The organism is Kitasatospora sp. NPDC089913 (assembly GCF_044748625.1).
Lineage (GTDB): Bacteria > Actinomycetota > Actinomycetes > Streptomycetales > Streptomycetaceae > Kitasatospora.
The window spans coordinates 66,543-121,098 of record NZ_JBIVGI010000025.1; the positions used below are offsets into that span (position 1 = coordinate 66,543).

At 74.3% G+C, this 54,556-nt stretch carries 52 protein-coding genes and 2 riboswitches (1 of these 54 running past the window's edge); of the genes, 25 read left to right on the top strand and 27 right to left on the bottom strand.

The genetic code is table 11. The annotated features are described in order from the left end of the window. Positions 1–126: 126 nt before the first annotated feature. Positions 127–888: a precorrin-6A synthase (deacetylating) gene (gene cobF, locus ACIPYS_RS30395; protein ID WP_093859086.1), complete on the top strand. Its 762-nt coding sequence runs from the start codon at positions 127–129 to the stop codon at positions 886–888. Between the two features lie 109 nt (positions 889–997). Here cobF and ACIPYS_RS30400 read toward each other — a convergent pair whose 3' ends face one another. After that, positions 998–2,107 (bottom strand): FAD-dependent oxidoreductase, encoded by a 1,110-nt coding sequence (locus tag ACIPYS_RS30400; RefSeq protein WP_400752093.1) that lies wholly within the window; start codon positions 2,105–2,107, stop codon positions 998–1,000. Positions 2,108–2,200: 93 nt separating this feature from the next. Here ACIPYS_RS30400 and ACIPYS_RS30405 point away from each other — a divergent pair, with 93 nt between their 5' ends. Beyond that, entirely contained in the window at positions 2,201–2,881 is a 681-nt protein-coding gene (locus ACIPYS_RS30405; protein ID WP_093859088.1) for a TetR/AcrR family transcriptional regulator, read from the top strand. A 131-nt stretch (positions 2,882–3,012) separates the two neighbouring features. Here the strand turns inward: ACIPYS_RS30405 and ACIPYS_RS30410 are convergent, their stop codons facing one another. From ACIPYS_RS30410 to ACIPYS_RS30440, 7 genes are all read right to left on the bottom strand, one after another. Next, on the bottom strand, positions 3,013–3,786 hold the full coding sequence (locus ACIPYS_RS30410) for an enoyl-CoA hydratase (protein WP_093859089.1): 774 nt from the start codon (positions 3,784–3,786) through the stop codon (positions 3,013–3,015). Next, entirely contained in the window at positions 3,783–4,667 is an 885-nt protein-coding gene (mmsB, locus tag ACIPYS_RS30415; RefSeq protein ID WP_093859090.1) for a 3-hydroxyisobutyrate dehydrogenase, read from the bottom strand. The genes ACIPYS_RS30410 and mmsB overlap by 4 nt, the downstream gene beginning before the upstream one ends. Then, positions 4,664–5,737 (bottom strand): enoyl-CoA hydratase/isomerase family protein, encoded by a 1,074-nt coding sequence (locus ACIPYS_RS30420; RefSeq protein ID WP_400752099.1) that lies wholly within the window; start codon positions 5,735–5,737, stop codon positions 4,664–4,666. The genes mmsB and ACIPYS_RS30420 overlap by 4 nt, the downstream gene beginning before the upstream one ends. Then, the gene (locus tag ACIPYS_RS30425; protein ID WP_093859092.1) at positions 5,737–6,885 is read right to left on the bottom strand and encodes an acyl-CoA dehydrogenase family protein; all 1,149 of its coding nucleotides are present in this window, start codon (positions 6,883–6,885) and stop codon (positions 5,737–5,739) included. The genes ACIPYS_RS30420 and ACIPYS_RS30425 overlap by 1 nt, the downstream gene beginning before the upstream one ends. Continuing rightward, positions 6,882–8,396, bottom strand: coding sequence for a CoA-acylating methylmalonate-semialdehyde dehydrogenase (locus ACIPYS_RS30430; protein WP_093859093.1), 1,515 nt, complete (start codon positions 8,394–8,396; stop codon positions 6,882–6,884). Before ACIPYS_RS30430 ends, ACIPYS_RS30425 begins: the two co-directional genes overlap by 4 nt. Positions 8,397–8,599: 203 nt before the next feature. Beyond that, positions 8,600–8,791, bottom strand: a riboswitch (cobalamin riboswitch). Positions 8,792–8,899: 108 nt separating this feature from the next. Next, positions 8,900–10,537 (bottom strand): amidohydrolase, encoded by a 1,638-nt coding sequence (locus ACIPYS_RS30435; protein WP_400752103.1) that lies wholly within the window; start codon positions 10,535–10,537, stop codon positions 8,900–8,902. A 61-nt stretch (positions 10,538–10,598) separates the two neighbouring features. Then, positions 10,599–12,017 carry an APC family permease gene (locus ACIPYS_RS30440; RefSeq protein WP_400752106.1) on the bottom strand — a complete coding sequence of 473 codons (1,419 nt, stop codon included), beginning with the start codon at positions 12,015–12,017 and terminating at the stop codon, positions 10,599–10,601. Between the two features lie 325 nt (positions 12,018–12,342). On the opposite strand from ACIPYS_RS30440, the gene ACIPYS_RS30445 reads away from it, so the two are divergent. Both ACIPYS_RS30445 and ACIPYS_RS30450 read left to right on the top strand, forming a co-directional pair. Next, positions 12,343–13,581 carry a cytochrome P450 gene (locus tag ACIPYS_RS30445; protein ID WP_400752109.1) on the top strand — a complete coding sequence of 413 codons (1,239 nt, stop codon included), beginning with the start codon at positions 12,343–12,345 and terminating at the stop codon, positions 13,579–13,581. Positions 13,582–13,787: 206 nt separating this feature from the next. Further along, entirely contained in the window at positions 13,788–14,306 is a 519-nt protein-coding gene (locus tag ACIPYS_RS30450; RefSeq protein WP_093859097.1) for a GNAT family N-acetyltransferase, read from the top strand. Positions 14,307–14,313: 7 nt separating this feature from the next. Here the strand turns inward: ACIPYS_RS30450 and ACIPYS_RS30455 are convergent, their stop codons facing one another. After that, positions 14,314–14,925, bottom strand: coding sequence for a histidine phosphatase family protein (locus tag ACIPYS_RS30455; protein WP_093859098.1), 612 nt, complete (start codon positions 14,923–14,925; stop codon positions 14,314–14,316). A gap of 176 nt (positions 14,926–15,101) precedes the next feature. Then, positions 15,102–15,188, top strand: a riboswitch (cobalamin riboswitch). A 61-nt stretch (positions 15,189–15,249) separates the two neighbouring features. Between ACIPYS_RS30455 and ACIPYS_RS30460 the strand changes: the two genes are divergently transcribed. Next, complete coding sequence (locus ACIPYS_RS30460) at positions 15,250–15,474, top strand: CbtB-domain containing protein (RefSeq protein ID WP_030394041.1); 225 nt, start codon at positions 15,250–15,252, stop codon at positions 15,472–15,474. A 37-nt stretch (positions 15,475–15,511) separates the two neighbouring features. Next, the gene (locus tag ACIPYS_RS30465) at positions 15,512–16,363 is read left to right on the top strand and encodes a CbtA family protein (protein ID WP_093864684.1); all 852 of its coding nucleotides are present in this window, start codon (positions 15,512–15,514) and stop codon (positions 16,361–16,363) included. 138 nt (positions 16,364–16,501) lie between these two features. On the opposite strand, the gene ACIPYS_RS30470 is transcribed toward ACIPYS_RS30465, so the two are convergent. Continuing rightward, the gene (locus tag ACIPYS_RS30470; RefSeq protein WP_093859099.1) at positions 16,502–17,203 is read right to left on the bottom strand and encodes a VC0807 family protein; all 702 of its coding nucleotides are present in this window, start codon (positions 17,201–17,203) and stop codon (positions 16,502–16,504) included. Between the two features lie 408 nt (positions 17,204–17,611). On the opposite strand from ACIPYS_RS30470, the gene ACIPYS_RS30475 reads away from it, so the two are divergent. From ACIPYS_RS30475 to ACIPYS_RS30490, 4 genes are all read left to right on the top strand, one after another. Then, a complete protein-coding gene (locus ACIPYS_RS30475; protein ID WP_400752115.1) occupies positions 17,612–19,771 on the top strand; it encodes a prolyl oligopeptidase family serine peptidase in 2,160 nt (719 codons plus the stop codon). Positions 19,772–20,042: 271 nt separating this feature from the next. Then, positions 20,043–21,203, top strand: a complete 1,161-nt coding sequence (locus tag ACIPYS_RS30480; RefSeq protein ID WP_093859101.1) for a ThiF family adenylyltransferase — start codon at positions 20,043–20,045, stop codon at positions 21,201–21,203. A 146-nt stretch (positions 21,204–21,349) separates the two neighbouring features. Continuing rightward, positions 21,350–22,684 (top strand): MFS transporter, encoded by a 1,335-nt coding sequence (locus ACIPYS_RS30485; protein ID WP_400752119.1) that lies wholly within the window; start codon positions 21,350–21,352, stop codon positions 22,682–22,684. Beyond that, positions 22,681–23,298, top strand: a complete 618-nt coding sequence (locus ACIPYS_RS30490; RefSeq protein WP_400752122.1) for a DUF6058 family natural product biosynthesis protein — start codon at positions 22,681–22,683, stop codon at positions 23,296–23,298. The genes ACIPYS_RS30485 and ACIPYS_RS30490 overlap by 4 nt, the downstream gene beginning before the upstream one ends. A gap of 104 nt (positions 23,299–23,402) precedes the next feature. On the opposite strand, the gene ACIPYS_RS30495 is transcribed toward ACIPYS_RS30490, so the two are convergent. Further along, positions 23,403–24,674, bottom strand: a complete 1,272-nt coding sequence (locus ACIPYS_RS30495) for an ATP-binding protein (RefSeq protein ID WP_400752125.1) — start codon at positions 24,672–24,674, stop codon at positions 23,403–23,405. 433 nt (positions 24,675–25,107) lie between these two features. On the opposite strand from ACIPYS_RS30495, the gene tatA reads away from it, so the two are divergent. Further along, a complete protein-coding gene (tatA, locus tag ACIPYS_RS30500) occupies positions 25,108–25,419 on the top strand; it encodes a Sec-independent protein translocase subunit TatA (RefSeq protein WP_093859105.1) in 312 nt (103 codons plus the stop codon). Positions 25,420–25,441: 22 nt separating this feature from the next. On the opposite strand, the gene ACIPYS_RS30505 is transcribed toward tatA, so the two are convergent. Both ACIPYS_RS30505 and ACIPYS_RS30510 read right to left on the bottom strand, forming a co-directional pair. Beyond that, complete coding sequence (locus tag ACIPYS_RS30505; protein ID WP_400752129.1) at positions 25,442–26,395, bottom strand: agmatine deiminase family protein; 954 nt, start codon at positions 26,393–26,395, stop codon at positions 25,442–25,444. A gap of 226 nt (positions 26,396–26,621) precedes the next feature. After that, complete coding sequence (locus ACIPYS_RS30510; RefSeq protein ID WP_400752132.1) at positions 26,622–27,920, bottom strand: cytochrome P450; 1,299 nt, start codon at positions 27,918–27,920, stop codon at positions 26,622–26,624. A gap of 188 nt (positions 27,921–28,108) precedes the next feature. Between ACIPYS_RS30510 and ACIPYS_RS30515 the strand changes: the two genes are divergently transcribed. Beyond that, positions 28,109–28,729 carry an L-threonylcarbamoyladenylate synthase gene (locus ACIPYS_RS30515; protein WP_093859108.1) on the top strand — a complete coding sequence of 207 codons (621 nt, stop codon included), beginning with the start codon at positions 28,109–28,111 and terminating at the stop codon, positions 28,727–28,729. Positions 28,730–28,856: 127 nt separating this feature from the next. On the opposite strand, the gene ACIPYS_RS30520 is transcribed toward ACIPYS_RS30515, so the two are convergent. Continuing rightward, complete coding sequence (locus ACIPYS_RS30520; RefSeq protein WP_093859109.1) at positions 28,857–29,387, bottom strand: universal stress protein; 531 nt, start codon at positions 29,385–29,387, stop codon at positions 28,857–28,859. A 192-nt stretch (positions 29,388–29,579) separates the two neighbouring features. Here ACIPYS_RS30520 and ACIPYS_RS30525 point away from each other — a divergent pair, with 192 nt between their 5' ends. The 3 genes from ACIPYS_RS30525 to ACIPYS_RS30535 are packed head-to-tail and all read left to right on the top strand — an operon-like array spanning position 29,580 to position 30,995. Continuing rightward, complete coding sequence (locus ACIPYS_RS30525) at positions 29,580–29,873, top strand: DUF4291 family protein (RefSeq protein WP_400752137.1); 294 nt, start codon at positions 29,580–29,582, stop codon at positions 29,871–29,873. 58 nt (positions 29,874–29,931) lie between these two features. Continuing rightward, positions 29,932–30,300: a hypothetical protein gene (locus ACIPYS_RS30530; RefSeq protein ID WP_093859111.1), complete on the top strand. Its 369-nt coding sequence runs from the start codon at positions 29,932–29,934 to the stop codon at positions 30,298–30,300. A gap of 8 nt (positions 30,301–30,308) precedes the next feature. Next, positions 30,309–30,995, top strand: a complete 687-nt coding sequence (locus tag ACIPYS_RS30535; protein ID WP_400752141.1) for a rhomboid-like protein — start codon at positions 30,309–30,311, stop codon at positions 30,993–30,995. A 115-nt stretch (positions 30,996–31,110) separates the two neighbouring features. Here ACIPYS_RS30535 and ACIPYS_RS30540 read toward each other — a convergent pair whose 3' ends face one another. Then, positions 31,111–32,385, bottom strand: coding sequence for a M23 family metallopeptidase (locus ACIPYS_RS30540; protein WP_093859113.1), 1,275 nt, complete (start codon positions 32,383–32,385; stop codon positions 31,111–31,113). Between the two features lie 251 nt (positions 32,386–32,636). On the opposite strand from ACIPYS_RS30540, the gene ACIPYS_RS30545 reads away from it, so the two are divergent. After that, positions 32,637–33,629 (top strand): GlxA family transcriptional regulator, encoded by a 993-nt coding sequence (locus ACIPYS_RS30545; protein WP_400752145.1) that lies wholly within the window; start codon positions 32,637–32,639, stop codon positions 33,627–33,629. 105 nt (positions 33,630–33,734) lie between these two features. Further along, positions 33,735–34,382: a cysteine hydrolase family protein gene (locus ACIPYS_RS30550; protein ID WP_400752148.1), complete on the top strand. Its 648-nt coding sequence runs from the start codon at positions 33,735–33,737 to the stop codon at positions 34,380–34,382. A gap of 85 nt (positions 34,383–34,467) precedes the next feature. On the opposite strand, the gene ACIPYS_RS30555 is transcribed toward ACIPYS_RS30550, so the two are convergent. From ACIPYS_RS30555 to ACIPYS_RS30565, 3 genes are all read right to left on the bottom strand, one after another. Beyond that, positions 34,468–35,871, bottom strand: a complete 1,404-nt coding sequence (locus tag ACIPYS_RS30555; RefSeq protein WP_400752151.1) for an amino acid permease — start codon at positions 35,869–35,871, stop codon at positions 34,468–34,470. Positions 35,872–36,050: 179 nt separating this feature from the next. After that, positions 36,051–36,425: a helix-turn-helix transcriptional regulator gene (locus ACIPYS_RS30560; RefSeq protein WP_400752154.1), complete on the bottom strand. Its 375-nt coding sequence runs from the start codon at positions 36,423–36,425 to the stop codon at positions 36,051–36,053. A gap of 223 nt (positions 36,426–36,648) precedes the next feature. Further along, on the bottom strand, positions 36,649–37,917 hold the full coding sequence (locus tag ACIPYS_RS30565) for a pyroglutamyl peptidase (protein WP_400752158.1): 1,269 nt from the start codon (positions 37,915–37,917) through the stop codon (positions 36,649–36,651). 182 nt (positions 37,918–38,099) lie between these two features. On the opposite strand from ACIPYS_RS30565, the gene ACIPYS_RS30570 reads away from it, so the two are divergent. Beyond that, a complete protein-coding gene (locus tag ACIPYS_RS30570; RefSeq protein WP_093859123.1) occupies positions 38,100–38,711 on the top strand; it encodes a TIGR03086 family metal-binding protein in 612 nt (203 codons plus the stop codon). 34 nt (positions 38,712–38,745) lie between these two features. Here the strand turns inward: ACIPYS_RS30570 and ACIPYS_RS30575 are convergent, their stop codons facing one another. From ACIPYS_RS30575 to ACIPYS_RS30595, 5 genes are all read right to left on the bottom strand, one after another. Further along, a complete protein-coding gene (locus tag ACIPYS_RS30575) occupies positions 38,746–39,597 on the bottom strand; it encodes an ABC transporter permease (RefSeq protein ID WP_400752160.1) in 852 nt (283 codons plus the stop codon). Further along, the gene (locus ACIPYS_RS30580) at positions 39,557–40,417 is read right to left on the bottom strand and encodes an ATP-binding cassette domain-containing protein (RefSeq protein ID WP_400752163.1); all 861 of its coding nucleotides are present in this window, start codon (positions 40,415–40,417) and stop codon (positions 39,557–39,559) included. The genes ACIPYS_RS30575 and ACIPYS_RS30580 overlap by 41 nt, the downstream gene beginning before the upstream one ends. After that, a complete protein-coding gene (locus ACIPYS_RS30585; RefSeq protein ID WP_093859141.1) occupies positions 40,414–40,929 on the bottom strand; it encodes a MarR family winged helix-turn-helix transcriptional regulator in 516 nt (171 codons plus the stop codon). The genes ACIPYS_RS30580 and ACIPYS_RS30585 overlap by 4 nt, the downstream gene beginning before the upstream one ends. A 68-nt stretch (positions 40,930–40,997) precedes the next feature. Further along, the gene (locus ACIPYS_RS30590; RefSeq protein WP_400752167.1) at positions 40,998–41,336 is read right to left on the bottom strand and encodes a hypothetical protein; all 339 of its coding nucleotides are present in this window, start codon (positions 41,334–41,336) and stop codon (positions 40,998–41,000) included. A 95-nt stretch (positions 41,337–41,431) separates the two neighbouring features. After that, positions 41,432–42,943 carry an amidase gene (locus ACIPYS_RS30595; protein ID WP_400752170.1) on the bottom strand — a complete coding sequence of 504 codons (1,512 nt, stop codon included), beginning with the start codon at positions 42,941–42,943 and terminating at the stop codon, positions 41,432–41,434. Positions 42,944–43,042: 99 nt separating this feature from the next. Between ACIPYS_RS30595 and ACIPYS_RS30600 the strand changes: the two genes are divergently transcribed. From ACIPYS_RS30600 to ACIPYS_RS30610, 3 genes are all read left to right on the top strand, one after another. Then, positions 43,043–43,891 (top strand): helix-turn-helix domain-containing protein, encoded by an 849-nt coding sequence (locus tag ACIPYS_RS30600; protein WP_400752173.1) that lies wholly within the window; start codon positions 43,043–43,045, stop codon positions 43,889–43,891. An 83-nt stretch (positions 43,892–43,974) separates the two neighbouring features. Further along, complete coding sequence (locus ACIPYS_RS30605) at positions 43,975–44,550, top strand: hypothetical protein (protein WP_093859145.1); 576 nt, start codon at positions 43,975–43,977, stop codon at positions 44,548–44,550. Positions 44,551–44,609: 59 nt separating this feature from the next. Beyond that, positions 44,610–46,217, top strand: a complete 1,608-nt coding sequence (locus tag ACIPYS_RS30610; RefSeq protein ID WP_400752177.1) for a phytoene desaturase family protein — start codon at positions 44,610–44,612, stop codon at positions 46,215–46,217. 127 nt (positions 46,218–46,344) lie between these two features. Here ACIPYS_RS30610 and ACIPYS_RS30615 read toward each other — a convergent pair whose 3' ends face one another. Further along, positions 46,345–47,058, bottom strand: a complete 714-nt coding sequence (locus ACIPYS_RS30615) for a hypothetical protein (protein ID WP_400752180.1) — start codon at positions 47,056–47,058, stop codon at positions 46,345–46,347. Between the two features lie 257 nt (positions 47,059–47,315). Between ACIPYS_RS30615 and ACIPYS_RS30620 the strand changes: the two genes are divergently transcribed. The 3 genes from ACIPYS_RS30620 (at position 47,316) to ACIPYS_RS30630 (ending at position 50,541) form a co-directional block, all read left to right on the top strand. Further along, a complete protein-coding gene (locus ACIPYS_RS30620; RefSeq protein ID WP_400752183.1) occupies positions 47,316–47,870 on the top strand; it encodes a TetR/AcrR family transcriptional regulator in 555 nt (184 codons plus the stop codon). A 248-nt stretch (positions 47,871–48,118) separates the two neighbouring features. Next, a complete protein-coding gene (locus ACIPYS_RS30625; protein WP_231978352.1) occupies positions 48,119–49,168 on the top strand; it encodes an agmatine/peptidylarginine deiminase in 1,050 nt (349 codons plus the stop codon). A 122-nt stretch (positions 49,169–49,290) separates the two neighbouring features. Further along, complete coding sequence (locus tag ACIPYS_RS30630) at positions 49,291–50,541, top strand: agmatine deiminase family protein (RefSeq protein WP_400752186.1); 1,251 nt, start codon at positions 49,291–49,293, stop codon at positions 50,539–50,541. A gap of 197 nt (positions 50,542–50,738) precedes the next feature. Here the strand turns inward: ACIPYS_RS30630 and ACIPYS_RS30635 are convergent, their stop codons facing one another. Further along, entirely contained in the window at positions 50,739–51,974 is a 1,236-nt protein-coding gene (locus ACIPYS_RS30635) for an agmatine/peptidylarginine deiminase (protein ID WP_093859149.1), read from the bottom strand. A 132-nt stretch (positions 51,975–52,106) separates the two neighbouring features. Here ACIPYS_RS30635 and ACIPYS_RS30640 point away from each other — a divergent pair, with 132 nt between their 5' ends. Beyond that, complete coding sequence (locus ACIPYS_RS30640) at positions 52,107–52,814, top strand: TetR/AcrR family transcriptional regulator (protein WP_400752190.1); 708 nt, start codon at positions 52,107–52,109, stop codon at positions 52,812–52,814. A 43-nt stretch (positions 52,815–52,857) separates the two neighbouring features. On the opposite strand, the gene ACIPYS_RS30645 is transcribed toward ACIPYS_RS30640, so the two are convergent. Next, a complete protein-coding gene (locus ACIPYS_RS30645) occupies positions 52,858–53,742 on the bottom strand; it encodes a DUF4436 family protein (protein WP_159424809.1) in 885 nt (294 codons plus the stop codon). After that, positions 53,739–54,556, bottom strand: the 3' portion of a protein-coding gene (locus tag ACIPYS_RS30650) for an agmatine deiminase family protein (protein ID WP_400752193.1). Its footprint extends 409 nt past the window's final position; 818 of the gene's 1,227 nt are visible here — the last part of the coding sequence; its start codon lies off the right edge, out of view; the stop codon is at positions 53,739–53,741. The genes ACIPYS_RS30645 and ACIPYS_RS30650 overlap by 4 nt, the downstream gene beginning before the upstream one ends.

Consider the following 54,556-nt stretch of genomic DNA (forward strand, 5'->3'; position numbering starts at 1 on the left):
CCGCCCGCCGCGCCCCCCCCCCCCCCCCCCCCCCGGCGCCCCCCCCCCGGGGGGGCGGGGGGGCGGGGGGGGGGGGGGGGGGGCCCGGCGGGCCCCCCCCCCCCCCGACCGGGCAGAATCGTGGGCATGCGGCACATCTACGTCATCGGCATCGGTGCGGGCGACCCGGACCACCTCACCCTGCAGGCGGTCAAGGCCATCGCCCGCACCGACGTCTTCCTCCTCCTCGACAAGAACGAGCAGCGCCAGGACCTCATGCGGCTGCGCCGGCGGATGATCGAGGAGCACGCCCTCCCCGGCCACCGGGTGGTCGAGGTGCCGGACGCCGAGCGCGACCGGACCACACCGGCCTACACCGAGGCCGTCCAGGACTGGCGCCGCCGCCGGGCCGAACTGGTCGGCCGGCTCATCGCCGAGGAGCTGGGGCCGGACGGTACCGGCGCACTCCTGGTGTGGGGCGACCCCAGCCTGTACGACAGTGTGACCGCTGTACTGGACGAGGTGCTGGCGGCCGACCCCGGCGCGTTCGGCTACGAGGTGGTGCCGGGCATCAGCAGCGTCTCGGTGCTCGCGGCCCAGCACCGCACCACCCTGACCCGGGTCGGCCGCCCGGTGCGGATCACCACCGCGCGCCGGCTGGCCGCCGAGGGCTTCCCGCCGGGCGCCGAGGACACGGTGGTGATGCTCGACGGCCAGGCCGCCTTCGGCCGGATCGACCCCGAGGGCGTGCACATCCACTACGGCGCCTACCTGGGCGGCGAGGACGAGATCCTGGTCTCCGGTCCGCTCGGCGAGGCGGCGCCGGAGATCGCCCGGCTGCGCGCGGAGGCCCGTGAGCGCAAGGGGTGGATCATGGACACCTATCTGCTCCGCCGCACGGAGGACTGACCGCGTTCCGCCGCCCCGCCACTGCCCGCGACGGCCTCGGCGGGGCGCACCGGACCGGACGGGACCGGACCGGGGTGACCGGGGCCCGTCCGGCCGCACCCGGCCACCGTCAGTCGGGCCGGAAGAACGCGAGCATCTTCCGGGCGGCGTCCGGCGCCCGGAGCGTCGCCTGGATCTCCGTGGACATCCGGGCGGCAGCGGCGGAGCGTTCGAACATCTCGCGTTCGTACTCCGCCACGGCGGCCGGGAAGTCGTCCGGGTGCGCGGCGAGCGCGAGGCCGAGCAGGGCGCCGTCGAGCAGCGCCATGTTGGCGCCCTGTCCCACCGGCGGCATCAGGTGCGCGGCATCGCCGACCAGCGTGACGTCCGGCTTCGACGGCCAGGTCAGGCCGACCGGGAGCGTGGTGATCGACCTCGGCACGATCGTGTCGTCGCAGGCCGCGATCAACGCGGTGAAGCGCGGGTCCCAGCCCGGGAGCAGGTCGATCAGCCGCGCGCGGGCGGCCGCCGGGTCGTCGAACGGGATCCCGCTGCCGGCGAACCAGTCCGCGGCGGTGTCGTGGAAGCCGAGGCCGATCCGGACCCGGCCGTCGCCGTTGCGCTGCGCCGCCAGGGACAGTCCGTCGCCGAGCACCCAGTAGGTGCCGCGCCCGACCATCGCCGCGAGGCCGGGGTGGGTGCGGTCGATGTCGGGGATGCCGACCTCGACCACGTTGTGGCCGGTGTGCTCCGGGCGGGCGTCGGTGAGCAGCGCGCGGACCCGGGAGTTCGCGCCGTCCGCGCCGACCAGCAGCTCGTACGTCGCGCTGCTGCCGTCGGCGAAGCGCAGCCGGCCGGCGTCGGCGGACTCGTACGCGTGCCCCCAGCGCACCACGCCCTCGGGCAGGGAGTCCAGCAGCAGGTCGCGCAGGTCGGCGCGGTCGACCTCGGGCCGTGCGAGCGGGGCGTCGTCGGGCGTGTCCTCCTGGAGCAGCAAGGTGCCGTCCGGCTCGAGCAGCCGCATGTCCTGGCCCTCGCCGCGGGCGATCGCGAAGAACCGGTCGAGCAGACCCGCCTCGCGCAGGGCGCGCTGACCTGAGTGGATGTCGAGCATGCCGCCCTGGCCGCGCGCGTGGCGCGAGGACTCGCGTTCGTGGACGACGCACTCCAGGCCGTTCATGTGCAGCACCCGGGCGAGTGTCAGTCCGCCGAGACCCGCTCCGACGATGGCGATGGTCATATGTGCCTCCCCCTTCGGTACACCCCCGGCGCACCTCGATACACCGTACTGGTCGATACACTGTATCGCCCGATGCGTTGTATGGTGAGCGTCATGTTGGTGTGGGAAAGGCCGGAGCCGCCGGATCGACCCGTTCCGGCCCCGCTGAGCCGGGACCGGATCGTGCGAACGGCGATCCGTCTCGCCGACGCGGACGGCCTGGACGCGGTGTCGCTGCGCAAGGTCGCGACCGAGCTGGACGTCCGTCCGATGCGGCTGTACGGCTACATCGCGAGCAAGGAGGAGCTGCTCGACCTGATGGTGGACGCCGTGCACGCCGGGATCCGGCCGGTCGGCGACCACTGGCGGGAGGTGCTCCGGTCCCATGCCGAAGCCACCCGGAGCGCCGTCCACGAGCACGAATGGCTCGCCGATCTGCTGGGCGGCCGGCCCCAGCTCGGACCGGAGGCGCTGGCCGGCGGGGAGACCCTGGTGGCCGCGCTGGGTGACATCCACGTGGACGCCGTCATGCCGGTGGTCGCCGCGGTCAAGGCGTACGTGATCGGCGCGGTGCGCCGGGAGATCGCCGAGCGGCGGGCCGAGCGGGCCACCGGAATGGACGAGAAGCAGTGGCAGCGCTCGCTCGGGCCGTACCTGGAACGCGCGTTCGCCACCGGCCGGTTCCCCGCCCTGGCCACGGTGGTGCGCGACGCCGCCCACCTCGACGCCGACCGCACCTTCCGGACGGGCCTCGACTTCGTGCTCGACGGCATCGAGGCGCACATCTCCCGATGACGTGACGCCCGGCGGGGGCGCGGGGCGGAGCGCGCCGGTGCCCGGACCCCTTCGGCGAAGAGGGCCCCGGGCACCGGCGCCGCGGTGTCAGCAGTGTCGGCAGTGTCAGTGCTGCCAGCGGTGTCAGCGTGTCAGCGGTGCCCGAACTCCGCGGGGCGCTTCTCGGCGAAGGCGGTCATGCCCTCTTTCTGGTCGGCGGTGGCGAAGGTGGCGTGGAAGAGCCGGCGTTCGAAGCGGACACCCTCGGCGAGGGTGGTCTCGAAGGCCCGGTTGACCGACTCCTTCATCATGATCGCGGCCGGGGCGGACATCGCGGCGATCGCCGCGGCGGTGGCGAGGGCCTCGTCGAGCAGCCGGTCGGCGGGGACGATCCGGGAGACCAGACCGGCCCGCTCGGCCTCCTCGGCGTCCATCGTGCGGCCGGTCAGGCACAGTTCCATCGCCTTGGCCTTGCCGATCGCCCTGGTCAGCCGCTGCGAGCCGCCGATGCCCGGGATCACGCCGAGCTTGATCTCCGGCTGGCCGAACTTCGCGGTGTCTGCGGCGATCAGCACGTCGCACAGCATCGCCAGCTCGCAGCCCCCGCCGAGCGCGTAGCCGGCCACGGCGGCGACGACGGGCTTGCGCAGGGCGCCGAAACCGTCCCAGGCGGCGAACCAGTCGCCGAGGTAGGCGTCGACGAACTCCAGGGACTGCATCTCCTTGATGTCGGCCCCGGCGGCGAAGGCCCGGTCGGAGCCGGTGACGACCACCGCGCCCACCGTCCGGTCCCGGTCGAACTCCCGTGCTGCCTCGACGACTTCGTTCATCAGCCGGGTGTTGAGGGCGTTCAGGGCCTTCGGCCGGTCCAGGGTGATCAGGCCCACCCGGTCGTGGCGCTCGACCCGGATCGTCTCGTAGCTCATACGGCGTCCTCCCGAAGGGTGGTGATGATGGCCGAGAAGTCCCGCCCGGCGCCGTCGCCCTGGGCGAAAGCGGTGAACAACTCGGCTGCGCGACGGCCGAGTTCGGCGGGCACCTCGGAGGCGTCGGCGGCGTCGGCGGCCAGGCCCAGGTCCTTGGCCATCAGGGCGGCCGCGAAGCCCGCCGGGTAGCCCCGGTTGGCGGGGCTGGCCGGGACGGGGCCGGGGACGGGACAGTTGCTGGTGAGCGCCCAGCACTGGCCGGAGGCCGTGGAGGCGACGTCGAACAGGGCCTGGTGGCTCAGACCGAGGCTCTCGCCGAGGACGAAGGCCTCGGCGACCGCGATCATCGACACACCGAGGATCATGTTGTTGCAGATCTTCGCGGCCTGCCCGGTGCCGGAGTCGCCGCAGTGCACCACCTTGCGGCCCATCGCCGCCAGCACCGGTTCGGCGGCGGCGAAGTCCTCCGCCGCGCCGCCGACCATGAAGGTCAGGCTCGCCGCCTCGGCGCCCGGGACCCCGCCGGAGACCGGGGCGTCCAGGGCCCGGTGGCCGGACGAGCGGGCGAGGTCCCGGGCGGTCCGGGCGTCCCCGACCGCGATCGTGGAGCAGTCGACGAACAGCGCGTCCGTCGCCGCGGCGGTCAACTCCCGGTAGACCTCCAGCACATGGCGTCCGGTCGGCAGCATGGTGAGCACCAGCTCGGCGTCCGCGACCGCGTCGGCGGCCGAGGCGGCGATCCGTACGCCCTGGCCGGCCGCCCGCTCCCGGGCCTCCGGCACCAGGTCGTGGCCGGTGACGGTGTGACCGGCCCTGACCAGGTTCGCGGCCATCGGGCCGCCCATGTTTCCGAGTCCGACGAATCCGATCCGGTGGGTCACCAGCGCTCCAGGGGGGTGAGGTCGGCGAGGCCGAGTTCCCGCTCGCCCAGCGGGGCGAACCAGCGGGCCACGGCGGCGGGGTCGACGGCGTCCAGCGTGGCCGGACTCCAGTGCGGTGCGCGGTCCTTGTCGATCACCTGGGCCCGGATGCCCTCGGCGAGGTCCGGGGTGGCCAGGGCCGCGCAGGAGCTCCGGTACTCCTGGTCGAGCACCGCCTCCAGGGGGCCCAGCTCCCGGGCCCGGCGGAGCGCGGCCAGCGTCGCCTTGACGGCCGTCGGCGCGTTGGCGGTGATCCGGTCGGCCGCCTCCTTCGCCTCCGGTTCGCCGCTCGCGGCGAGCCGTTCGAGGATCTCCTCGACGCTGTCGGCCGCGTAGCAGGTGTCGATCCACTCCCGCTGCCGCTCCAGCCGGCCGGCCGGCGGTTGCCCGACGTGCCGGGCGAGGGCGTCGTGCACGGTCGACTCGGCCAGGTCGTCGAGCAGGGCGGGCAGCCGCCCGGCCGGCACGAAGTGGTCGGCGAGGCCGCAGAGCAGCGCGTCCGCCGCGCCGGCCGAGCCGGCGGTGAGGGCGAGGTGGGTGCCCAGCTCGCCGGGCGCCAGGGCGAGCAGATAGGTGCCGCCGACGTCGGGCACGAAACCGATGCCCGCCTCGGGCATGGCGATCCTGGTGCGCTCGGTCACGATCCGGACGCTGCCGTGGGCGGAGACCCCGACCCCGCCGCCCATCACGATGCCGTCCATCACCGCGACGTAGGGCTTGGGGTAGCGGGCGATCCTGGCGTTGAGGCGGTACTCGTCGCGCCAGAACTCCTCGACCTCGCGCGGATCGCCGCCGGTCGCGGCGCGGTGGATGGCGACGATGTCGCCGCCCGCGCAGAAGGCCCGGTCGCCGGCCCCGGTGACGACGACGGTCGCGACCCGCGGGTCCCGCTCCCAGTCGTCGAGGACCTCGGTGATCCGGCGCACCATGGTGTGGGTGAGGGCGTTGAGGGCCTTCGGGCGGTTGAGGACGATCAGGCCGGTGCGGCCCTCGCGCTGGACCAGGACCTCATCGGTGGTGCCGTCGCCCATCACGCGGCCCCGGTCAGGCCGCGGGCCACGATGACGCGCATGATCTCGTTGGTCCCTTCCAGGATCTGGTGCACCCGCAGGTCGCGGACGATCTTCTCGATGCCGTACTCGGCCAGGTAGCCGTAGCCGCCGTGCAGTTGGAGCGCCTGGTTGGCCACCTCGAAGCCGGTGTCGGTGGCGTGCCGCTTGGCCATCGCGCACAGCTGCGGGGCCCGGGCGTCGCCCCGGTCCAGGGCGTCGGCGGCCCGCCACAACAGGGCCCGGGCGGCCTCCAGTTCGGTGGCCATGTCGGCGAGCCGGAACTGCAGTGCCTGGGCGTGCAGCAGCCGGGCGCCGAAGGCCTCGCGTTCGGCGAGGTAGGAGACGGTGCGCTCGAGCGCGCTCTGGGCGCCGCCGAGCGAGCAGGCGGCGATGCCGAGGCGGCCGCCGTCCAGACCGCGCATGGCGATCCGGAAGCCCTCGCCCTCGCCGCCGAGCAGCCGGTCGGCGGGCAGCCGCACGCCGTCCAGGAGCACCTGCCGGGTCGGCTGGGCGTTCCAGCCCATCTTGCGCTCGTTGGCGCCGAAGGACACGCCCGGGTCGTCCCGGTCGACCAGGAAGGCCGAGACGCCCTTCGCCCCGGGGCCGCCGGTGCGCGCCATGACCAGGTAGACCTGGGCACTGCCGGCGCCGGAGATGAACTGCTTGACGCCGTCGAGCACCCAGTGGTCGCCGTCGCGGACGGCCCGGGTGGCGAGGGCGGCGGCGTCGGATCCGGCGCCGGGTTCGGTCAGGCAGTAGCCGCCCAGGTGTTCGGCGGTGCAGAGCCGGGGCAGCCAGCGGGCGCGCTGGGCGTCGTCGCCGTGGCGGTCGACCATCCAGGCGACCATGTTGTGGATGGAGAGGTAGGCCGCGATGGACGGGCAGCCGGTGGCGAGGGCCTCGAAGGCCACCGCGCCGTCCCGGCGGGTGAGGCCGGAACCGCCGGACTCCTCCCGGACGTAGACGCCGGCCAGGCCGAGCTCGCCGGCCTTGCGCAGCACGTCGACCGGGAAGTGCTTGGCGAGGTCCCACTCCACCGCGTTCGGGGCGAGGTGCTCGTCGGCGAAGGCCCTGGTGGTCTCCGCGATCGCACGCTGGTCGTCGGTGAGATCGTGCACGGCGCTCATCCCATCGTCGGCATGGTGAAGCTGGCGCCCTCCTTGACCCCGGAGGGCCAGCGCGAGGTCACCGTGCGGGTGCGGGTGTAGAAGCGAATCGAGTCCGGCCCGTGCTGGTTGAGGTCGCCGAAGCCGGAGCGCTTCCAGCCGCCGAAGGTGTGGTAGGCGATCGGCACCGGGATCGGCACGTTGACGCCGACCATGCCGGTGTTCACCCGGCGGGTGAAGTCCCGGGCGGTGTCCCCGTCACGGGTGAAGATGGCCACGCCGTTGCCGAACTCGTGCTCGCTGGGCAGCCGCAGGGCCTCCTCGTAGTCGGCGGCGCGGACCACGCTGAGCACCGGCCCGAAGATCTCCTCCCGGTGGATCCGCATCTCCGGCGTCACCCGGTCGAACAGCGAGGGGCCGAGGAAGAAGCCCTCCTCGTGGCCCTCCAGCCGGAAGTCGCGCCCGTCGACGACGAGTTCGGCGCCCTCCTCGACCCCGAGGTCCAGGTAGCCGCGGACCCGCTCCAGCGCGTCCCGGCCGACCAGCGGGCCGAAGTCCGCCGCCGGGTCGTCCGAGCGGCCGACCTTCAGCGCGGCGATCCGCTCGACCAGTTTGGCCACCAGCGCGTCGGCGGTCTCCTCGCCGACCGGGACGGCCACCGAGATCGCCATGCAGCGCTCGCCCGCCGAGCCGTAGCCGGCGCCGACCAGCGCGTCCGCCGCCTGGTCGAGGTCGGCGTCGGGCATCACGATCATGTGGTTCTTGGCGCCGCCGAAGCACTGGGCGCGCTTTCCGTGGGCGGCCGCGGTGGCGTAGACGTACTGGGCGATCGGGGTGGAGCCGACGAAGCCGACCGCCTGCACCCGGGGGTCCTCCAGCAGGGTGTCCACGGCCTCCTTGTCGCCGTTCACCACGTTCAGCACGCCGGGCGGCAGTCCGGCCTCGAGGAACAGCTCGGCGAGCCGCAGCGGCACCGAGGGGTCGCGCTCGGAGGGCTTGAGCACGAAGGCGTTGCCGCAGGCCAGCGCGGGCGCGGCCTTCCAGAGCGGGATCATCGCCGGGAAGTTGAAGGGGGTGATGCCGGCGACCACGCCGAGCGGCTGGCGCATCGAGTAGACGTCGATGCCGGTGCCGGCGTTGTCGGTGAACTCGCCCTTGAGCAGGTGCGGGATGCCGGCCGCGAACTCGACCACCTCCAGGCCGCGCTGCAGGTCGCCGTGGGCGTCGGCGACGGTCTTGCCGTGCTCGGCGGAGAGCAGCCGGGCGAGCGCGTCCCGCTCCTGCTCGACGAGTTGGAGGAAGCGCAGCAGCACCCGGGCCCGGCGCTGCGGGTTCCAGGCCGCCCACGCGGGCTGGGCCTGCGCCGCGTCGGCGATCACGGCCTCGACCTCGGCGCGGCTCGCCAGCGGCACCCGGGCCTGGACGCGCCCGGTGTTGGGGTCGTGGACGTCGCCGAAGCGGCCGGACGTCCCGGCGGTGCGCTTTCCGCCGACGAAATGGGTCAGTTCGGGGACGATCAGGTCAGGGACCATCGGTTCCTTCTCTCGACAGGATGGGGAGAGGAGGAGTGGAGGCCGCGCCGGTGCGCGGGCGCACGGTGGTGCGCTCGGCGCATGACGGCGTCGGCGGACGAACCGTCAGCGCGGGTGCGCCCCGGGGCTCGTCGGCACGGCACAGCCGGGGGCGGTGGAGCGGAAGCAGCCCGGATTCATGCGTGTCGTCTCCATCCTCGTGGAAAACACGGACCATCCGCGGCCGGTATCCTGACTCCCGGATCGACGCGCGCCCCCGGGCCTTCCCGGCTGGCTGCCAGTGGCCGAACTCCTGCGAGGACGAACTCCCCGGTCACAGTGGCGGGACCGTGCCGGACTCACACCGGCTTCCCTGACACCGCGGACCTGTTCCGACCATATAGTTGGACGTCCTAGTAAGTCCAGAGCCCCTTTCCGGCCGGGCGCGTCGGAACCCCCGCCGCCGGAACGCGACGGGCCCCGGGGGAAGCACCCCCGGGGCCCGAACGGCAGTTGACGCGTGATCAGTCGGTGACGTGGACCGGCTCGCCCCCGACGTAGGTGCGCAGCACCCGGGCCGACGCGATCTCCTCGGGCGGACCGGTGAGGATGTCGCGGTCCAGGACGACCAGGTCGGCCAGCATGCCGGGCGCGAGCACCCCGGCGTCGTCGTGCCCGTTCACATGGGCGGTGCCGGCCGTGTAGGCGGCGATCGCGGAGGCCAGGTCCAGCCGCTGCTCGGGCAGGAACACCCGGTCGTCCTCGGCCTCCGGCTCCCTCCGGTTGACCGCGACGTGCAGGCCGGCGAGCGGGTCCGGGCTGCTCACCGGCCAGTCGCTGCCCGCCGCCAGGGTCGCCCCGGCCCGGAGCAGCGAGCCGAACGGGTACTGCCAGGAGGCGCGCTCCGGGCCGAGGAAGGGGATGGTCAGTTCGTCCATCTGCGGCTCGTGCGCCGCCCACAGCGGCTGGATGTTGGCGACCGCCCCGAGCCGGGCGAACCGGGGCAGGTCGTCCGGGTGGACCACCTGGAGGTGGGCGAGGTGGTGGCGGGTGGCGCGCCGGCCGTTGGCGGCGCGGGCCGCCTCGACCGCGTCCAGCGCCTCGCGCACGGCCCGGTCGCCGAGGGCGTGGAAGTGCACCTGGAAGTCCAGCGCGTCGAGGGCGGTGACGTACTCGCGCAGGGCGGTGGGGTCGACGAAGCTGAGGCCGGAGTTGGCGGTGGCGCAGCCGCAGCCGTCCAGGTAGGGGCTGGTCATCGCGGCGGTGAAGTTCTCCGCGATGCCGTCCTGCATGATCTTGACCGAGCCGGCCCGGAACCTGCCGTGCGCGGCGGCGGCGCGGCGCTCGACCAGCCCGGCGATCTGCTCGGCGCCCCGCTCGCGCTCCCACCAGAGCGCGCCGTTGACCCGGGCGGTCAGCGCGCCGGAGCGGGCGGCCGCCAGGTAGGCGTCGGACGGGTCCGGCTGGCCGTTGAACTCGCCGAGCAGCGCGTCCTGCCAGCCGGTGATGCCGAGCGAGTGCAGCAGCCGCTGGGCCCGCAGCAGTCCGTCGAGCCGGTCGGCGGCGGTGATCGGCGGGACCAGCCGGGCCACCAGGCCGGTGGCGCCCTCCTGGAGCACTCCGCTCGGGGTGCCGTCGGCCTCGCGCTCGATCCGGCCGTCCGCCGGGTCGGGGGTGTCGCGGTCGACGCCGGCGAGTTCCAGCGCCCGGGTGTTGGCCCAGGCGCCGTGGTGGTCGCGGTTGGTGAGGTAGACCGGGCGGTCCGGGACGACGGAGTCGAGCAGCTGCCGGGTCGGCAGGCCGCCCTCGAAGCTCTCCATCGACCAGCCGCTGCCGGTGATCCACTCCTGGTCGGGGTGGGCGTCTGCGTAGGCGCGGATCCGCTCCAGGTAGTCGGCCACGCCGACGGTGCCGGTGAGGTCGCAGACGGCCAGCTCGGTGCCGCCGAAGACGGCGTGGATGTGCGCGTCCTGGAAACCCGGCAGCAGCAGCTTGCCGGTGAGGTCGACCACCTCGGTGTCCGGACCGATCAGGTCCCGGACCTCGTCGTGGCCGACGGCGGTGATCCGGTCGCCGGTGACGGCCAGTCCGGTCGCCCGGGTACGGGCGGCGTCGCCGGTGTGCACGGGGCCGCGGGTGAAGACCAGATCGGCCTTGGTCATGGGTGGTGCTCCGTTCTCGGGTGGTGCGGGTGGTCCGGGTGGCGTGGCCCGCCGGTACGGGTCAGCGGGTGTCGCCGAGGAAGTAGGGCGAGCGGCGGCGCCAGCGGGCCCAGGCGGCGGCGGGGAGTCCGGTGACGATCATCAGTACCACGACGGTGAGTTCGAACCAGCCGTTGTCGGCGGCGAGTTCGAAGTGGTCGGTGGAGTCGTAGAAGGTCCAGGTGAGGTAGCCGCCGACCACCAGCAGGACGGCTGCGCCGAGCAGCGGGCCGACCACCGCGCGCAGCCCTTCCGGCAGGTCGGTGCGCAGCAGGTGGCGGAAGCGGACGGCGGCGGCGACGGCGGTGAGGGCGTAGTAGAGGGCGACGATGATGCCGATCGCGTTGACGGCGGCGGAGATCAGGTCGTTGACGGTCGGGATGACGATCGAGCACAGGGCGAGCGCGACCGCGACCCCGGTGATCAGCAGGGTGCCGAGGGCGGGTGTGCGGTGCTTGGGGTGCAGCCTGGTCCAGACGGGGCCGAGCACGCCGTCGCGGCCCATCGCGAACAGCCCGCGGGCGGTGGGGATCACCGAGGACTGCAGGGAGGCGACGGCGGAGAACATCAGGGCGATCAGCGGGAGTGCCGCCAGCGGCTGGTCGGCGAGGCGGGCGCCGAAGTAGGTGAGGCCGTGGGCGCCGTTGTCCGCGAGTTCGTCCAGTGGCAGGACGCGCTGGAAGGCGGTGCCGGCGAGCAGGAACATCAGCAGCATGACGACCAGGGCGAGGGTGCCGGCACGGGAGGCGTCACGGGGGTCGTGGACCTCCTCACCGACGCTGAACACCGACTCGAAGCCCCAGTAGCAGAACACGGCGAGGACCATGCCCTGGGCGAGGGCGTCGAAGGAGGGGATCGTCAGCGGGTTGAACCAGTCGAGGGAGAACGGCTGGTCGCCGGCGAACAGCCCGTAGCCGCAGAAGCCGAGCAGGACGGCGTACTCGAACACCAGCAGCGCCTTCTGCAGCCGCGCGGCCAGGCCGAGACCGCGCACCGCGACCAGTGCGGCGGCGACCAGGACGGCAAGGCCGATCAGGGTGCACTGCACGGTGGAGTCGGCGTCCAGCCGCAGTCCGGCGACGCTGCGCAGGTGTGCCTCGTCGAGCAGCTGGATGATGGAGGAGCCGGTGACGGTGGTGGTGTAGGCCATGAAGACGACGGTGCCGACGGTGTTGACCCAGCCGGTGAGGAAGCCGAGCCAGGGGTTGAGGGTGCGCCCGACCCAGCGGTAGCTGCTGCCGGCGTCGGGCTCCGAGCGGTTGAGTCGTCCGTAGCCGCCGGCGATGGCCAGCACGGGGAGGAACGCGAGCAGCATGATGGCGGGCAGGTGGAGGCCGACGACGCCGGCCATCAGGCCGAGGCCGATGCCGATGCTGCTGGTCGCGGCGGTACTGGAGGCGGCGATCGCCGCCCCGTCGATCAGGCCGAGGGAGCGGGGCATGGAGTCCTGGGGGGCGTTGCGGTCCGTTCTCGGACCGCTGCCCGTGGCCTTCGCCGTCGATGCCAAGGGATCACCGCCTTGCTGGTGGGGGGGTGGGGTGGGGGTGAAGTGCGAGCCATGAAACCGGCGGCCCCGCGACACGTCAATGCTGTTGTCATAAGGACGGCGTGCGGGACCGGGTCCACCGGACGCTCCGCACCGTGCGCGGGCGCGCCGCCGGGGCATCCGGAACACCGACGGGCGCCCTTCCCCCGGTCGCCGCCCCCGCCGTACGGTCACAACCGGCCGGTCGACCGGCCCGCCGCTCCCCGACCGAGGAGGGCCCGTGGAACCCCGTAGCCCGTTCACCCACGTCCTCGACCCCCACGCCGCCGACCTGCACGCCGAAGCCGCACACCTGCGCACCCACGGCCCGGCGGTCCGGGTCGAACTCCCCGGCAAGGTCCTCGCCTGGTCGGTGACCCGCGCCGAGGTCGCCCGCCGGCTCCTCGCCGGGAACCGGCTCGCCAAGAACGCCCGCCGGCACTGGCCCGAGTGGATCGACGGCCGGGTCGGCCCGGACTGGCCGCTGGCCAGCTGGGTCGCGGTGGAGAGCATGTTCACCAGCGACGGCGAGGACCACCACCGACTGCGCACCCTGACCGCGCCCGCCTTCGGCCCCCGCCGGGTGGAGGCCCTGCGGCCCCGGGTGCGCGCGATCGTCGCCGCGCTGCTGGACGGACTGCGCGCCACCGCGCCCGGCGAGGCGGTCGACCTGCACGCCCGGCTCTCCTACCCGCTGCCGACCACCCTGATCTGCGACCTCTTCGGTGTCCCCGAGGAGCAGCGCCCCGAGGTGCGGCGGGTGGTCGACGGCGTCCTGGAGACCGGGGCCGCCCCCGAACGGGCCAAGGCCGTGCTCGACGACCTGTTCGCGGCGATGGCGCACCTGGTGGCCACCAAACGGGAGACACCCGGCGACGACATGACCAGCGAGCTGATCGCGACCCGGGACGCCGCCGGCACCCGGCTGAGCGAGCAGGAGCTGGTGTCCACCCTGATCCTGATGATCGGCGCCGGCTCCGAGACCACCGTCAACCTGATCGACCACACCGCGGCCCTGCTGCTCACCCACCCCGAGCAGCTGGCGCTGGTCCGGGACGGCTCGGCGACCTGGCGGGACGCCATCGAGGAGGCGCTGCGCCTCGAAGCGCCGGTGATGCACCTGCCGCTGCACTTCGCCGCCGAGGACATCGATCTCGGCGAGGGCGTGCTGATCCGCACCGGCGAACCGGTCCTGATCGCCTACGGGGCGGGCGGGCGCGACCCGGAACTGCACCCCGACCGGCCCGACGTCTTCGACCTCACCCGGCCCGACCGGACGCACCTGGCGTTCGGCTTCGGACGCCACTACTGCCTGGGCGCCGCGCTCGCGGTGCTGGAGGCCGAGGAGGCGCTGACCGCGCTGTTCGGCACGTTCCCCGAGGTCGGGCTCGCGGTGCCGGCGGCGGAACTGCGGCACCAGGAGTCCTTCGTCGTGAACGCCCTGCAGAGCCTCCCGGTCCGCCTCTCCCCCGCCGCCTGACCGAGCACCGGCGTGCGGGGGGGGGGGCCCGCCCGGGGCCCCCCCCCCCCCCCCGCCCCCCCCCCCCCGCGGGGGGGGGGGGGCCCGGGGCGGGCCGGGCGCCCCACCCCCCCCCCCCCCCCCCCCGGGGGGGGGGCCCCCGCGGGGCCCCCCGCCACGGACGCCGGCCGCCGCCGACTGTCGGAGGCGGCCGCTACGGTACGGCCATGGACGACGACCGCGCCCCCGCCGTACGCCTGGAGCCCTGGTCCGAGGGCGACGCCGGGCTGCTGCGCGCCCTCAACGCGCCGGAGCTGACGACCCACCTCGGCGGCCCCGAGTCCGAGGAGGCGCTCGCCCGCCGCCACCGCCGGTACGTCGCGCTGAGCGCCGACCGCACCGGCGCGGGGCGGATGTTCCGGATCGTGCTGCCCCCGACCGGGGAGACGGCCGGGAGCATCGGCTTCTGGGACCGCGAGTGGGCCGGCGAGCGGGTGTACGAGACGGGCTGGGCCGTCCTGCCGGCCTTCCAGGGCCGGGGCGTGGCCACCGCCGCGGCCCGCGCGGTGGCGGAGCGGGCCCGGGCCGCGGGCCTGCGCCGCCACCTGCACGCCTTCCCCTCGGTGGACCATCCGGCGTCGAACGCGGTCTGCCGGGGGGCCGGCTTCGAACTCCTCGGGCCGCGGGACTTCGAGTACCCGCCGGGCCACCCGATCCGCTGCAACGACTGGCGCCTCGAGCTGTAGCGGGCGCTCAGCCGAGCCGGAGGTTCCAGCGGCCCGCGCGGCCGGTCAGCTCGACCACCGCCAGCGGAGGCACGTCCAGGCGCCGGAAGACCTGGTCCGGCACGCCGAGCGCGTGCACGGCCGCGGCCCGGACGACGTCCGGCTCGGCCACCACCAGGACCCGGCCGGTGAGCCCGGCCGCCGTGCCGTCCAGCCACCCGGCGACCCGGGCGCACAGCTGCCGGACCGACTCGCCGCCGTGCGGGGCGGCGGCCGGGTCGGCGAGCCAGGCCATCACCGCCTCCGGCTCCTCGGCGGCCACCTCGTCGAGGGTCCGCCCGCGCCAGCGCCCGGTCGCGCAGCCGCTCAGCGCGGGCTCGACGGACGCGTCGGCGAGGCCGAGCTCCTCGGCCGTGCGGCGGCAGCGGGCGGAGGGCGAGGCGAAGCGCTGGGAGGCCGCAGGGAGGTCCGGCCGGAGGGCGCGGGCCGCGCGCACCCCGGCCTCGTCCAGCACGCCGCCGTCGTCCGCCGGGCCGCCGTCCGCCGCACCGCCCCCGTACGCGGAGGCTTCGTCGGCGAACCGTGCTTGCCGCAGTTCGGGTCCGATCGCCGGGGAGACGAAGATCACCCGTACCGTCATGCGTTTTCCCCCTTCGTACACCTGTCACCCTTGGGGGCTCCCGGAGCGCCCTGCTCCGGGCCCGCCCGGCGCGTGAATCCGCAGGTCGCGCCACGACAACGATTCCACGGGCGCCCTTGGCGCCGAGGGCACCGGGCGCTACGGTCTCCCCCGACAACCGAAGACGACGGCGAGACGGAAGTCCGGTGCGAATCCGGCACGGTCGCGCCACTGTATGCCGGACCAGGCCACCTCACGCAACGGCGGGGCCCGGCAAGTCAGACCCGATGGCCGTCGTCCGAGCTCCACCGAACGGGACGCGTGTTTCCCCCAGGAGGTCCTGCCATGGCCCAGTCCGTCTTGTCCCCCAGCCTGCCCTCGGCCGGCTCCGCCCCCGCGTCGCTGCCGATCCGCGCGATCCTGCCGTGGGCGCTGTTCCTCGGCACCCTGATGCTGGTCCTGCTCTACTTCGTCGGCGCCGAGCAGGGCGCTACCTCGGTCTTCTCCGGTGCGACGGTGCACGAATGGGTGCACGACGGTCGGCACCTGCTCGGCTTCCCCTGCCACTGATCCCGGAGAACACGCACCGATGAACAACTCCGCAACCATGCCGTCCGGCACCGTCGGCAGACTCCTGCTGCGCGGTCTGCTGGCCGGTCTGATAGCCGGGCTGGTGGCCTTCGTCTTCGCCTACACCGTCGGCGAGGGCCCCGTCTCGGACTCCATCGCACAGGAGCAGGCCCACTCGGCCCCGGCCGGGCACCACGACCACGGCGGCGGCTCCGCGGCCGCGGCCGGCGGCACCGAGGACGCGGCCGCGCACGAGCACGCGGCCGCCGACGGCGGGGACGAGGAGGAGGAACTGGTCAGCCGGGACCTCCAGTCCACCGCCGGTCTCGCCACCGGCGTGCTGGTGTACGGCGTCGCGGTCGGCGGGATCGCCGCGCTGGCGTTCTGCTTCGCCCTCGGCCGGGTCGGCCGCTTCGGCCCCCGGGCCACCGCCGCGCTGGTCGCGGGCGCGGCCTTCGTCACCGTCTACTTCGTGCCGTTCCTCAAGTACCCGGCGAACCCGCCGGCGGTCGGCAATCCGGACACCATCGGGAAGCGCACCGCGCTGTTCTTCCTGATGATCGCGCTCAGCGTGCTGATCGGCGTCGCCGCGGTGATCCTCGGCAAGCGCCTGGCCCCGCGCCTGGGCACCTGGAACGCCACCGTCGCGGCCGGCCTCGGCTACGCCGTGGTGATGGCCGTGCTGGCCTTCGTCCTGCCGCCCAACGACGACGCGATCCCGGAGGGCTTCCCGGCCGCGCTGCTGTGGGACTTCCGGCTCGCCTCGATCGGCCTCCAGGTGGTGCTGTGGACGGGGTTCGCCCTGCTCTTCGGCACCCTGGCCGACCGGGCCCTCGCCCCGGCGGCACCGGCCGCCGAGCGTGCGCCGGTCGCCGCCCCGGCGGTCTGACCGGCCCTCACCGGACCGCTCAGCAGCACTCAGCAGCACTCAGCACCACGACTCGACCCCGCCGAAGGCGCGCCGGCGGGGTCGAGCGGTGCCGCGGCGGGGTCGAGTCGTGGTGCGGCGGGGCCGCCGGCCGCCGGGTCAGACCGTCGCCGTCCCGGCCCGCACCGTCGCCTCCGGCTCCGGCTCCGCCCCGGCGGCCGCGCCCCGGGCCCGGGCCCGCTTGGCGTAGGCGATCGTCCAGGTGATCAGCAGCGCGGTCACCGCCAACGACAGCACCGTGTTCAGCGCCTGCATCGCCTCGGTGTCGAGGGCGTACGAGAGCCCGACCCGCACCCCGGCCTCCAGCAGGTAGACCACGCCCCAGCCGACGGTCAGGTTCCGCTGGACCCGGCGGAAACCGGGCAGCACCCAGAGCCCCTCCCAGCGCTCCAGCGATCCGGCCGAGCCGTCGGTGGCGAACTTGCGGCCGAAGTAGAACATCAGCGGCCGGGGCGCCGCCAGACTGGCCAGGCAGATCACTCCGAACAGGCCCGTGATCACCGAGTCCTTGACCAGCAGGAAGTGCGCGTCGGCCGGCCCGGCCAGGGCGACCGCGACGGTCAGCCCCAGGAACAGCAGCGACACCGCCGCGAACTCGTCCACCCGCCGCTTCCACGCCAGGTGGATCCCCAGGTCGACGGCGGGCCAGACGGCCGCCATCACCAGCGCGGTGAACTCACCGTAACCGTGGTCGGCGAGCCGTCCGTAGGTGATGATCGGCGCGACGACGTTCAGGCCGATGGTGAGCGCCCAGCCGAGTGCGTTCGCACCGCCGCGCTGCTTCGTTGCCTCGGACGGCAAGGTTTCCCCCGATGATCTTGACGATGGGCGGAGGGACTCTAGCGGATCCCCGGCAGGCCCGCCACGGCGCACGGCACCCCGTCCGACAGGTCGTCGACGACCTGTCACCGGCCCCGGCAACAGCGGGAGCACGGACACGCGTTCGCCGCGAATTCTCATCCGGCACCCGGCGGCCCGGGCCCCGCCGCCCGCCCGCCGAAGACCGCAGGCCGGCACCCTTGGTGCGTGTGCACCTCCCGACGGAGCCCGTCCCGGCCCGCCCTTCGACCGAAATGCCTTTCCCCGCAGGGCCATTGACGAGTACGCGGAAACCGTCGCTAGGATGTCGGCGCTCTCGACGGCGGCCGTCCCGCAGGTCGCCCCCGAGTGGCGATCTCCGTTCCGTCCGCACGCCGGCTGGAGGGGGCCATGCTGCCGATCGACCCGGCCGGACGGCCGGAGTACCCGCCCTGCGCACCGGGCGACACCGTGGACCGACTGGGCGGGCGCGACGTCCCGGACCCGTACCGCGCCCTGGAGGACGCCGACGCCCCCGCGACCCGGGAGTGGTCGGCCGCCCAGCGGCGGCTGTTCGACCGGCTGCGCGACGACTGGCCGGCCGTGGACGCCTTCCGGGCCGCGATGACCCGGCTGACCGCGTTCGAACACCTGACCTCGCCCCGACCCGCGGGCGGTCTGGCCTTCTTCACGGTCCGCGGGCCCGCGGACGAGCACCCCGCGCTGGCGGTCACCGACCCCTCGGGCGCCCGCAGGATCCTGTTCGACCCGCACCGCCACGACCCCACCGGCCGTACCGTGCTGGGCGGTTGGACACCGGACCCGACCGGGGCGCTGGTCGCCGTGCAGACCGCCGAGGGCGGCGCCGAGGAGTACACCCTGCGGGTGCTGGACGTGGCCACCGGCCGGACCGTGGACGAGCCGATCACCGGCTGCCCGTACGGCGAAGTCGCCTGGTCGGGCGGGCCGGAGGCCTTCTACCACGTACGCGGCGGCACCCGCGGCGCCCGGCTGTACCTGCACCGGATCGGCGAGCACCCGGCCGACGACACCGAAGTCCCCGGCGCGGCGTCGCCCGCCGACGGACCCGGCCACGGCCTCGGTCCCGACACCGGCCACGACCTCGGCACCAGCACCGACACCGACACCGACACGGCCGACGGCCCGGGCTCCGAACTGGACGTCCTGCTCGGCCCGGACGGCCGCCTGCTGGTGGCCGCCACCGCCGACGGACTCTCCAGCGGCAACCGCGTCCGGGTCGCCGACCTGGCCCTCGGCACCCCGGAGAAGCCCGACTGGCGCCCGCTGACCGCCCTGGACGGCGGCTGGAGCTCCCCCTGGCCGGCCACCGACGGCCTGCTCTACGTGCTCACCGACCTCGACGCCGACCGGGGCCGGATCCTGGTCCTGGACCCGGCCGCGCCGGAACGGCCGCGCACCCTCGTCCCCGAGCACGAGCACGAGGTCCTGGAGTCCTTCGCCGTCCTCGACGACCCCGCACTGCCGGTCCCGCTGCTGCTGGTGCTCCGCTCGGCCGGCGGACACGGCCGGATCACCCGGCACGACCTCCGCACCGGCGAACCGCTCGGCGCGCTCCCCCTGCCCGGCACCGGCGTCCTCACCGATCTGACCTTCCGCCAGGGAGGTCACGAGGCGTGGTTCGGCTACTCGGACCCCACCACCCCGGAGACCGTGCACCACTACGACGCCCTCCGCGGCACGACCGAGGTGTGGCGGGCACCGGGCACCCCGGACGTCCCCGCCGTCCTGGTCTCCGAACTGCGCTGCGCCTCCGCGGACGGCACCGAGGTGACGGTGCTGCTCACCCGGCCCGCCGACCGCCCCACCGGCCCACTGCCGACCGTCCTCCAGGGCTACGGCGCCTTCGGCGAACCCCAGGTCGCCGACTACTACGCCGCGGCGCTCGCCTGGGCCGCCCGGGGAGGCCAGTTCGCGGTGGCCCGGGTGCGCGGCGGCGGCGAGCACGGCGAGGGCTGGCACCGCGCCGGGATGCGCGAGCACAAGCAGAACGGCATCGACGACTTCCTCGCCGTCGCCCGCGCGCTGCACGACCGGGGCCTGTGTCCGCCCGAGGGGCTCGGCGCGTTCGGCCAGAGCGCCGGCGGCCTCCTGGTCGGTGCGGCGGCGACCCAGTGCCCCGGGCTGTTCGCCGCGGTGGCGGCCACCGCGGCCCCGCTCGACCTGGCCCGCTACGAGCTGAGCGGCTACGGCCCCTACTGGACCGACGAGTTCGGCACCCGGGAGGACCCGGAGGAGCTCGGCTGGCTGCTCGGCTACTCGCCGTACCACCACGTGACGGCGGGCACCGCCTACCCGGCCGTGCTGCTGACCGCGTTCGAGGACGACGCCAGGGTCGACCCGCTGCACTCCCGGAAGATGTGCGCCGCGCTCCAGCGGGCCACCTCCTCCACCCGCCCGGTGCTGCTCCGCCAGGAGGCCGGGGTCGGGCACGGCGCCCGTGCCCGCACCGGACGGCTCGCCTATTTCGCCGATGTCCTGGCTTTCCAGGCCGAATACCTGGGACTTTCCGTCCGTTCCGCCGGAACCTGAAGATCCCCCCGCGAAAAGGTGTTCTTACATCTTGTCCGGGAAGTTGCGCGGTGAATAGCATGGAGTCCGATCGGAGGGGGGAGGTGATTCCAATGATCAAGAAGTCCACCAAGCGCTACAGCAGCGCCGCCAGCACCGCCAAGGGCTGAGCCTGAAAATGCGGCGGGGCTTCCTTCGAAACGACGCCCCGCCGCACCCGGCCGGAACTCTCCGCATATTCCCGGACCCGGTATTCCCATGATTTCCGTCGCTCAGTCCCCGAGGGGTATTCGTGGCACGTCCCGCGCTCAAGACGAGCATCCCCTACTTCGTTTCCGACGGCTCGGTCCACTTCCGCCTCGGTGGTGAGCTGACCTCGCTGGAGGACACCGACGGCCGCGTGCTGAGGCTGCTCCAGCTCCTGGACGGCAGCCGCGACCTGGACGCCGTCCACCGCGACCTCAGCGCCGACTACCCCGACCTCACCGCCGAGGACGTGCGCGAGGCCGTCGACGACCTGGACGCGAGCGGCCTGGTGCAGGACACCGCCGACCTGGGCGAGGACTTCGACGCCGCGGCCCGTGAGCGCTGGTCCAACAACCTGGGCTTCTTCGAGACCTACGCCTCCCTGGGGACCTCCAAGTACGAGTTCCAGCGCCGCATCCGGGACGCCCGGGTGGCCGTGCTCGGCGTCGGCGGCATCGGCTCGCACACCCTGATCGACCTGGTCGCGATCGGCTTCACGGACATCCGGATCGTCGACTTCGACAAGATCGAGGTCTCCAACTTCAACCGCCAGATCATCTACGGCGAGCCCGACGTCGGGCGCACCAAGGTCCATGTCGCCGCCGAGCGGGCCCGCCGGCTCAACAGCCGGGTGCGGGTCGACGCGGTCGAGGCCAAGCTGATGTCCGCCGACGACGTCTACGCGGTGGTGCACGACCGGGACATCGTGATCGCCGTGGTCGACCGCCCCAAGGTGCACGTCGCGCACTGGCTCAACGAGGGCTGCGTCCGGGCCGGCACCACCCTGATCGGCGGCGGCGTCGACACCCAGCGGGCCATCCACTACACGATGGTGCCCGGCGTCAGCGGCTGCGTGGAGTGCTGGTACGGCCAGGTCCGCCGGGACGACCCGACCTCGCGGATGGTGCTGGACGTCCTCGACGACATCGACCGCGAGGGCAGCGCCTACGGCGAGGACACCGCCGCCTTCAACGGACTGGTGGTGGTCGCCGCCGCCCACATGGTCTCCGAGATGGTCCGGCTGGCCTCCCGGGTCTGCCCGCCGCTCGCCGTGGGCCGGCTGCTGGAGCAGACCTTCCACAACCCCCGGGTGCGCCAGGCCGAGGCCTGGACCCGCGACCCCGACTGCGCGGTCTGCCGCGACGCCCGGCCCGCGGCCGGGGCCGAGTGGCTGACCCGGGTCGACCGGGAGGAGCTCCCCTTCTGATCCCACGGCCCGCGAACGGCCGGGAACCCGGCGGGAGCGCCGTACCGACGGCGCCCGCCGGGATTCCCGCGCTCCACCGGAAGCATTCCGGACGTGTTTTCACATCCCACCGACCCACCATCGAAAAAGTGCATAGGAGAACGCCGGTGCCCACCGCGAAGCCGATCGAGGAACGTCCGACCCCGGGCCCGGCGGACATCCGCCTGCGCGCCGCATTCCTGGTCTCCGGAATCGGCGACTGGATCTACCGGCTGGCCATTCCGGTCCTCGTCCTGAAAATCACCGGATCGGCCACCTCGACCGCTCTCGCCTACGCGATCGAGTTCATTCCTTACATTGTGATCGGACTCTTCGCCGGCGTCATCGCGGACCGGTTCGACCGCCGCCGGGTGATGATCCTGTGCGACCTCTCCTCCGCCGTGCTGGCACTCGCCGTCACCGCGCTGGCCACCCTCGACCGTCCGCCGCTGGCCGCGATCTACCTCTGCGCGTTCCTGCTCGCCTGCGTCCGCCCGTTCTACTTCCCGGCGTTCCAGGGCTTCCTGGTCGACGTGGTGCCGGAGCGGCGGCTCGCCCGGGTGAACTCCTGGACCCAGACGGTCGACAGCGCGCTCGGCTTCATCGGGCCGGTGGCCGGCATCACCGCCGTCGCGGCGCTGGGCGTCCCGGTCTCCGCGCTGGTCAACGCACTCTCCTTCGGGGCCTCCGCGCTGCTGATCGCCGCCATCTCCGGCACCCGCGCGCCCGCCGCGGGGCCCACCACGGCCGCCCGGATCGCCAAGGACTTCGCCGACGGCCTGCGCGCCCTGCGAACCATGCGGGCGGTGCTCTGGGGCACCGTGCTGATGGCGCTGTCCAATCTCGCCGCGTGGACGGTGGAGGGCAGCCTCTTCTACCTCGTGCTGGAGGTCGAGGAGAAGCCGAAGGTCGTGCTCGGCCTCGTCCTCGGCGCCCAGGGCCTCGGCGCCGTGGTGGGCGGAGTGCTCGCGCCACGTCTGACGGACCGCTACCGGCTGGGGCCGCTGCTGGCGTTCGGCATGGGACTGTCCGGGGCGACCATGGTCCTGCCCGCCCTGGTGCCCACCTGGTGGGCGGTGCTGATCGCCTGGGGCGTGGAGGGCGTCGCCACCTCGCTGGTGATCGTCAGCTGGTTCACCGCCCGGCAGAAGGTGGTGCCCTCCGAGGTGATCGGCCGGGTGGTGTCGGTCAGCCGGGCCGCCGCCTACGCGACCATCCCGCTCGGCGCGGTGCTCGGCGGCCGACTGGTCTCCGGCGCCTCCCCCACCCGGACGCTCTTCGTGTGCGCGGCCGTGGTGCAGGCGGTAGTGTTCCTCGGCACCGCATTCTCCCCCGTGGTGCGCATCGATCCCGGCCCCGGGGCCGACCCGCGCGGCTCCGATTCCGCCACCGGCACCGGCGACGGGGCGGCCGAGGCCGACGCGGTCGAGGCCGGCGGACACCCGAAGGAGGGCCCGGCATGACGGAGACCGGCAGCACGGAGACCGGAACACCGAGGGAGCGGCTCGCCCGGCGCTACCTCGAGGTCAACGGCGAGCACCCGATGACCGAGGCCGACGACGCCTACGTCGACCGGCAGTTCGCGGCCCTGGAGGTGCTCTGCGCCCGCCGCGGCGTGGACCCGGACGAGGTGCGCGGCCACATGCTCGCCGGGCGCCTCCCGCTGCCCGGTTACCTGCGTTCCGACGGCACCGAGATGGTCGCCCCCGACCTCCTCGAACTGGTCGACGAGGCGGGCGGGCTGGCGAAGCTGCCGGACTGGTTCCGGGGCCACTGGGCGGACCCGGCGGAGGGCGAGGAGGAGTACGAGTCGTACCTCAGCGGCCAGAACGTCTGCCTGCACCGCCTCCACCCGGTCACCATGCGCCGCAAGGGCGAACTGGTCCGGGACATCACCGAGGCCCTCGGCGACCCCTCCCGCGACAACCCCGCCCGGCTGCCCGCCCTGCACGCGCTGGTCGACGAACTGGACGCCCTGGAGCCGGAGTTCACCGCCTACGACCGCCTCCGCTTCGGCGGCCCGGTCTCCCGGGACACCTGTATCGACGCCGTCCGCCGCGACCACCCGCTCGGCTGATCCCCCGCCGTCCGGCGGTCGCGGGAGGCGGTCGACGGGAGGCGGTCGACGGGAGGCGGTCGACGGGAGGCGGGAGGCGGTCGCGGTCGCGGTCGGCGGCACGGTCACAGCCGGGCGTGCGCCCCGATGTCGGCCCGGAACGCCGCCACCATCGCGGCCGTCACCGTCGGACGGCACGCGCCGATCGCGGCGAGGTGGTCCGCGGTGGTCGCGCCCGGCACCGCGTCGTCGCGCTCGAAGGCCGTCTGGGCGGCGAGGCGCGCGGCGTGCTCGATGTCGGCGGGCGAGAAGTGCTCGCTGGCGGCCACCAGGGCGGGGACATCCACGTCCAACCGGTCGGTGCCGAGCGCGTAGCGCGCCCAGATCGCGGCCCGGGCGTCCGGGTCGGGGGTGCCGATCGGAATGACGTAGTCGAACCGGCCGGTGCGCAGGAACGCCGGGTCGAGCGAGCGGACCGAGTTGGTGGCGCACACCAGCAGCCGGCCGTCCCGCTCCCGGAAACCGGGGATCAGCTTGAGCAGCTCGTTGGTCACCCCGTGGGTGGCTCCCGTCCGGCCGGGCTCGCCCCGCACGGGAGCGATCTCCTCCACCTCGTCGATGAAGACCAGCACCCGCTCCAGCTCCCCGATCCGGGTGAACGCGCCGCGCAGCGCGGCGGCGAGGTTGCCCTCGTCGGCGAGGCGGGACGGCAGCAGCTCGACGAACGGCCAGCCCAGGCGGGAGGCGATGGCCCGGGCGAAGGTCGTCTTCCCGGTGCCGGGCGGCCCGAACAGGGTGATCGCCCGCGGCGGCCGCACACCGTGCCGGGCGGCGCGCTCGGGTTCGGCGAGCGGCAGCACGACCCGCCGCTCGATCAGCTCCTTCTCTGCCGTCATCCCGGCGACCTGGTCCCACAGGTCCCCGCTCAGTACCCGCCCGCCGAGTTCGTCCAGGGTCCCGGCGGCGGGGCCCGCGGCGGGCTCGGTCTTCTCGAAGTACGCGGCGGCGGGCCGCCGTTCGTAGCCGGCGTTGCGCAGCCCCTCACCGAGCAGTTCCTCCGCCGGCAGCACATAGGCGATCCGGCGCACCCGGGCCTCGACCAGCCGCCGTTCCAGCTCCCGCAGCAGCGCGCTGGCCAGACCGCGCCCGCGCCAGGCCGGGGCGATCGCCACCCGCATCACCCAGGCCCGCTCGCCCGCACCCGCCACCTGGGCGAGGGCGGCCCCGATCGGCAGGCCGTCGTGCACCGCGACGACGGCGGGCTGGCGGGCGGTGAGGGCGCCAATGCACTCCGCGAGCGAGAACACCGACTCCTGCCCGAGCCCGGCGGTGCTGTCGATCAGATGGACGACGGCGGCGAGGTCGTCCTCGCGGTAGTCGTGGATCAGCCAGTTCACGTGCGTCGCTCCTCGGGTGCACCGGTTGCCTGCGGGTTCCGGTGAACCTAGGTCCGGCGCGGTGGGGCCGTCGCGCGCCGTTCGGGCCAAAGCGGCGTGGACGAACCGTACGCGGCAGCGACTTCCCCGCGTCCCGCCGGACCTCTCCCGCCCCCCGGGGCACACCCGCCCGACCGGCCGGAGCGGGGCGTGTCGGTACGGTGCGGCAGGATCGCCGCACGACGGACGGAATCGGCCGGCTCGCGGAGCCGCAGAGCATCACCTTCGGCGGTTGCGGCGTGACCCCGACCCGGGGGCGCCGGCCGGGACCGCGCTCGAACCGCCGGATCCCCGCGGCGGGTCGAATCCCGACATATTGACTGAAAAATCAGTCACATTTACGCTGGCGGGACACCCGGTTCGACGGCGATACGGAAAGGCCCGGTGAGTGGACATGCTGCGCAACGGTCTGGAGCCCTGGCACCTGCTGGTGGTGCTGGCGGTCGTGATCCTGCTGTTCGGCTCGAAGAAGCTGCCCGAGATGGCACGCGGACTCGGGAAGTCGATGCGCATCCTCAAGGCCGAGACGGCGGCGATGCGCGAGGACGGCCCGGCGGCCGAGCAGGCGCCCGAACCGGTCACTCCGGTCGCACCGGTGACACCGGGCGCCGCCGGGCCGCCGGTCGCCCCCGTACCGCCGGTCGCACCGGCGACGGCGACGACCGCCGGACCCGAGGGCCGCGCGCGGCCCGGCCGACCGGCCTGAGCCGGTTGGCCGGGCCCGCGGGTCAGCCCGCCGCGGGGGCGACGGGCTGGGACTGGGTGGCGCAGTGGATGCCTCCGCCGCCCGCCGCGACGGCGTCGACGACGACCGGTACGACGGTGCGCCCCGGGTACTCGGCCGCGAGGATCGCCCGGGCCGCCTCGTCGGCCTCCGCGTGCCCGAACTGCGGTACGAGGACGGCACCGTTCACGGTGCAGTGGTTGGTGTAGCTCGACAGGAACGCGGGCCCGGTCCCCCGGATCCTGCTGTGGTCCGGCCCGGGCAGCTCGACGATCGTCAGCGCCCGGCCCCTGGCGTCGGTGGCGGTCTGCAGGACTCGCTCGGCCTCGGTACAGACGTCGAGCCACATCGGGGCGGAGCCCGGCCCCGGACGGTCCAGGATCACCCGCCCGGGCGCGCTGAACCGGGCCACGCAGTCGATGTGGCCGTCCGTGATGTCCTGGCCCGCCAGGCCGGCCAGCCAGATCACCTTCTCCGCGCCGAGCGAGGACTTGAGCCGCCGCTCGACCTCGGCCTGGCTCAGCCCGGGGTTGCGGTTGGGGTTCACCAGGGAGCTGACGGTGGCGAGCACCGTGCCCCGCCCGTCGGTCTCCAGCGAGCCGCCCTCCCCGGTGAACGGGGCCCGGACCCGCGCGATTCCGTAGTGGGCGAGCAGCGCGGCGGCGGCCCGGGCGTCCTTGGCGAAGTTCTGCTCGTAGCTCGTCCCGGTCTTGCCCCAGCCGTTGAAGTTGGTGTCGAGGCCGGCGACCGTCCCGGGGCCGACCAGGAAGGTCGGGCCGAAGTCCCGGATCCACAGGTCGTCGTTGAAGACCGGCAGGAAGGTGATGCCCCGGGAGCCGGGCACCGCGCCGGTGTCGCAGAGCGGGGCGGCGGAGGCCACCAGCTCGGGACCGATCACCATCACGACCGGCTCGAAGCGGGAGATCTCCTTGGCGAGGTTGGCGATGTCCCGCTGCACCGCGCGGCGCCGAGGCGGAGGAGTCGGCGTCGGGAGAGGTCGGGCTTTTCCATCGGTACCTCCGGTGGGTGCGGGCGGACCGCCCCGGGCACCGAGGCACGGGCGAATGGGGGCGTCCCGTCGGCGCACCCGGGGCAGGCCGGTGGGGGCGCCCACATCCTGCCTTGGACTGAAAATTCAGTCAATATCGCGCTTCGGAGGCAGCACCCCCACCCCGGGATCCCCGTCACCGGCGCACGCGCAGCTCCTTCAGCCCGTTCTGGAAGTTCGAGACCAGCCGCGGCGGAGGCGGGCCCGGCGCCGGCGCCGGCTCGGGCCAGGCGGCGACGATGCGGCGCAGCATCGCCGCCATCTGGATCCGGGCGAGCTGCGCCCCGACGCAGAAGTGCGGGCCGTGACCGAAACTGACGTGGTCGTTGGGCGTGCGGGTGAGATCGAGGCGGTCCGGGTCCGGGAAGACCGTCCCGTCGCGGTTGGCGGAGGCGTGGTAGACGACCACCTTGTCCCCGCCCGCGATCGGCCGCCCGGCCAGGACGAGGTCCCGGGTGGCGGTGCGCCGGAACTCGATCACCGGCGGCCAGAACCGGAGCAGCTCGTCCACCGCCGATCCGGTCAACTCCGGCCGGCGGCGCAGCAGCCGGTACTGCTCGGGGTAGGTCAGCAGGGAGTACAGGGCGCCGGGCAGTCCGTTGCGCAGCGTCTCGTTCCCGGCCACGGCGAACAGGAAGAACATCGTCTCGAACTCGGCGGCACTCAGCCCGGCCTCCCGCATCCGGGCCACCATGCTGCCCGGCGGCGGCTGTTCGGCGAGCGCGTGGGCGTAGGCGAACATGTCGGCGAGGGCCGCGCGGGAGCGCGGATCGAGCGGGCGGCCGTCGGGGGCGGTGAGGTCCGCGGGGCGGTGGCCGAGCGCGTCCCGCCCCATGGCGGTGAGCCGGGACGGGTCCGCCGTGCTGGACCGGGCGTGGTCCGGGTCCTGGTAGCCGATCACCCGGTTCGACCAGTCGACCAGCAGCTGCCGGTCCTGCTCGGGCACACCCAGGATCCGCGCCAGCGTCCAGACCGGCAGATCGGCGGCGAGCGGCACGATGTCGACCTCGCCGGACGGGGCGATACCGGCGACGAGTTCGGCCGCCCGCCGCTCGATGTCCACGGTCAGCTCGCGCAGCGCGCGCGGGGTGAAGGCGGCGACGACGGCGCGGCGCAGCCGGGAGTGGTCCGGCGGGTCCTGGTTGAGCATCATGGTGCGGGCGAAGTCCAGATCGGCCGTTGTGCCGGGGTCGCGGATCTGGGTCGCGCCGAGGTGCGAGGAGAACAACTCCGGTGTGCGCAGCACGTACTTGACGTCGGCGTGCCGCAGCACCGCCCAGTAGCCGGGTCCGGCCGGCCACGGCCCCACCGCGGGCTCCTCCACCCAGCAGACCGGCGCCTCGGCGCGCAGCTCGCGGAACAGCTCGTACGGAACGCCCTCGGCGTAGGTCTCCGGGAGGAAGATCCGGTTCGCCCGCGCCTGATCGATGCCCATACCGAGGGACCGTACGCCGCACCCCGGCCGACGACCAGCACGCCGACCGGTCCGGCCGGCCCCGGCGGGATGCCGCACCCGCGGGATGCCGCACCGGCGGGACGCCGCACCCGCGGGACGCCGCGCCAGTGGACCGCCGGCCGTCGCGGCTGCGCCCGCCGGTCGCCGGGATCCCGTAGGGTCGGCCAATGGCGAAGTACTTCGACGTGCATCCAGAGTCCCCCCAACCGCGCACCATCACCACGGTGGCGGCCAGTCTCCGGTCCGGGGCCCTGATCGCGTACCCGACCGACTCCTGTTTCGCGCTGGGCTGCCAGCTGGACAACCGTGACGGCCTCGACCGGATCCGGTCGATCCGGCGGCTCGACGAGCGCCACCACTTCACCCTGATGTGCGAGGACTTCGCGCAGCTGGGGCAGTTCGTCCAGCTCGACAACAACGTCTTCCGCGCGATCAAGGCCGCGACGCCGGGCAGCTACACCTTCATCCTCCCGGCCACCAAGGAGGTGCCCCGCCGCCTGATGCACCCGAAGAAGAAGACGGTGGGCGTCAGGATCCCCGACCACGCCGTCACCCGGGCACTGCTCGCCGAACTGGGCGAGCCGCTGGTCTCCAGCACCCTGCTCCTCCCCGGCGAGGAGGAGCCGATGACCCAGGGGTGGGAGATCAAGGAGCGGCTGGACCACGTGCTGGACGCCGTGGTGGACTCCGGCGACTGCGGCACCGTGCCCACCACGGTGGTCGACTTCTCCGAGGGCGAGCCGGAGATCGTCCGGCGGGGGGCCGGCGACCCCAGCCGCTTCGAGTGACCCCCGGGGCCCGGGGCTTCCGGCCCCGGGCCCGGGCGAACAGGACGGCGGCGCGTCAGGCGGCAGCGAGTCAGGCAGCGGCGGATCGGGCGGCGGTGGCTCAGGCAGCGGCGGATCAGGCGGCGGATCAGGCGGCGGCGAGGGCCGCGAGTTCGCGCAGGTCGACACCTCGGCGCAGTGCGCGCAGGTCGTCCTGGAGGTCCGACGGCGGCACGGCGAGAACGGTGCAGCGGGCGTGGGCCAGGCAGTAGTGGCCCACCGAGCCGCCCCCGAGCATCCGCCGCACCGCACCGCGGACGGTGCCGTGCCGGCCCGCGCCCACCACCAGCAGGTCCCCCGGCCGGTCGGCCAGCCCGGTCAGGACCGGGCCCGCCGGGCCGCGGACGGCCTGCGGCTCGACCCGGATCCCGGCCGGGAGCCCGCCGAACGCCTCGTCCAGCGCCCGCTCAAGCCGGGCGGCGGCCATGTCCTCCCAGGCCCGCAGCAGCGGCGGGCAGGGCCGCAGCCGGTAGTTGTGCTCCCCGCCCGCCGGCGTCCACGCCAGCACCGGCACCAGCACCGCACCCCGGTCACGCGCCTCGCCCACCGCCCGGTGCAGAGCGGTCAGGCTCCCCAGCGAGCCACTGACTCCGACGATGACGCGTGCGCCGTCCGACATGATCCTTCACTTTCCGGTGTTCGATCGTCCCTGTGCTTGGCGATTATGGTTCCACAAGGGATCTCGGCCTGCAAATCAAAGGCTTAAACTGAATGTGGCCTTGCATCATGCAGGCACGCGGAACCCCCGCGGAACCCCCGCCCCCGAAAATTCGCTGGCAGCCTGCCCACCACCCTCGCCACCCTGATCGACGTGCCCCCGCCGAACACCCCGGAACCGACCGCCCCCGAGCCGAAGCGCCGCATCCGCGCCGTCCACACCGCCGCCACCGTGACCGTGTACCAGGCCTACTCCCCCGGGATCGGCCTGCCGGCCGCGCGGCGCTACGCCGACGAATGGACGGTGTCGATCACCGACCTCACCCCGCTCGTGCGGCGGATCCACGGACACCTGCGGGCCGGCGAACCGGAGGCGGCCCGCCGACTGCTGCCCGAGGAGCGGCCCTACCCGGTGGCCGGCGGCCTGCCGCCCCACCTGGGCGGGTGAGCCGCCCGAAGGAGCGGGGCGGCGTCCGGGCGTCCCCGCGGCGGCATACGATCAGCGGATGAGCAAGCGTAGTGATTCCTCGTCGCCCTCCCCGGCGACGGTGTTCTCGCACGGGTGGGCGCTGCCGTCCGGGGACTCCGTCCTGTCCATCGGCTCGGTCGGGTCGGTGCTGTCCATCGGCTCGGTCGGCTCGGTGCTGTCGGTCGGCTCCGTCGGCAGCTTCCTGTCGATCGGCTCGGCCGGTTCGGCGGCGTCCGCGCTGTCGATCGGCTCGTGGCTGAGCGTCGGCTCGCTGCTCTCCGCCAACTCGCGGTGGTCGGTGCTGTCCTGGCGCTCCCGGCGGGGTCTGATGGTGGCGGGCACGGTCGCGCTCGTCGCGGGAGCGGCCTTCGCGGGCGGGTCGGCATCCCCCCGTCGCCACCGGTAGCCCCCGGCATGGCGACGAGGCTCCCGGTGGAGCTCCCCCCGCTCGGCCCGTGGATACGGCGCCTGCCGCGCAATCCGGCGTTCTGGTATGTGGCCGTGCTGGCCGCGATGTGGCCGGTGCTGCACCTGCTCCCGCCCGAGCGGGTGCACGCGCTGCGCACCTGGGCGTCCACCGACCTCGGCAATCTGCGCCTGTGGCCGGACGGCCACCCGATCGAGTCGCTGACCGTCTCGGTCTTCGTGCCGCAGGACACCATCTGGGTCTGGCCGGTGTTCGCACTCTCCCTGTTCGCGGTGGTCGGCGCGCTCGGCGCCCGACGGGCGGTGGCCTCGGTGGCCCTCGTCCACCTCGCGGCGACCGCCCTCACCGAGGGCCTGGTGTGGTGGCGGATCCAGCACGGCTCGCTGCCGGCCGGGGCCGCGCACGCGATGGACACCGGCCCCTCCTACGTCGTGGTCACCGCCCTGACGCTGGCCGCGGCCCGGGCCCGCCCGGCGTGGTCGCGGGCGGTCTGGCTGCTGATGCTGGCGGTGGCGGCGCCCGCGCTGCTGGCCGGCCTCCCGGACGGCGAGACGGCCGCCGTCGGCCACCTGGCCTCACTGCTCGGCGGGCTCGCCCTCGCCGCCGCGCACCGCCTCGGCCTGCGCCCGCTGGTGGGACGGAGCGCGCCGCAGGTCGCCGGGCGGCCCGCGTGACGCGGTAGGAGTGCACCCGGACGGCGGAGGGGCCGCGCGACATCACGCGGCCCCTCCGCCGTCCGACCGCTCCGGACCGCTCCGAACCGGACCGGTCAGGTCGGGTCGGGTCGGGTCAGAACTCCAGCACCTCGCGGTCGAGCGGGTACTTCGAACGGTGCGGCCCCTCGTACGGCGAGGGCGTGATCGGCAGGACACCGGTCGGCTGCAGGCCCAGGTTGTCGTCCCAGATCCGGGGTTCGACCTGCCCGACGACGCGGAACGACCGGAAGGTGAACGGCGGGCTGTCGGTCGGGAAGAACTCGGCCGTGGTCATCACCTGGAAGTGCAGGTGCGGCGTGGTGGAGTTGCCGCTGTTCCCGATCAGCCCGAGCGTCTGTCCCGGTTCGACGCAGTCGCCCTCCCGGACGGCCAACGAGCCGGGTTCCAGGTGGGCGTAGAGCAGGTACCGGCCCGGCGCGACCTCCACCGTGACGTGGTTGCCGACGGTGTCCTCGATCGGCGGCACCGGCGGCGTGACCGGCGGCGGGTTGTCCGGGACACCGTCCTGCACCTCCACCACCCGGCCGCCGAGCGCGGCCACGACCGGCTGCCGGTAGCTCAGGTAGTCGGTGAGCCGTGCGGGGTCGCCCTCCCAGGTCTGCCCCTGCTCACCGACCTTGTACCAGTCGATCGCGAAGCGCTGCGGCACGCCGAAGCGGCCGTTGACCGGGCCGAGGCCGCGCCGGTGGTGGGTGTTGCCGCAGCACGACTCGCTGGCGTACCAGGCGCCGGGCCGCACCGGCGGGGCCAGGTCCAACGGCGCGGTACGGCCGGTCGGGGTGGTCTGCACCGTCTCCTCGAAGGCGGAGGGCCCGGAGGGAGTGAGGACGGCGCCCACGAGGTGGTGCTCGAGGACCTCCGGCGCGGGCCGGCCGGGGTCGAGGACCAGGTCGATCCAGATGATCCACTGCTGGGAGCCCTGGACGACGGTCGGCGTCGGCGCCGGGGGCGGCGGGGTGTAGCCGTCCGCACCCGGCAGCGGGTCGCCCACCGGATTGGCGGCCTCGGCCAGCGCCTGGCCGCTCAGCGAGCCGACGACCCGCTCGGTGCCGGCCTCCCGGACCTCGACCCGGTCGAGGCGCAGCGGCGTGGCGCTGGACAGCGCGCTGGTGGCGAGCAGTTCGTAGGAGAGGTGCGTCCTGCCGTCCGTGGCCTCGAACGGCGTCGGCTCGGTCAGCACGGCCGCCGTCAACGGCGTGAACTGCGTGCCGGGCGCCAGCCGGGCGCTGCCGGTCGCGTACCCGGGGCCCGCCGGGGCCAGCAGCGTGACGGTCGCGAGCGCGGCGGCGGCCAGCCCGCGCACCAGGGGTCTGCGGCACGTGCGGTGGCGGGGATCGCGCTCTGCCATGGTGCTCTTCCGTTCGTCGGGTCCGGGGCCGCGAAGGACACCGGTACGCCCCGCCCGACGAGGCGCAGGCCCATGTAACCCGGCGGCGCGCGGCTCCGGGCCGAGGCCGCCGCGGCCGGGCGGCGAACTGCACCCGTCCAGCCGCATCCGGGGCGCGTCCGCCGTCGGCGTCCGGCCCGGTCGGCCCCGTGTCCGAATGTGACAGCGAATCGTCATTGCCGCCGTCGGGCCCTCCGGCCGAGGATGGACCCATGCCCACTCCGCACCGGGTCGTCGTCGCGGTCTTCCCCGACGTCGACCTCCTCGACGTCACCGGCCCCGCCGAGGTGTTCGCGCTGGCCAACCGGGAGACCGGCGGCCGGGCGGGCTACCGGGTCCGGCTCGCCGGTCCGGTCGGCGGCGCCGTCCGGACCTCGGCGGGGGTGCGGCTGCTCGCCGACCTCTCCTTCGCCGAGGTCGGCGCGGACGTGGACACCCTGCTGGTGCCGGGCGCGGTCGAGCTGACGGGGAACGGGCCGGTGGCCAAGGTCGACACCACCGTCGTCGACTGGGTGCGGGAGACCGCGCCGCACGCCCGCCGGGTGGCCTCGGTGTGCGTGGGCGCCCACGTCCTGGCGGCCGCCGGGCTGCTGGACGGGCGGACCGCGACCACCCACTGGTCGACGGCCGCGCAGCTCGCCGCCGAGCACCCCGAGGTGACGGTCGACCCCGACCCGATCTTCGTCCGGACCGACCGGGGCCGGCTGTGGACCGGGGCCGGCATCAGCGCCTGCCTGGACCTCGCGCTCGCCCTGGTGGCCGAGGACCAGGGCGAACGGACCGCGCTGGCGGTGGCCCGGCAGCTGGTGATGTACCTCAAGCGGCAGGGCGGGCAGAGCCAGTTCTCCGTCCCGCTGAGCCACCCGGCCACCGAGCGGCGCGACATCGACGAGCTGCTGCGGTGGATCGCCGAGCACCTCGACGGCGACCTCTCCACCCCGGCCTTGGCCGCCCGGATGTGCCTCAGCGAGCGGCACTTCGCCCGCGTCTTCACCCAGGAGACCGGCACCGGCCCGGCCGGGTACGTGGAGGCGGCCCGGGTGGAGGCGGCCCGGCGCCTGCTGGAGACCACCGACCGGCCGCTCGAGCAGGTCGCGGCGGCGGCCGGGCTCGGCTCGGCGGAGACCCTCCACCGGGCCTTCCGCCGCCGGCTCGCCACCACCCCGGCCGCCTACCGCCGCCGCTTCCGCACACCGTCCGTCTGACAGCTCGCCCCACCGCCCGGCCCTTCCCTTCCTCCCTCCTGCCCCGGAACAAGCCCTCCCTCCTGCCCTGAAACAAGCCCTCCCTCCTGCCCTGAAACAAGCAAAATGTCCTGGAAAGGCACTCTTGTGACCACGCACACCACCCCGTCCGCTCCCCTGCGCACCGTGATCGGCCTGGACGACCGGCTGCCCCGGCTGGCCGACTCCGTTCTGCTCCTGATCGACTTCCAGCACACCTACCGCACCGGCGTGATGGCCCTGGACGGCGCCGAGGAGGCCCTCGCCTCCGCCGCCGACCTCCTGCGGCGCGCCCGCGCCGCGGGCACCCCGGTGATCCACGTCGTCAACGACGGCGGCCCGGGCACCCCGTACGACATCCGCGCCGAGATCGGCGCGATCAGCGCCGAGGTCGCGCCCGACGCCGGCGAGCCCGTCGTCGTCAAGACCTTCCCCGACGCCTTCCACGCCACCGAACTCACCGCGGCCCTCACCGCCCTCGGCTTCGCGCCGGACAGCGGCAAGGACCTCGTCCTGGCCGGCTTCATGACCCACATGTGCGTCACCTTCACCGCCCAGGGCGCCTTCCGCCTCGGCTACCGCCCCACCGTCGTCGCCTCCGCCACCGCCACCCGCCCGCTCACCGCCCCCGACGGCACCGTCGTCCCCGCCGCCACCCTCCAGTCCGCCGCCCTCACCACCGTGACCGACCTCTTCGGCCTCGTCGCCGCCACCCCGGCGGCCCTCCCCGCCTGACCGGCCCGGGACCGGCCTGCCGGAGGGCCCGCACCGGGTGGTGCGGGCCCTCCGGCGGATCGGGTCGGGCCGGGCGCGGCGCGGCTCAGGCGCGGCGGCGACCCCTGCGGACGGTACGGACGACGTGGACGAGGACGCCGGCGAGCAGGAAGAGGGTGCCCTGGCAGACGGCGGCCCAGCCGGAGCCGACGGCGAGCCAGGCGGAGAAGGCGAACGCACCGAGGGCGAGGGTCAGGTCGCGGGCCAGGCGCGCCGGGGCGACGCGGGCGCGATCGCCGCGCAGCAGCCAGCGGAGCTGGGCGGCGGTGGAGAGGAGGTAGGGGACGGTGGCGGTGAAGGTGGTGACCAGCACCAGGGTGTCGAAGGCCGACTTCGCGCCGGAGGCGAAGTTCAGGACGGTGAGCAGCGAGGCGAGGGTGACGCCGACCAGGACGCCGACGACCGGGACGCCGCGGCGTTCGACGGTGAAGACGGCCGGGAAGAGGCCGTCCCTGGCGGCGGCGCAGGGGGCCTGGGCGGAGAGCAGGGTCCAGCCGTTGAGCGCGCCGGTCATCGAGACGAGGGCCGCGACGGCGACGGCCGTTCCGCCCCAGGAGCCGCCAAAGACGGTGTTCACCGCGTCGGAGAAGGGCGCGGTGGAGCCGATCAGCCGCTCGTGGGCCACGGTGCCGAACACGGCGAGCGTTCCCAGCAGGTAGACCGCCGCGGCGCCGGCGGTTCCGAGCACTCCGGCGCGGCCGACGTTGCGTTCGGGGGCGCGGACCTGGCCCGCGCTCACGGCCGCCGACTCCACCCCGAGGTAGCTGAAGAGCAGGATCGCCGCGGCGGCCGTCGTCCCGGCGAACCAGCCCTCGCCGCTCGCGTCGAAGGGACCGAGGTTCGCCGGGTCGAAGGCGCTGAGACCGGCCACCGAGACCACCATCAGAGCGGCGAACTTGAGCACGGTGGAGACGAGTTGGACGGTGCCGACGTACCGGGTGCCGGCCAGGTTGGCGAGCGCGGGCAGCCACTGGACGGCGAGCGCGCAGACGAGGGCGAGGCCGGTGGACCGGCCGACCGGCCACAGCACGTCGAGGTAGCCGACGGCGGCGACGGCGAGCGCGGCGTTGCTGACCCAGGTGGTGATCCAGTAGGACCAGGCGGCCAGGAAGCCGGCGAAGTCGCCGAACTCCTCGCGCGCGTAGACGTACGGGCCGCCGGTGCGCGGGTCGCGGCGTGCGAGCCGGCCGAAGACCAGGGCCAGGGTGATCGCCCCCGCCGTCAGCACGGCGAAGGCCAGCAGGCCGACCGTCCCGTAGGGGGCCACGGCGGCCGGGATCATGAAGATGCCGCCGCCGATGATGTTCCCCATCACCAGTGCGGTCGCGGTCGGCAGACCGAAGCGGCGGCCGGCCGGCGGCGTGGCCGGGGCGTGGGGCGGGGGCGTCGGGTCGACGTCCGTCCGCGCGGGTCGGGGTGCCTGCCGGGTCACGGCCGGGCTGGTCTGCATGGGGGCGTCGGGCCTTTCCTGTCCTGCGCGCTCGGTGGAGCGGACGCCCATGCTGGTGCAGGCGGCACCTTGTACCAAATCGGTGGGATATGTTCTCCGGACGGGCCCGCCCACCGGAAGACCTGCGGTCGCGAAGCCCCCGGACGGTCACTCGTCCGGCGCCACCGCGACGACCGGGGTCACGTCCCCGCAGCGGCCATGGCTGCCACGACGACGGCCGCGTCGGCCGTCGCAGCCGTCACGTCCAGCGCGTCCGTCACGTCCGTCACGTCCGGCGCGTCCGGCGCGTCCGGCAGCAGGTGCCCCGGCAGGTCCGCCCGGCGCTTGACCCCGAGCTTGCGGTAGGAGCTGGTCAGATGCTGTTCGACGGTGCTGACGGTGAGGAAGAGCTCTTGGGCGATCTGACGGTTGGTGCGGCCGCGCGCCGCCAGCTCGGCCACCCGGAGTTCGGCCCGGCTCAGTGCGACGGGCGGCCGCGCGCCGCCTCCCGGCCCGGGCTCGGCTCGTTCGCCACGATCGCCGCGCCCACCGCGTTCACCCCGGCCGTCGGGCACGCCGACTTCCCGTTCCTTCTCCACCGACCACATGAGCTGTCATCCCCCGATGAACATGCGTGACCGCACGATTCTGCCATGTGCCCGGCAAGCGCATCCACCGCTCGCGCGGGCGGCGGCACCCCGGCCGCCGCCCGTACCCGTCGACCTGCCCCCGCCCTGCCCACCGGCCCGGCAGCACCGGCAGCACCGGCCCGGCAGTACCCCGGCCGTCGGCACCGCGTCAGCCCGAGGTGTGCCGCAGGATGTCGAGGACCTCTCCGGTGATCGCGGCCTCGTTCTGCTCGAAGGCCGGCCCGGTCAGCAGCTCGGGCTGATCCGGGAGACCGGTGAGCACCGGGGTGTGCAGGTGGCCGCCGGGCAGCTGCGGGGCGAGTTCCAGGCGCAGCCGGTTGGTGCGGTAGGCGACCTCGTTGGAGAGATAGCCCCCGCCGCCGCCGGCGACCGCCCGCGAGCCGGGGGTCGGGCCGTCCTCCCGGTCGACCGGCGCGGTCCCGCCGGCCGGGATCTCGGTGACGGTGGTGTTCAGCCGCACCGGGTAGGGCTGCTGAACGGCGGTCATCGGGCCGGTGGGCAGGCTGGTGGCGATGAACTCGGCACCCGGGCCCATGCCGGGGGCGGTGACGGGGTGGTCCCGGGTGCCGCCGGAGAGCGCGCCGATGTTGTCGGGATAGGGGTCGGCGGAGCGGGAACGCCCGGCCCAGGCCTCCAGGGTGAACAGCCCGGGATAGCCCTGGCTGATGGTGGTGATGAGGTCCGCGGCGCGGGGCCCGCGGGCGAGCCTCGGGGCGTAGGCGCGCTCCACCGTGCCGAGGTCGAAGTCGCCGTAGCGGACCGGGAACACCACCGAGCGGACCTCGGCCGGGGTGCCGTCGGCGAGGGTGATCCGGCGGCCGGCGAGCTGCAGGGCGGCCGAGCCGGAGGGGTTGGCCCGGCGCGGCTCGGCGTCCAGGCCGAACGGGTCGAAGCCGCTGACGAAGATCCGCCGCACTCCCGGGCGGCCGCCGAACCCGTCGTCGGCCAGCCCGCGCGAGGCGTCCTCGAAGCGCTGCCGCAGCGCGGCCGGGTCGACGGTGAAGCCCGGCTGCCAGCGCGCGAGCCGGACGGTCATGGCGACCCTGGTCCAGTAGAGCGGCCGGTCGTCGGCGGCCGGCAGGTCGCCGCCGGGGCGGCGGCCCTGGGCGCGGTCCACTCCGGCCCGCCAGAGCGCCCCGCCCCAGGCGTCGAGGAGCCGGCCCGCCTCGGCGGCGGTGCGGGCACTGCACAGCGCGGCGGGGAACCGGGTGACGAAGTCGCCGAGGCCGCCGCGTTCGGTCAGCGCGGCGGTCCGCGGGTCCGCGGTGCGGGCCTGTTCCCGGTCGAGCGGCGCGGAGTCGACGGTCCGGCAGCCGGGACCGGCCGCGTGGGCGGTGGCGGCGGCGGGGAGGATCGAGGCGGCGAGAGCGCCGATGAGGGTCGCGGTGAGAGTGGCCCGGCGCCGAACGGTCGTCATGGCATGGACACTACAGAGCGGCTCCGGACTCCACCAGAGCGCCTCGCCATCACGACGCACAGTGACGGCACACCGCCCCCTCCCCCGGAGACCCCCTGCAGAAGCGGCCTCCGCCCCCCCTGGCGAGTCACGCCCCGTAGCGGTTTACTGGGAGTGAGCAGGGCAGAAACGGAGGCCCGGCGATGGAGTGTCCCCACCCACCCGGATTCCACACCGAGGTCCGCGAGCACTACGCGGCCACCGGCGCCGAAGTGGCCAGGCTGCTGCGCTCGGCGCCCGAGGACGTCTGGACCGCGCCCACCCCGTGCCGCGACTGGGACGTGCGCGCCCTGGTGAACCACCTCGCCGCCCAGCACCTCTGGGTGTGCCAGGCGATCGCCGGCTACACCCCGGCCCAGATCGGCCACCGCTTCGAGGGCGACGTGCTGGGCCGCAACCCGTCCGGCGTCTGGTCCATGGCCGTGCGCAGCGCACAACGCGCGCTCGACCGACCCGGCGCCCCCGACCTGCTGGTCCACCTCGGCTACGGCGTACGGGACGCGGGCGGCTACGCCCGCGAGCTGGTCGCCGAGACCGTCGTCCACGGCTGGGACCTCTCCCGGGCCCTCGGCGAGCACGGCCGGATGCCCCCGGGCTCCGCGCGCTACGCGCTCACGGAGTTCCACGGTTACCGCGACCTGGCCGGCACCGGCCGCTTCGACCCACCGTTCGCCGCGCCGCCGGGCGCGGACGCCGAGGCCCAGCTGCTGGCCCTCACCGGCCGCGACCCGGCGTGGTCTGCCGACCGCATCTGACACCGTCGCATCCCGCGCGGCCGCCGACGTCGGATCAGCGGGCGAGGCGGCCCAGGAGGGCGGAGGCGGACGTGATGCCGAGGGCGGTGGCGAGGGTGAGGACGCCGAAGTCCAGCAGCAGGTGCGACGGGGTGCCGATCAGCAGCCCGCGCAGGGCGTCGACCTGGTAGCTGAGCGGGTTGGCCAGGCTGACCGCCTGGAGCCAGCCCGGCATCAGGTCGACCGGGTAGAGGGCGTTGGAGCCGAAGAACAGTGGCATCGTGATCGCCTGACCGATACCCATCAAACGGTCGCGGGTGAGCACGATCCCGGCGATGGTCATCGAGAGGCAGGAGAAGAAGGCGGAGCCGAGGACCACCACCACGACGACTCCGAGCAGCCGCAGCGGGTTCCAGGTCATCGCCACCCCGAGCACCGCCGCGAGCAGCACGACCACGACGGCCTGCAGGACCGCCTTGACCCCGGCGGCGAAGGCCTTGCCGGTGACCAGTGCGGCTCTCGGGGTCGGTGTGACCAGCAGTTTGGTGAGCACCCCGGAGTCCCGCTCCCAGATGATCATGATGCCGTAGAAGATCGCCACGAACATCGCGGACTGCGCGATGATCCCGGGGGCCAGGAAGTCCAGGTAGGGGATGCCGCCGGTGGGGATCGCCTTCAGCCGGGTGAAGGTCTCGCCGAAGATCAGCAGCCAGAGCGCGGGCTGGATCGCCCGAGTGTAGACCTCGGTCCGGTCGTGGCGCAGCTTCTGGAGCTCGACCACGCACATCGCGGCGACCCGGGCGGGCACCTGGCGCCAGCCCGTCCGAGGCGGCGGGGGCACCAGCAGCAGGCCCAGGTCGGGTGCGTCAGCCGACGCGGTTGGCTGTGCGGCGGGTCCGGCGGACATCGTTGAAGTCTCCTTCCGCGCCCTCGCCGCGGGCGAGCCCGCGACCCGAGAAGTGGCGGAACACGTCGTCGAGCGTGGGATCGGGCAGGGCGGCGTCCTGCTCGCGGACCCGGGCCTTGAGTTCGCCGGGGGTGCCGAGCGCGCGGATCCGGCCCCGGTCCATCAGGGCGATCCGGTCGCAGTGGCGGTCGGCCTCGTCCATGTAGTGGGTGGTCACCAGCACCGTCATCCCGGTGGCGCGGCGGACGGTGTCGACCCGCTCCCAGACACTCGCGCGGGCGATCGGGTCCAGGCCGATGGTGGGCTCGTCCAGCACCAGCAGCCGGGGGGCGCTGACCAGCGCCTGGGCGAGTTCCAGCCGCCGCACCATGCCGCCGGAGTAGGTGCCGGCCGACCGGTCGGCGGCCTCGGTGAGGTCCACGGCGGCCAGCGCCTGGGCGACTCGCGCGGAGCGTTCGGCGCGCGGCACGTCGAAGACCCGGGCGAACAGCGCGACGTTCTCCCGACCGGTCAGTCCGGCGTCGGCGGAGAGCTGTTGCGGCACGTAGCCGAGCAGCCGGCGGACCTCCGCCCGGCGTCGGGCCGCGTCATGGCCGAAGACCCGGACCATCCCGGCCGCGGTCGGCAGCAGGGTGGTGATCGCTCGAATGGTGGTGGTCTTGCCGGCTCCGTTGGGGCCGAGCAGGCCGAAGACCTCACCGGCCCGCACGGTCAGGTCGACGCCGTCGACGGCCCTGGTACCGCCGCCCTTCCGGCGGCCCCGGCGGAAGGTGTAGGTCAGCGCGCGGCAGACCACCGCGTCGTCCGGCCCGGTCGTCATGGTCCGGTCCTCCCTCCGGCGGCGGGGGCCGCCGTACCCGCTCCGCCCGCGCGCCCGCGCAGGCCCGTCGCCACTCCGCGCAGCGCGGGCAGCGCGGCGGCCAGCGCCGCCCGGTCGCCGGCCGGCAGCCCCGCCACCACCTCGCCGACCAGCGCGTCCCGCCGCGCCCGCCAGGCCGCCAGCCGCTCCTCCGCCTCGCCGGTGGCGTACAGCAGGGCCGCCCGGCGGTCGGCCGGGTCCACCTCGCGGCGCAGCAGGCCGAGCACGACCAGCTGGTTCACCAGGGTGGAGACCGAGTTGGCGGCCAGGCAGAGCTCGGCGGCGGCGTCGGAGACCCGCAGACCGGGGAAGTCCGCCACCAGCCGGAGCAGTTCGACCTGGGCGCCGCGCAGCCGGGGCTCGGTCAGGCCCTCGCGCAGCCGGCGCCGCACCAGGCGCTGGATCCCGACGAGAAGGGTGGAGAACTCCTCGCCCAGCGCCGGGTCCGGCGGGCCCGGGACGGTCGCACTCATACCTCCGATTTTAGCTCTCAGTGAGAGCTGTCTGTCGAGAGGGCGTCGTGCCGGTTCCGCCTTCCCCGCTACAGCACGACGATCAGCACGCCGGTGGGCACCAGGGTGAGCAGCACGCTGGTCGTCCAGTACGCCCCGGCGCGGCCCGGGTCCGCGTACCGGTGCCGACGGCGGCGGCGCAGGAGGTGGTTGGCCGGCCACCAGACGGCCGCGAAGACCGCCAGCACCGGCACCGCGAGCATGAGCCACGGCAGCACGCCGTCGTTCTCCGTCGGCTCCCGCCTCGTCCAACCGAGTTCGGCGAGCGGCCAGTTGACCGCGAAGTACCAGAGCAGCCAGACCGGCACCACCGCCGGCAGGCCGAGCAGCAGGTTCACCGCGACGGCGGCGGTCGGGTACGTTCGCATCCGATCAGTATCCACGGGCCCCCGCCGGGTCCGGGCGGGCGGGCCCGGGCCGGACCGGACGGGGTCGGCCCGATCCGGTCCGGGCCCGGGCGGGGTCAGCCCAGGCCGGGCGGACGGCGGTCGGCCCACGGACGGGCCAGCTCCAGCGTGCGGGCCACCTGCAGCAGCAGGTCCTCCCGCCACGGCGCGGCGACGAGCTGGACCCCGACCGGCAGGCCGGTCGCCCCGTCGTGGTGCACGGGCAGCGACACGGCCGGCTGGCCGGTCACGTTGAACAGGGAGGTGAACACCCCCATCGGATAGCTGTTCCGCAGCGCCGCCAGCGGATCCTCGGCGGTGCCGGCCCGCCAGGCGCCGATGCGCGGCGGCAGGCAGGCCATGGTGGGCGTCACCAGCAGGTCGAACCCGGCGACGAAGCCCTCGACGATGCGCCGGGACATCCGCTGGGCCCGCCGCACCCCCTCCGCGTAGGCCCACGAGTCGATCGCGTGCCCCGCGTCGCGCAGCGCCCGGTTGTGCGGCTCGATCCGCTCCGGATCGGCCAGCGGCACCCCGGCGGCACCGAGGTTCCACATCGCGGTGAACTCCGTGACGAGTTCCTCGGTCGGCGGCAGCGGGAGCGGGGTGTCGACGATGCGGTGGCCCGCCGCTTCGAGCGTGCGCAGGACGGTGTCCACGGCCGCCGCGCAGGCCGGGTCCACGGCGATCCCGGCCACCGGCGGGTCCACCAGGACGCCGATCCTCAGCCCGGCCGGCGGGTCCGCCCACATCGCGTCGGCGAAGGAGCGCTCCGGGGCCGGGGGCGACCACCAGGCGGCCGGATCGTGGCGGTCGAGCACGTCGAGCACCGCAGCGGTGTCCGCCACCGTGCGGGTGACCACGCCACCGATGCCGAGCCCCTCGACGACGACGGCCCCGTTGGTCACCCGGCCCCGGGTGGGCTTGAGGCCGACCAGGCCGGTGCAGGAGGCGGGGATGCGGATCGAGCCGCCGCCGTCCTCGGCGTGGGCGAGGGGCGCCATCCCGGCGGCGACGGCGACGCCCGCGCCGCTCGACGAGCCGCCCGGCGTCCGGTCCCGGTCCCACGGGTTGCGGGTGGTGCCGAGCGCCTCGTTCTCGGTGAACGGCAGACTGCCGAACTCCGACGTGGTGGTCTTGCCGAGCAGGACGAACCCCGCGGCGAGGAACCTCCGGACCAGCGGCGCCGAGTCCTCGGCCGGCCCCCGGCCGGAGCCCGCGGACCCGTAGGTGGTGGGCCAGCCCGCCACGTCCAGCAGGTCCTTGATCGGCAGCGGTACGCCGTGGAACGGCGGGAGCGCGTCGGTGGAACCGGCCCGGACCACCGCGTCGGCGGCGGCGGAGGCGGCGGCGCGGACGGCGTCGTCGTCCCGGAAGCAGAAGGCGTTCAGCACGGGGTCGAGGGCGTCGATGCGGGCGAGGCAGTCCTCGACGATCTCGACCGGGCTCACCTCCTTGCGTCGGACGGCGGCGGCGAGTTCGACGGCGGAGCCGTAGGCGGTGGCGGGGGTGGAACCGTGGGCGACGCCGGGGCCGGTGGCGGAGGCGCCGACCGGGGCGGTGCCGGGAGCTTCGATCGATGGGTTCATCGTGAACCGTCCTCTCTGAACGGGGCGGTGGGCCGGTCGCCCCAGCGTCGCCCCGTCCGCGGCACCGCGTATTGGACGAATGTCGCGTAGCCTGGCGCCATGCGCCCCGTCGATCCGGCCCGCGCCCCCGCACCGGTGTGGGAGATCGCAACTCCCCCGCGCCCCTGCCGCATCCCGGGTGTCGGCATGGCCGGCTTCCGCACCTCCGCCCCCGTCGACCTCGACGTGGTGCCCTACCCGGCCGTCACCGTCGCCCTCGACCTCGGCGACCCGCCGCTCGCCGTCGACGACGCGACCGGCCGCCGGACGCACGGCAGTGTCGTGGTCGGCCTCGCGCCCGGTGGCGTACGCGGCCACGGCAGCGCCGTCACCTGCCTGCAGCTGCGGCTCCCGCCGCCGGTCGCGCACCGGATCCTGGGCGCCTCCTCGGAGTTGGGCGGCGCGGTGGTCGGTCTCGACCAGCTGTGGGGCCGCGACGCCGTCCGGACCGAGGAGCGCCTGCGCGCCGCCCCGTCCTGGGACGAGCGCTTCGCGATCGCCGAGGCGGCACTCGTCCGCCGGTTCGCGGACGGCCGGCCGGTGGATCCCGAAGTCGCCTTCGCCTGGGACCGGTTGGTCGCCCAGCGGGGCGCGGTGCGGATCGAGCTGATCGCCGCCGAGACCGGCTGGAGCCGCAAACGGCTGTGGTCCCGCTTCCACACCCAGACCGGCCTCGGCCCCAAGCACGCGGCCCGGCTCGTCCGCTTCGACGACGCCGCCCACCGCCTCGCCGCGGGCCACAGCGCCGCCCGGGTGGCGGCCGACACCGGCTACACCGACCAGTCCCACCTCCACCGCGACATCAGGACCTTCACCGGCACCACCCCCAGCACCCTCGCCAACGCCCCCTGGCTCAGCGTCGACCCGACCGCGTGGCCCGCCACCCGGCCCGACGGCGGTCACGCCTGAACCGAAGGATTCCGCCTCCCCGCCTCCCGGCCGCGTGCCACCCTGGGACTCCTGGCAGTCACCGGGCCCTTGGGGGAGGAAGCGTGACGTTCTGGGACCAACTGCCCACTCTGGCGGGCGTCGTCGTCGGTTCGGTGGGCTCGTACGCGGCGGCAAGCCTCACAGAACGCAGCCGCTGGCGGCGCGGCCGCGCCGAACGTTGGGACGACCGGCGCTTCCAGATCTACGCGAGCTACGGCAAGCTGCTCAAGGCCCAGATCCGGATCGCCCAAAGACTCGGTGCCGCCCGCAACTTCGACGGCGTGGTGGACCCTTTGGGGATCGACGAAGGCTTGGCCGACCTCGCCCGCGCGGAGTCCGAGCGGGCCGCCGAGTGGGAGTCGATGCTGCTGGTCGGTGACGCCGCGACGGTCGGAGCGGCGCGGTCGTGGCACGAGGAGTGCTGGAACCTGGAGCTGTACGCGCGCGGGCTGCGGTCCGACGCCGCCGGCTGGGTGCGGGCGGAGGAGCGGCTGAGCCACGCCCGCGACAGGTTCTACCTCTGCGCCCGGAAGGACCTGGGGATCGCCGGTCCGCCGCCGCCGTCCGGCAACTGGCCCCGGGCCTGGCAGCACGCCGAGCCCGACTCGGCGGCCGGCCCCGGCACGTCACCGCCCTGACCCGCGACGGCCGTGCACGGCTGTTCCGGAGCGGCCGGGCCGTGGCGTACCGTGACCGCATGGCTACCAACGCGTCCTCGCGGTACGACGCCGTGATCGTCGGCGGTGGGCACAACGGGCTGGTCGCCGCCGCGTACCTCGCGCGGGGCGGACACCGGGTGCTGGTACTCGAACGGCTGGCCCGGACGGGCGGGGCGGCGGTGTCCGCGGCGGCCTTCCCGGGGGTCGACGCCAGACTGTCGCGCTACTCCTACCTGGTCAGCCTGCTGCCGGCGAAGGTGGTGCGGGAGCTCGGGCTGCGGCTGGAGCTGCGCCGGCGCCGGATCTCCTCCTACACCCCGGCCGTCCGGGACGGGAAGCCCACCGGCCTGCTGGTGGACGCGGGCGACCCCGGCCGGACCGGGGAGTCGTTCCGGGCACTGACCGGGTCCGACCGCGAGTGGCAGGCCTGGCGGGAGTTCTACGGCACCACCGGCCGGGTCGCCGAGCAGGTGTTCCCGACCCTCACCGAGCCGCTGCCGTCCCGGACCGAGCTGCGCCGGCGGATCGGGGACGATGCCGCCTGGACGGCCCTGTTCGAACGACCGCTGGGCGAGACGGTCGAGCGGACCTTCGCGGACGACCTGGTGCGCGGTGTGGTCCTGACGGACGCGCTGATCGGCACCTTCACCCATGCCCACGACCCCGAACTGCGGCAGAACCGCTGCTTCCTCTACCACGTGATCGGCAACGGCACCGGCGACTGGGACGTCCCGGTCGGCGGCATGGGCGCGGTGACGGACGCGCTGGCCGGGGCGGCGCTGGCGGCCGGCGCGGAGATCAGGACCGGGCACGAGGTCACCGCGATCGCGGGCGACGGCCGCGGCGACGCCGAGGTGTCGTACCGGCACGCCGACGGCGAGGGGACGGTGGCCGCGCGCCGGGTGCTGGTGAACGCCGCGCCCGCGACGCTGGCACGGCTGCTGGGCACCGCACCGGAGCCCGCGCCGGAGGGCGCCCAGCTGAAGGTCAACATGGTGCTGCGCCGGCTGCCGCGGCTGCGCGACCCCGGCGCGGACCCGCGCGACGCCTTCGCCGGAACCTTCCACATCGCGGAGGGCTACCGGCAGTTGGAGACGGCGTACGCGGAGGCGGCGGCCGGGCGGATGCCCTCGGCGCCGCCGTCGGAGATCTACTGCCATACCCTGACCGATCCGTCGATCCTCGGGCCGGAGGCCGTCCGGCAGGGGCTGCAGACACTGACCCTGTTCGGTCTGCACATGCCGGCCCGGCTGTTCGGCGACCCGGCCGCCAAGGAACGCGCCCTGGCCGCGAGCCTGGCGCAGCTGGACGCGGTGCTGGCCGAGCCGATCGCCGACTGCCTGGCCGTGGACGCCGACGGCCGGCCCTGCGTCGAGGCGCGGACGCCGCCGGAGCTGGAGCGGGAACTCGGCCTGCCGGGCGGCCACATCTTCCACCGCGACCTGGCCTTCCCGTTCACCACCGAGGAGCCCGGTCCGGGCGGCGGGGAGGGCTCCGGCACGGCCGCCGCGCGCTGGGGCGTGGCGACGGCCCGTCCGGACGTACTGCTGTGCGGGGCGGGGGCCGTCCGGGGCGGCGGCGTCAGCGGCGTCCCGGGGCACAACGCGGCGCGGGCCGCCCTGGAGGACCTCGCCCGCGGCCGCTGAGGCCCGAAGGCGCCACCGAGACCAGGAGGAACGACTCGAGGCCGGGCGGGACGACTCGAGGCCAGCAGGGACGGCTCGAGGCCGGGAGGGGCGGCGCCGGTCGGCGCCGCCCCCGCGAAGACGTGCCTCAGGCGCGGGCGAGCACCCAGGCGCCGAGGCCGTTGCAGCCCCCGGCCTGGTAGGTGGTGGAGCGGAAGCCCGCCGGGACGGGCGAGCCGGGACAGGTCAACAGGCCGACCCGGGCGATGTTGTGGAGCCACGCACCGGCGCCGTCACAGCCGGTCCGCTGGTGCCCGGTGATGACGTACCCGGTGACGACCGGGGAGCCCGAACAGGTCCAGATGCCGTCGTGCGGAAGGTTGTGCTGCCACGAGCCGATGCCGCCGCAGCCGGCGCGCAGGTGGTTGCTGATGACGTAGCCGGGCACGACCGGGGAGCCGGAGCAGGTCCAGATGCCGTCCTTGACCAGGCTGTGGCGCCACGCGCCGATGCCGCGGCAGCCGGGCTTGCTGTGATCGGTGATCACGTACCCGGCCACCACCGGGGAGCCGGAGCAGGTCCACATACCGTCCTTGACCGGCTGCTGGTACCACGAGCCCCGGCCGCCGCAGCCCTTCGGGTCGTAGTCGGTGTTGACGTTCCCGGGGTCGACCGGGTCGCCGCCGCAAGCCCAGTGGGCCGACGCGGCCGCACCGACGGGCTTGGCCTCGGCCACGGTCGCACCGGCCACCGTGCCGCCGAGCACGACGGCCGCGACCAGCGCGAAGGCCGCCGCGACGGCACCGGTGCCACGGCCGACGGCCAGGGCCGCCACCCGCTTCCATATCTGACGATCACTCATGTTCGATCCAATCCGGTCGGGTCGAGGAACGAAGGGGAGATCCCGGCACCGCCGGGGTCTCCGGCGGGGGATGGCAGCCACCCTAGGGTGATCATGGAGTGATGACAGAGTGGGGGAGGCAAGAAGTCCTTCACACGAACTACATTGTCCGAAACCTGTCACTTCGACCCGTCTGACGGGGCTTTCAGCAGCTGGGCACACCGCCGCACGGCACCCCGGTAAGGTGGTGGATCGTGGCCAGTCGTAAAACGTCGATCATGGAAGCAGCCGCGCGGGTGATCGCGCGGCGCGGGGTGCGCGGACTGCGGGTGGAGGAGCTCGCGGCCGAGGCGGGCGTGTCCACCGCGCTGATCTACTACCACTTCAAGGACCGCACCGGGATCCTCCGGCAGACCCTGGAGTTCATCAACGACCGGGCCGAGCGGTACACGACCGAGCGCGATCCGGACGCCCCGCCGCCGACCGCGCGCGAGGAGCTGGAGCAGACGCTGCTGCTGGAGCTCCAGGACAGCGTCGAGGTGCGGGAGAACAGCACCGCCTGGGGCGAGCTGCGGGCGAGCGCAGTGTTCGACGAGACCCTGCGCGAGGACCTGGCGCGGGCCACCCGGATCTGGGTGCAGGAGATCGCCGAGCTGCTCGGCGCGGTGCAGCCGATGTCCTCGGCGGTCGCGCTGGCCGGGGCCGCCGAGCGGCTGACCGCGCTGCTGGAGGGCCTCAGTGTGCGCTGGCTCAGCGGGAGCCTTCCGCTGGCGCACGCCCGGACGCTGCTGACCGAGGCCATCGACACCGAAGTGAGCCGGCTCGGCTCCTGAGCGGAGTCACCAAACCGGGCATCCGCCGACAGAACACCCCGGATCGTCACTCTCCGTGACTATCGAACCGTCCTGCGTCATGGCTCGCCGAAAAGTTTGACTGATTTTTCAGTCAGTGCGACGCTGACACCGCAGGCGGGGTGCAGCCGTCGGCCGTTCCCGTGGTGCGCCGGTGCGTGGTGGCGCGAAGAGTGGAGCCGATGGCCCGTGCACCCCTCCCGGCACCGTCGCACGATCGGAGAACTCTCATGACCCGCTTCCGCCACGACCGCTCCGCCGAGGACTTCCCCTGGGTGCCGGCGGACGACGTCCCGCACGCGCGGACCTGGATGTCCTGGCCGTCCCGCCGGGGGGTGTGGGGCCTGCGCCTGGGCGGGGTCCAGGAGGACATCGCCCTGATCGCGCGGACCGTCGCCGAGTTCGAGCCGGTGGTGATGTGCGCCCCCGACGACTGGACGGCGGGCAAGGCCCAGGACCGGTGCGGCTCGGCGGTGGAGGTGATCAGCGCGATCCCGACCGACGACCTGTGGATGCGCGACACCGCGCCGGTGTTCCGCCTGGACGGCCGCGGCGGACTGGACGCCGTGGTCCTCAACTTCAACGGCTGGGGCGACAAGCAGGTCCACTACGACGACGCCCTGGTCGCCGAGCGCATCGCCACCCGGCGCGGCCTGCGGTACACCTACGCGGACTTCGTCGGCGAGGGCGGCGCGATCGAGACCGACGGCGACGGCACGGTGATGGCCACCGAGAGCAGCCTGGTCAACAAGAACCGCAACCGGCGCATGAGCCGGGACGAGATCGAGGACGCCGTCCTGGAGGCCTACGGCGCGGACACCATGATCTGGCTGCCCGGCATCAAGGGCCAGGACATCACCGACGACCACGTGGACGTCACCTCGCGCTTCGTCCGGCCCGGTGTGGTGATGGTCCAGCTGCCGCCCGCCGACCGCAACGACGCCTGGGCCAAGGACGCCCGCGAGCAGTTCGCCATCCTCTCCGCCGCGACCGACGCCCGGGGCCGCCGGCTCCAGGTGATCCCCGTGCACGGCCCCGACACCGTCCGCTCCCGCAGCTCCAAGTTCGTCGACTCCTACCTCAACTTCCACGTCGTCAACGGCGGCGTCATCACCGCCCAGTTCGGCGACGCGTACAAGGACGCCGCCGCGAAGGAGGCGCTCGCCGCGGCCTTCCCGGGCCGCACGGTGGTGCAGATCGACGTCGACCGCCTGATGGCCGGGGGCGGCGGCATCCACTGCTCGACCATGCACGAGCCCCTGCCGCAGGTCCTGCCGTAACCCCCGCCGCCGCAGCAGCACGCCCCCACCGCAGCACCCCGACCAGCTGCACCCCGACCAGCTGTGCCCCGACCAGTTGCGCCCTGCGCCCCACCGACCCCGTCCCCAGCCGGAGGATCCGTATGACCAACACCATGTCCCGCCGCACCGTGATGCGTTCCCTCGCCGGTGCCGGAGCCGGCGCCCTCGTCCTCGGCCTCACCGCCTGCGACCCCACCGGCGCGAGCGATCCCGACGGCACCGGCGCGCTCCCCCCGTCCGGACAGCCGGGCTCCCCCACCGGCACGCCCGCCGAGACCCCCACCACCGCGCCCACCACCGCGCCCGGCACTCCGGCCGCCACCGCGACCCCCACCGGCGCCTCCGGCGCCCGCCGCTTCGGCGCCGAGTGGGACAGCCACCTGCGCACCGTGATGTCCTGGCCCGCCTCCGAGAACATCTGGGGCGAGCAGCTCCCCGAGGTCCGCAAGGACATCGCCGCCCTCGCCCAGGCCATCGCGGCCCGCGAGCCGGTCGTCCTGATGGCCCGCCCCGATCAGAAGGACGCCGCCCAGAAGGCCTGCGGCCCGGCCGTCGAGGTCCTGCCCGTCACCGTCGACGACCTGTGGGCGCGCGACACCGTGCCGGTGTTCGTCGAGGAGGGCGGAAAGGTCAAGGGCGTCGACTTCAACTTCAACGGCTGGGGCCGCAAGCAGCAGCACGGCAACGACGCCAAGGTGGCCCGCACCGTCCTGGCCAAGTACGGCGTCGACCGGATCGAGACCAGGCTGGTCGCCGAGGGCGGCTCCTTCGAGACCGACGGCGAGGGCACGCTGCTGGTCACCGAGAGCTCCGTCGTCAACGACAACCGCAACCCCGGGATGAGCCGCGACCAGGTCGAGGCGGAGCTCAAGAAGGCCCTCGGCGTCACCAAGGTGATCTGGCTGGCCGGTGTCAAGGGCAAGGACATCACCGACGCCCACGTCGACTGCCTGGTCCGCTTCGTCGCGCCGGGGGTCGTCGTCCTCGACAAGGCCTTCCCCGGCAGCCCGCCGGACGTCTGGTCCCGCTCCGCCGACCAGGCCCGGTCGGTGCTGAGGAACGCGACCGACGCGCGAGGCCGGAAGCTGGAGGTGGTGGAACTGCAGCAGCCCGACCCCGAGAGGATCACCGGGCGCGGCGACGCCTTCGTCTCCTCCTACATGAACTTCTACATCGGCACCAAGGGCGTCTACCTGCCGAAGTTCGGGGACCAGAAGGCCGACGAGCACGCCCAGCAGGTGCTGAAGAAGTACTTCCCCACCCGGGAGATCGTCGCCGTGAAGATCGACGGGATCGCCGGCGGCGGCGGTGGCATCCACTGCGCCACCCACGACATCCCCGCCCACGGCTGACCGACCGTCCGGCGGCCCGGGACACCGGGGAGACCGGGACACCGGGACACCGGGACACCGGGACACCGGGGACACCGGGGAGACCGGGGAGACCGGGGAGACCGGGGAGACCGGGGAGGCCGGGGACACCGGCTGCCCCGCGAGACCGCCAGTACCTCCGGGGCCGGGTCCGCCCCACCGGACCCGGCCCCGCCGGATCACCCGGCGGGCTGCTGCTGGGTCACGCAGTGGATCCCGCCGCCGCCCGCCCCGAGGCGGTCGATGTTGAGCTGCTCGACGGTGCGGCCGGGGAACAGCCGGGCGAGGGTGGCCCTCGCCGCGCTGTCGGCCCGGGTGTCGCCGAACTGGGCGGATATCACCGCGTTGTTGCACAGGTAGTAGTTGGCGTAGGAGCCGACGAAGTTCGGGTCGGTGGAGCGGATGAGGTTGTAGTCGGGTCCCTGGATCTGGCTGACCGTGTACCGCGACCCCTGGGCGTTGGTGGCGGCCGACAGGATCTTGTACTGCTGGCGCGCGTCCTGCGACCAGGCGTCGTTGTCGCTCGCCAGCGGCATCTGGACCACACCCGTGGTACCGCCGAGGTAGCGGGACGTGGCGTCCACGTGGTCGTCGGTGATGTCCTGGCCGGCGATGCCCGCGAACCAGATCACCTTGGAGGCGCCGAAGGCGGCGCACAGCGCGCTCTCCACCTGGGCCTGGGACTTGCCGGGATTGCGGTTGGAGTTGAGGATGCTGCTCCGGGTGGCCATCAGGGTGCCGGCCCCGTCGGCCTCCACGGCGCCGCCCTCGGCCACCAGCCCGGCGGCGGTGAACGGCAGGCCCAGGTAGGCGGCGACCCGCCGGGCGACCAGGGCGTCGTTGGCGTGGGTCTGGTGGTTGCCCCAGCCGTTGAAGTTGAGGCCGATGGTGTCGAGGCCGCCGGCGCCGTCGGTGCGGAAGACGGGACCGGTGTCCCGCATCCAGCAGTCGTCGACCGGGATGTCTCCGATCACGGTGACGGCCGAGCCGCACATCGACCGGGCCTTGGCGACACTGGCCGGGTTGGCGCACATGGTCACCGGCTCGTACTTCGCGATCGTCTTCGCGATCAGCGCGATGTCCGACTGGACCCCGGCGAGCTTGCTGCGCCAGATGCTCGTGCTGTCCGGCCAGGCCATCCAGGTGCGGGTGTGGCGCAGGGTGTCGATCGGCACCCGGAAGCCGGCGGCGGCCGCGGCGGCCCGGTCCGTCCCGGCGCCGCGGCGGCCGGCGGTAGCGGCGGCGGCCGGTCCGCCGGTGGCGACGGTGAGTGCGGTGCCGGCGGCGGCCAGGCCCGCGACAGCCAGGAACCGGCGGCGGTCGAGGCCGTCGGCCGAGCTCCCGCCGGTCGACCGGTCGGCCGTCCCGTCGGTCGGTCCGCCGGTCGCTCTGTCGGATCTGGAGCGGTTGTTCATCACTACCTCCGTGTCAACGTCCGCTGCTCGTCGAGCAGTTGACCGAAAAGGTAGAACTGACCAAGCGCTCGGTCAATACTTTGCGCAGCATCGGCCCGTCCCCCGGCCCCGGCAGTCGTTACAGTGACCGCCATGGCGACACAGGCGACGGGCGCGGACCCGGCCACCACCCAGGACGCGGTCGGCGGCAGCCCTGCACCGGCCGCCCCCCGGAGCACGACCGCCGCCCGGACGGCCGGCACCGGCCGCGGCCGGACCTCGGCCAAGGGCGAGCAGACCCGGGCCCGGCTGATCGCCGCGGCCCGGATCCTGCTCGCGGGCGGCGAGGCCGGCCGGTTCACCACCCGCAACGTGGCCGCGCTGTCCGGGGTCTCGCACGGGATGTGCCACTACCACTTCGCCGACCGGACCGACCTGATCGTGGCCGTGGTCGCGGACATCAGGCCCGAGTGGATCACCCCGCTGGAGGAGGCCGTGGCCGCCCCGGGCGGCTACGCCGAACGGGCCGAACGGGTGCTGACCCTGCTCACCCGCCCGGAGAGCCCCGACCTCGCCCGGCTGCACGCGGCCCTGCACTGGCTCGCCCTCAACGACGAGCGGGTCCGGGTCGCCCTGGAGGCCGAGTACGGGCGGTGGCGGTCCTGCTTCGTCCGGCTGTTCCGGGCGCTCGCGGACGAGCGCGGCGGCGACACCGACCCCGCGCCGCTCGGCGAGGCCTTCGCCGCCGCCGTGGACGGCATCGCCGCCATCGGCTCACTGGACGGGACGGTGGACGCCGCGCGGGTGCTGCGCACCCTGCTGGACTCGCTGGCCTCGACCGTCGGCCCCCGGGACCGCTGACGGCCCGACGGGCAAGCCCACGGACGGGCCGACGGACGGGCCGTCACGGATCCGCCCCGGCCGGCCCGACGGCGTCGACCCGTTTGCGGTGCTCGACCCGGCTGCCCGAGACGACCGTGACCACCAGGCAGGCCGCGATGATGCCCTCCGCCCAGAAGAACGCCACGTAGTCGATCAGCGAGCCGATCGGCGGCGCTCCGGGCGCGGCGTTGCGCATGCCGATCAGCGCGAACAGGGTCGCCGCCATCCACCCCAGCGAGGGCCACACCATGCCCTGGCGGCCCCGGTAGAGCACCTCCGCCCCGGCCAGGACCGCCAGCGCGAGCGCCCACATCGCCGCGATCATGAACCAGGCCAGGATGAAGGTGCTCCGGGCCCTGCTCACCCGCCCCTCGAACACCGTGCCCTCCGCCCCGTACGGGGTGCCGGCCGGGCGGACGAAGAAGAACGGGTCCGCGTCGCCGAACACCACCCCGACCGGGACGGCGCCGGTGGCGTCCGCGGCCGAGAACAGCACCTCGAAGCGGTAGCGGTCGAAGGGGTAGTCGGTCGGGGTGCCGCCGTAGAGGTTGACCGGAACCGGCTTGGGCGTGGCCGCCTCCCCCGGTTCGGCCCGCAGTTCGGTGCGGCTCGTGGCGCGCACGGTGATGTCGACCCGCCGGGTGAAGGTGCCGGACTCCGGGTCCTGGGCCAGGGTGCCGTGCGGGACGGGCACCACGTAGAGCGTCATCTCACCGCCGGCGGCGTCGATGTCCTGGGAGGTGACGTCGAGTTCGACCCAGTCGCCGGTGGTGGGGAGGGAGAGCTCCCGGGTCTGCTGGCGGGTGTTGCGCTCGTTGAAGTACAGCGCGATCCCGGCCGAGCACAGCACCGCGAGGATCAGCAGGACGAGGAGGAAGCGGCGGTCCCGCAGCCGGCGCCCGCTCACGCCGGACTGGTGCCGGGGACGGCGGGCTGTTGCTGGGTGGCGCAGTGGATGCCCCCGCCACCGGAGGCGATGTGGTTGATGGACACCTGGGAGACCTTCCGGCCGGGGTGGAGGTCGCCGATGATGCCGGCGGCCCGGTCGTCGGCGGCCTGGTCGCCGAAGCGCGGCACGATCACACCGCCGTTGCAGACGTAGTAGTTGAGGTAGGTGGCGAGGAAGTCCTTGCCCGCGCCCGGGATCAGGTCGATGTCCGGTTCGGGGAGGTCGACCACCTTGAGGGTGCGGCCCCGGGCGTCCTTCGCCGAGGCGAGGACCTGGAGGGCCTGGTCGGAGGCCATGGTCCAGCTGTCCGGCGGGGTGTCCGGGCCCGGGCGGTGGATGACGACGGTGCCGGGCTCGGCGAAGCGCGCCAGCGCGTCGATGTGGCAGTCCGTGATGTCCTGACCGGCGACGCCCTGGAACCACAGCACGGTGCTGACGCCGAGCAGGTCCTTGAAGGCCGCCTCGATCTGGTCCCGGGTCTTGCCGGGGTTGCGGTTGGGGTTGACCCAGGAGCTCTCGGTGGCCATCAGGGTGCCCTCGCCGTCCACCTCGATGCCGCCGCCCTCGCCGGTGACCGGCGCCTGGATCCGCGGGATGCCGTAGTGGTCGAGGACGTTGCGGGCGACCTGGCTGTCGTTGGCGTGGGTCTGCTTGTTGCCCCAGCCGTTGAAGTTGAAGTCGACCCCGGCGAGCCCCTGCGGTCCGGTGACGAAGGTCGGGCCGGTGTCGCGGGCCCACAGGTCGTCGACCATCAGCTCCAGGACCTCGACCG

What these genes read in the sequence shown, in the direction of transcription:
- ACIPYS_RS30510 (WP_400752132.1), bottom strand. Translation starts at nt 27,920, where the DNA reads ATGGGCATCGATCAGGCGCGGGCGAACCGGATCTTCCTCCCGGAGACC.
- ACIPYS_RS30620 (WP_400752183.1), top strand. Translation starts at nt 47,316, where the DNA reads ATGGAAGCAGCCGCGCGGGTGATCGCGCGGCGCGGGGTGCGCGGACTG.
- ACIPYS_RS30425 (WP_093859092.1), bottom strand. Translation starts at nt 6,885, where the DNA reads ATGAGCGCCGTGCACGATCTCACCGACGACCAGCGTGCGATCGCGGAG.
- ACIPYS_RS30545 (WP_400752145.1), top strand. Translation starts at nt 32,637, where the DNA reads ATGCCCACTCCGCACCGGGTCGTCGTCGCGGTCTTCCCCGACGTCGAC.
- ACIPYS_RS30555 (WP_400752151.1), bottom strand. Translation starts at nt 35,871, where the DNA reads ATGCAGACCAGCCCGGCCGTGACCCGGCAGGCACCCCGACCCGCGCGG.
- ACIPYS_RS30595 (WP_400752170.1), bottom strand. Translation starts at nt 42,943, where the DNA reads ATGAACCCATCGATCGAAGCTCCCGGCACCGCCCCGGTCGGCGCCTCC.
- ACIPYS_RS30400 (WP_400752093.1), bottom strand. Translation starts at nt 2,107, where the DNA reads ATGACCATCGCCATCGTCGGAGCGGGTCTCGGCGGACTGACACTCGCC.
- ACIPYS_RS30635 (WP_093859149.1), bottom strand. Translation starts at nt 51,974, where the DNA reads ATGAACAACCGCTCCAGATCCGACAGAGCGACCGGCGGACCGACCGAC.
- ACIPYS_RS30490 (WP_400752122.1), top strand. Translation starts at nt 22,681, where the DNA reads ATGACGGAGACCGGCAGCACGGAGACCGGAACACCGAGGGAGCGGCTC.
- ACIPYS_RS30455 (WP_093859098.1), bottom strand. Translation starts at nt 14,925, where the DNA reads ATGACGGTACGGGTGATCTTCGTCTCCCCGGCGATCGGACCCGAACTG.
- ACIPYS_RS30450 (WP_093859097.1), top strand. Translation starts at nt 13,788, where the DNA reads ATGGACGACGACCGCGCCCCCGCCGTACGCCTGGAGCCCTGGTCCGAG.
- ACIPYS_RS30540 (WP_093859113.1), bottom strand. Translation starts at nt 32,385, where the DNA reads ATGGCAGAGCGCGATCCCCGCCACCGCACGTGCCGCAGACCCCTGGTG.
- ACIPYS_RS30580 (WP_400752163.1), bottom strand. Translation starts at nt 40,417, where the DNA reads ATGACGACCGGGCCGGACGACGCGGTGGTCTGCCGCGCGCTGACCTAC.
- ACIPYS_RS30405 (WP_093859088.1), top strand. Translation starts at nt 2,201, where the DNA reads ATGTTGGTGTGGGAAAGGCCGGAGCCGCCGGATCGACCCGTTCCGGCC.
- ACIPYS_RS30475 (WP_400752115.1), top strand. Translation starts at nt 17,612, where the DNA reads ATGCTGCCGATCGACCCGGCCGGACGGCCGGAGTACCCGCCCTGCGCA.
- ACIPYS_RS30550 (WP_400752148.1), top strand. Translation starts at nt 33,735, where the DNA reads ATGTCCTGGAAAGGCACTCTTGTGACCACGCACACCACCCCGTCCGCT.
- ACIPYS_RS30575 (WP_400752160.1), bottom strand. Translation starts at nt 39,597, where the DNA reads ATGTCCGCCGGACCCGCCGCACAGCCAACCGCGTCGGCTGACGCACCC.
- ACIPYS_RS30590 (WP_400752167.1), bottom strand. Translation starts at nt 41,336, where the DNA reads ATGCGAACGTACCCGACCGCCGCCGTCGCGGTGAACCTGCTGCTCGGC.
- ACIPYS_RS30625 (WP_231978352.1), top strand. Translation starts at nt 48,119, where the DNA reads ATGACCCGCTTCCGCCACGACCGCTCCGCCGAGGACTTCCCCTGGGTG.
- ACIPYS_RS30465 (WP_093864684.1), top strand. Translation starts at nt 15,512, where the DNA reads ATGCCGTCCGGCACCGTCGGCAGACTCCTGCTGCGCGGTCTGCTGGCC.
- ACIPYS_RS30535 (WP_400752141.1), top strand. Translation starts at nt 30,309, where the DNA reads ATGGCGACGAGGCTCCCGGTGGAGCTCCCCCCGCTCGGCCCGTGGATA.
- ACIPYS_RS30600 (WP_400752173.1), top strand. Translation starts at nt 43,043, where the DNA reads ATGCGCCCCGTCGATCCGGCCCGCGCCCCCGCACCGGTGTGGGAGATC.
- ACIPYS_RS30610 (WP_400752177.1), top strand. Translation starts at nt 44,610, where the DNA reads ATGGCTACCAACGCGTCCTCGCGGTACGACGCCGTGATCGTCGGCGGT.
- ACIPYS_RS30530 (WP_093859111.1), top strand. Translation starts at nt 29,932, where the DNA reads ATGAGCAAGCGTAGTGATTCCTCGTCGCCCTCCCCGGCGACGGTGTTC.
- ACIPYS_RS30615 (WP_400752180.1), bottom strand. Translation starts at nt 47,058, where the DNA reads ATGAGTGATCGTCAGATATGGAAGCGGGTGGCGGCCCTGGCCGTCGGC.
- ACIPYS_RS30420 (WP_400752099.1), bottom strand. Translation starts at nt 5,737, where the DNA reads ATGGGCGACGGCACCACCGATGAGGTCCTGGTCCAGCGCGAGGGCCGC.
- ACIPYS_RS30630 (WP_400752186.1), top strand. Translation starts at nt 49,291, where the DNA reads ATGACCAACACCATGTCCCGCCGCACCGTGATGCGTTCCCTCGCCGGT.
- cobF (WP_093859086.1), top strand. Translation starts at nt 127, where the DNA reads ATGCGGCACATCTACGTCATCGGCATCGGTGCGGGCGACCCGGACCAC.
- ACIPYS_RS30570 (WP_093859123.1), top strand. Translation starts at nt 38,100, where the DNA reads ATGGAGTGTCCCCACCCACCCGGATTCCACACCGAGGTCCGCGAGCAC.
- ACIPYS_RS30585 (WP_093859141.1), bottom strand. Translation starts at nt 40,929, where the DNA reads ATGAGTGCGACCGTCCCGGGCCCGCCGGACCCGGCGCTGGGCGAGGAG.
- ACIPYS_RS30440 (WP_400752106.1), bottom strand. Translation starts at nt 12,017, where the DNA reads ATGCCCCGCTCCCTCGGCCTGATCGACGGGGCGGCGATCGCCGCCTCC.
- ACIPYS_RS30515 (WP_093859108.1), top strand. Translation starts at nt 28,109, where the DNA reads ATGGCGAAGTACTTCGACGTGCATCCAGAGTCCCCCCAACCGCGCACC.
- ACIPYS_RS30430 (WP_093859093.1), bottom strand. Translation starts at nt 8,396, where the DNA reads ATGGTCCCTGACCTGATCGTCCCCGAACTGACCCATTTCGTCGGCGGA.
- ACIPYS_RS30640 (WP_400752190.1), top strand. Translation starts at nt 52,107, where the DNA reads ATGGCGACACAGGCGACGGGCGCGGACCCGGCCACCACCCAGGACGCG.
- tatA (WP_093859105.1), top strand. Translation starts at nt 25,108, where the DNA reads ATGCTGCGCAACGGTCTGGAGCCCTGGCACCTGCTGGTGGTGCTGGCG.
- ACIPYS_RS30410 (WP_093859089.1), bottom strand. Translation starts at nt 3,786, where the DNA reads ATGAGCTACGAGACGATCCGGGTCGAGCGCCACGACCGGGTGGGCCTG.
- ACIPYS_RS30520 (WP_093859109.1), bottom strand. Translation starts at nt 29,387, where the DNA reads ATGTCGGACGGCGCACGCGTCATCGTCGGAGTCAGTGGCTCGCTGGGG.
- ACIPYS_RS30435 (WP_400752103.1), bottom strand. Translation starts at nt 10,537, where the DNA reads ATGACCAAGGCCGATCTGGTCTTCACCCGCGGCCCCGTGCACACCGGC.
- ACIPYS_RS30565 (WP_400752158.1), bottom strand. Translation starts at nt 37,917, where the DNA reads ATGACGACCGTTCGGCGCCGGGCCACTCTCACCGCGACCCTCATCGGC.
- ACIPYS_RS30460 (WP_030394041.1), top strand. Translation starts at nt 15,250, where the DNA reads ATGGCCCAGTCCGTCTTGTCCCCCAGCCTGCCCTCGGCCGGCTCCGCC.